At 70.8% G+C, this 56,284-nt stretch carries 52 protein-coding genes, 1 rRNA gene, 2 pseudogenes and 1 riboswitch (1 of these 56 cut by a window edge); of the genes and pseudogenes, 39 read left to right on the top strand and 16 right to left on the bottom strand.

Features of this window, described 5'->3' with window-relative positions:
* From rrf to ACWDX6_RS23515, 11 genes are all read left to right on the top strand, one after another.
* Positions 1-88, top strand: a 5S ribosomal RNA gene (gene rrf, locus ACWDX6_RS23465); the annotation flags it as partial.
* Between the two features lie 146 nt (positions 89-234).
* On the top strand, positions 235-843 hold the full coding sequence (locus ACWDX6_RS23470; protein WP_451486848.1) for a CDP-alcohol phosphatidyltransferase family protein: 609 nt from the start codon (positions 235-237) through the stop codon (positions 841-843).
* 116 nt (positions 844-959) lie between these two features.
* Entirely contained in the window at positions 960-3,455 is a 2,496-nt protein-coding gene (locus ACWDX6_RS23475) for a sugar phosphate nucleotidyltransferase (protein ID WP_451486849.1), read from the top strand.
* A 101-nt stretch (positions 3,456-3,556) separates the two neighbouring features.
* Complete coding sequence (locus ACWDX6_RS23480) at positions 3,557-4,486, top strand: DUF881 domain-containing protein (RefSeq protein ID WP_451486850.1); 930 nt, start codon at positions 3,557-3,559, stop codon at positions 4,484-4,486.
* Positions 4,483-4,815, top strand: coding sequence for a small basic family protein (locus tag ACWDX6_RS23485; RefSeq protein WP_015032176.1), 333 nt, complete (start codon positions 4,483-4,485; stop codon positions 4,813-4,815). Before ACWDX6_RS23480 ends, ACWDX6_RS23485 begins: the two co-directional genes overlap by 4 nt.
* A gap of 5 nt (positions 4,816-4,820) precedes the next feature.
* The gene (locus ACWDX6_RS23490; protein ID WP_451486851.1) at positions 4,821-5,672 is read left to right on the top strand and encodes a DUF881 domain-containing protein; all 852 of its coding nucleotides are present in this window, start codon (positions 4,821-4,823) and stop codon (positions 5,670-5,672) included.
* 81 nt (positions 5,673-5,753) lie between these two features.
* A complete protein-coding gene (locus ACWDX6_RS23495; RefSeq protein ID WP_451486903.1) occupies positions 5,754-6,695 on the top strand; it encodes an FHA domain-containing protein in 942 nt (313 codons plus the stop codon).
* Between the two features lie 29 nt (positions 6,696-6,724).
* Positions 6,725-7,468, top strand: coding sequence for a transcriptional regulator FtsR (gene ftsR / locus ACWDX6_RS23500; protein ID WP_451486852.1), 744 nt, complete (start codon positions 6,725-6,727; stop codon positions 7,466-7,468).
* 53 nt (positions 7,469-7,521) lie between these two features.
* Positions 7,522-7,995, top strand: coding sequence for a bifunctional nuclease family protein (locus ACWDX6_RS23505; RefSeq protein ID WP_158985224.1), 474 nt, complete (start codon positions 7,522-7,524; stop codon positions 7,993-7,995).
* A gap of 230 nt (positions 7,996-8,225) precedes the next feature.
* The gene (locus tag ACWDX6_RS23510; RefSeq protein WP_451486853.1) at positions 8,226-8,861 is read left to right on the top strand and encodes a MerR family transcriptional regulator; all 636 of its coding nucleotides are present in this window, start codon (positions 8,226-8,228) and stop codon (positions 8,859-8,861) included.
* Positions 8,862-8,971: 110 nt separating this feature from the next.
* Positions 8,972-10,333: a DNA polymerase IV gene (locus tag ACWDX6_RS23515; RefSeq protein ID WP_451486854.1), complete on the top strand. Its 1,362-nt coding sequence runs from the start codon at positions 8,972-8,974 to the stop codon at positions 10,331-10,333.
* Positions 10,334-10,521: 188 nt separating this feature from the next.
* On the opposite strand, the gene ACWDX6_RS23520 is transcribed toward ACWDX6_RS23515, so the two are convergent.
* Complete coding sequence (locus ACWDX6_RS23520) at positions 10,522-10,884, bottom strand: PRC-barrel domain-containing protein (RefSeq protein WP_403295521.1); 363 nt, start codon at positions 10,882-10,884, stop codon at positions 10,522-10,524.
* Positions 10,885-11,007: 123 nt separating this feature from the next.
* A riboswitch (glycine riboswitch) is annotated at positions 11,008-11,106 on the top strand.
* Between the two features lie 178 nt (positions 11,107-11,284).
* Between ACWDX6_RS23520 and gcvP the strand changes: the two genes are divergently transcribed.
* Positions 11,285-14,170: an aminomethyl-transferring glycine dehydrogenase gene (gene gcvP / locus ACWDX6_RS23525; protein ID WP_451486855.1), complete on the top strand. Its 2,886-nt coding sequence runs from the start codon at positions 11,285-11,287 to the stop codon at positions 14,168-14,170.
* Positions 14,171-14,266: 96 nt separating this feature from the next.
* Here the strand turns inward: gcvP and ACWDX6_RS23530 are convergent, their stop codons facing one another.
* Both ACWDX6_RS23530 and ACWDX6_RS23535 read right to left on the bottom strand, forming a co-directional pair.
* Positions 14,267-14,473 carry a DUF5999 family protein gene (locus tag ACWDX6_RS23530; RefSeq protein WP_356886323.1) on the bottom strand — a complete coding sequence of 69 codons (207 nt, stop codon included), beginning with the start codon at positions 14,471-14,473 and terminating at the stop codon, positions 14,267-14,269.
* Between the two features lie 331 nt (positions 14,474-14,804).
* Positions 14,805-15,404 carry a hypothetical protein gene (locus ACWDX6_RS23535; protein WP_451486856.1) on the bottom strand — a complete coding sequence of 200 codons (600 nt, stop codon included), beginning with the start codon at positions 15,402-15,404 and terminating at the stop codon, positions 14,805-14,807.
* 482 nt (positions 15,405-15,886) lie between these two features.
* Here ACWDX6_RS23535 and ACWDX6_RS23540 point away from each other — a divergent pair, with 482 nt between their 5' ends.
* Positions 15,887-17,386, top strand: a complete 1,500-nt coding sequence (locus ACWDX6_RS23540) for a glutamate-cysteine ligase family protein (RefSeq protein WP_451486857.1) — start codon at positions 15,887-15,889, stop codon at positions 17,384-17,386.
* A gap of 131 nt (positions 17,387-17,517) precedes the next feature.
* Complete coding sequence (locus tag ACWDX6_RS23545; RefSeq protein WP_451486904.1) at positions 17,518-18,297, top strand: CPBP family intramembrane glutamic endopeptidase; 780 nt, start codon at positions 17,518-17,520, stop codon at positions 18,295-18,297.
* Positions 18,298-18,337: 40 nt separating this feature from the next.
* Here the strand turns inward: ACWDX6_RS23545 and ACWDX6_RS23550 are convergent, their stop codons facing one another.
* On the bottom strand, positions 18,338-19,147 hold the full coding sequence (locus ACWDX6_RS23550) for a PhzF family phenazine biosynthesis protein (RefSeq protein ID WP_451486858.1): 810 nt from the start codon (positions 19,145-19,147) through the stop codon (positions 18,338-18,340).
* Between the two features lie 220 nt (positions 19,148-19,367).
* Here ACWDX6_RS23550 and ACWDX6_RS23555 point away from each other — a divergent pair, with 220 nt between their 5' ends.
* Positions 19,368-20,006 carry a PadR family transcriptional regulator gene (locus ACWDX6_RS23555; RefSeq protein ID WP_451486859.1) on the top strand — a complete coding sequence of 213 codons (639 nt, stop codon included), beginning with the start codon at positions 19,368-19,370 and terminating at the stop codon, positions 20,004-20,006.
* Positions 20,007-20,225: 219 nt separating this feature from the next.
* Here ACWDX6_RS23555 and ACWDX6_RS23560 read toward each other — a convergent pair whose 3' ends face one another.
* Complete coding sequence (locus tag ACWDX6_RS23560) at positions 20,226-20,429, bottom strand: hypothetical protein (protein ID WP_451486860.1); 204 nt, start codon at positions 20,427-20,429, stop codon at positions 20,226-20,228.
* Positions 20,430-20,624: 195 nt separating this feature from the next.
* Here ACWDX6_RS23560 and ACWDX6_RS23565 point away from each other — a divergent pair, with 195 nt between their 5' ends.
* From ACWDX6_RS23565 to ACWDX6_RS23575, 3 genes are all read left to right on the top strand, one after another.
* Complete coding sequence (locus ACWDX6_RS23565) at positions 20,625-21,257, top strand: Clp protease N-terminal domain-containing protein (RefSeq protein ID WP_451486861.1); 633 nt, start codon at positions 20,625-20,627, stop codon at positions 21,255-21,257.
* A 41-nt stretch (positions 21,258-21,298) separates the two neighbouring features.
* The gene (locus ACWDX6_RS23570; protein ID WP_451486862.1) at positions 21,299-22,285 is read left to right on the top strand and encodes an EamA family transporter; all 987 of its coding nucleotides are present in this window, start codon (positions 21,299-21,301) and stop codon (positions 22,283-22,285) included.
* 161 nt (positions 22,286-22,446) lie between these two features.
* Positions 22,447-23,469 carry a DMT family transporter gene (locus ACWDX6_RS23575; protein ID WP_451486863.1) on the top strand — a complete coding sequence of 341 codons (1,023 nt, stop codon included), beginning with the start codon at positions 22,447-22,449 and terminating at the stop codon, positions 23,467-23,469.
* Positions 23,470-23,539: 70 nt separating this feature from the next.
* Here the strand turns inward: ACWDX6_RS23575 and ACWDX6_RS23580 are convergent, their stop codons facing one another.
* Positions 23,540-24,196 carry an FMN-binding negative transcriptional regulator gene (locus ACWDX6_RS23580; RefSeq protein WP_451486864.1) on the bottom strand — a complete coding sequence of 219 codons (657 nt, stop codon included), beginning with the start codon at positions 24,194-24,196 and terminating at the stop codon, positions 23,540-23,542.
* A 10-nt stretch (positions 24,197-24,206) separates the two neighbouring features.
* Entirely contained in the window at positions 24,207-24,869 is a 663-nt protein-coding gene (locus ACWDX6_RS23585; RefSeq protein WP_451486865.1) for a pyridoxamine 5'-phosphate oxidase family protein, read from the bottom strand.
* Positions 24,870-24,904: 35 nt separating this feature from the next.
* Between ACWDX6_RS23585 and ACWDX6_RS23590 the strand changes: the two genes are divergently transcribed.
* Positions 24,905-26,236 (top strand): aminotransferase class I/II-fold pyridoxal phosphate-dependent enzyme, encoded by a 1,332-nt coding sequence (locus ACWDX6_RS23590; RefSeq protein WP_451486866.1) that lies wholly within the window; start codon positions 24,905-24,907, stop codon positions 26,234-26,236.
* 116 nt (positions 26,237-26,352) lie between these two features.
* On the opposite strand, the gene ACWDX6_RS23595 is transcribed toward ACWDX6_RS23590, so the two are convergent.
* The gene (locus ACWDX6_RS23595) at positions 26,353-27,501 is read right to left on the bottom strand and encodes an EamA family transporter (protein ID WP_451486867.1); all 1,149 of its coding nucleotides are present in this window, start codon (positions 27,499-27,501) and stop codon (positions 26,353-26,355) included.
* A 74-nt stretch (positions 27,502-27,575) separates the two neighbouring features.
* On the opposite strand from ACWDX6_RS23595, the gene ACWDX6_RS23600 reads away from it, so the two are divergent.
* Both ACWDX6_RS23600 and ACWDX6_RS23605 read left to right on the top strand, forming a co-directional pair.
* Positions 27,576-28,481, top strand: a complete 906-nt coding sequence (locus tag ACWDX6_RS23600) for a LysR substrate-binding domain-containing protein (protein ID WP_451486868.1) — start codon at positions 27,576-27,578, stop codon at positions 28,479-28,481.
* A 69-nt stretch (positions 28,482-28,550) separates the two neighbouring features.
* A pseudogene (locus ACWDX6_RS23605) lies at positions 28,551-28,745 on the top strand (cysteine hydrolase); the annotation flags it as partial.
* Here the strand turns inward: ACWDX6_RS23605 and ACWDX6_RS23610 are convergent.
* Complete coding sequence (locus ACWDX6_RS23610; protein WP_451486869.1) at positions 28,732-29,175, bottom strand: Rieske (2Fe-2S) protein; 444 nt, start codon at positions 29,173-29,175, stop codon at positions 28,732-28,734. The pseudogene ACWDX6_RS23605 and the gene ACWDX6_RS23610 overlap by 14 nt on opposite strands.
* Before the next feature lie 160 nt (positions 29,176-29,335).
* Between ACWDX6_RS23610 and argG the strand changes: the two genes are divergently transcribed.
* From argG to ACWDX6_RS23625, 3 genes are all read left to right on the top strand, one after another.
* Positions 29,336-30,784 carry an argininosuccinate synthase gene (gene argG, locus ACWDX6_RS23615; protein ID WP_451486870.1) on the top strand — a complete coding sequence of 483 codons (1,449 nt, stop codon included), beginning with the start codon at positions 29,336-29,338 and terminating at the stop codon, positions 30,782-30,784.
* 694 nt (positions 30,785-31,478) lie between these two features.
* Positions 31,479-31,919 carry a hypothetical protein gene (locus ACWDX6_RS23620; RefSeq protein WP_451486871.1) on the top strand — a complete coding sequence of 147 codons (441 nt, stop codon included), beginning with the start codon at positions 31,479-31,481 and terminating at the stop codon, positions 31,917-31,919.
* A 97-nt stretch (positions 31,920-32,016) separates the two neighbouring features.
* Entirely contained in the window at positions 32,017-32,619 is a 603-nt protein-coding gene (locus ACWDX6_RS23625) for an RNA polymerase sigma factor (protein WP_451486872.1), read from the top strand.
* A 665-nt stretch (positions 32,620-33,284) separates the two neighbouring features.
* On the opposite strand, the gene ACWDX6_RS23630 is transcribed toward ACWDX6_RS23625, so the two are convergent.
* A complete protein-coding gene (locus ACWDX6_RS23630) occupies positions 33,285-33,752 on the bottom strand; it encodes a cupin domain-containing protein (protein ID WP_451486873.1) in 468 nt (155 codons plus the stop codon).
* The gene (locus ACWDX6_RS23635; RefSeq protein ID WP_451486874.1) at positions 33,745-34,353 is read right to left on the bottom strand and encodes a tryptophan 2,3-dioxygenase family protein; all 609 of its coding nucleotides are present in this window, start codon (positions 34,351-34,353) and stop codon (positions 33,745-33,747) included. The genes ACWDX6_RS23630 and ACWDX6_RS23635 overlap by 8 nt, the downstream gene beginning before the upstream one ends.
* Before the next feature lie 481 nt (positions 34,354-34,834).
* Between ACWDX6_RS23635 and ACWDX6_RS23640 the strand changes: the two genes are divergently transcribed.
* Positions 34,835-36,367 carry a PqqD family protein gene (locus ACWDX6_RS23640; protein WP_451486875.1) on the top strand — a complete coding sequence of 511 codons (1,533 nt, stop codon included), beginning with the start codon at positions 34,835-34,837 and terminating at the stop codon, positions 36,365-36,367.
* A 5-nt stretch (positions 36,368-36,372) separates the two neighbouring features.
* Positions 36,373-37,710: an ATP-grasp domain-containing protein gene (locus ACWDX6_RS23645; protein ID WP_451486876.1), complete on the top strand. Its 1,338-nt coding sequence runs from the start codon at positions 36,373-36,375 to the stop codon at positions 37,708-37,710.
* Here the strand turns inward: ACWDX6_RS23645 and ACWDX6_RS23650 are convergent.
* On the bottom strand, positions 37,680-38,642 hold the full coding sequence (locus ACWDX6_RS23650; protein WP_451486877.1) for a carbon-nitrogen hydrolase family protein: 963 nt from the start codon (positions 38,640-38,642) through the stop codon (positions 37,680-37,682). The genes ACWDX6_RS23645 and ACWDX6_RS23650 overlap by 31 nt on opposite strands.
* Before the next feature lie 76 nt (positions 38,643-38,718).
* Between ACWDX6_RS23650 and ACWDX6_RS23655 the strand changes: the two genes are divergently transcribed.
* The 3 genes from ACWDX6_RS23655 (at position 38,719) to ACWDX6_RS23665 (ending at position 41,451) form a co-directional block, all read left to right on the top strand.
* A complete protein-coding gene (locus tag ACWDX6_RS23655) occupies positions 38,719-39,210 on the top strand; it encodes a YbaK/EbsC family protein (protein ID WP_451486878.1) in 492 nt (163 codons plus the stop codon).
* A 130-nt stretch (positions 39,211-39,340) separates the two neighbouring features.
* A complete protein-coding gene (locus tag ACWDX6_RS23660; RefSeq protein ID WP_451486879.1) occupies positions 39,341-40,270 on the top strand; it encodes an ABC transporter substrate-binding protein in 930 nt (309 codons plus the stop codon).
* Positions 40,267-41,451, top strand: coding sequence for an FAD-dependent oxidoreductase (locus tag ACWDX6_RS23665; RefSeq protein WP_451486880.1), 1,185 nt, complete (start codon positions 40,267-40,269; stop codon positions 41,449-41,451). The genes ACWDX6_RS23660 and ACWDX6_RS23665 overlap by 4 nt, the downstream gene beginning before the upstream one ends.
* A gap of 170 nt (positions 41,452-41,621) precedes the next feature.
* Here the strand turns inward: ACWDX6_RS23665 and ACWDX6_RS23670 are convergent, their stop codons facing one another.
* Both ACWDX6_RS23670 and ACWDX6_RS23675 read right to left on the bottom strand, forming a co-directional pair.
* Complete coding sequence (locus ACWDX6_RS23670) at positions 41,622-44,774, bottom strand: amidohydrolase family protein (protein ID WP_451486881.1); 3,153 nt, start codon at positions 44,772-44,774, stop codon at positions 41,622-41,624.
* Between the two features lie 224 nt (positions 44,775-44,998).
* Positions 44,999-45,799: a bestrophin-like domain gene (locus ACWDX6_RS23675; protein ID WP_451486882.1), complete on the bottom strand. Its 801-nt coding sequence runs from the start codon at positions 45,797-45,799 to the stop codon at positions 44,999-45,001.
* A gap of 761 nt (positions 45,800-46,560) precedes the next feature.
* Between ACWDX6_RS23675 and ACWDX6_RS23680 the strand changes: the two genes are divergently transcribed.
* Positions 46,561-48,030, top strand: coding sequence for an FAD/NAD(P)-binding protein (locus ACWDX6_RS23680; protein ID WP_451486883.1), 1,470 nt, complete (start codon positions 46,561-46,563; stop codon positions 48,028-48,030).
* 220 nt (positions 48,031-48,250) lie between these two features.
* On the opposite strand, the pseudogene ACWDX6_RS23685 reads toward ACWDX6_RS23680, so the two are convergent.
* Positions 48,251-48,328: pseudogene (locus tag ACWDX6_RS23685) on the bottom strand (mycothiol transferase); the annotation flags it as partial.
* 238 nt (positions 48,329-48,566) lie between these two features.
* On the opposite strand from ACWDX6_RS23685, the gene ACWDX6_RS23690 reads away from it, so the two are divergent.
* The 9 genes from ACWDX6_RS23690 to ACWDX6_RS23730 all read left to right on the top strand — a co-directional run bounded on the left by ACWDX6_RS23690 (position 48,567) and on the right by ACWDX6_RS23730 (position 55,898).
* Positions 48,567-49,391 (top strand): alpha/beta fold hydrolase, encoded by an 825-nt coding sequence (locus ACWDX6_RS23690; RefSeq protein ID WP_451486884.1) that lies wholly within the window; start codon positions 48,567-48,569, stop codon positions 49,389-49,391.
* A gap of 200 nt (positions 49,392-49,591) precedes the next feature.
* Positions 49,592-49,765: a hypothetical protein gene (locus ACWDX6_RS23695; RefSeq protein ID WP_451486885.1), complete on the top strand. Its 174-nt coding sequence runs from the start codon at positions 49,592-49,594 to the stop codon at positions 49,763-49,765.
* A 75-nt stretch (positions 49,766-49,840) separates the two neighbouring features.
* On the top strand, positions 49,841-50,686 hold the full coding sequence (locus tag ACWDX6_RS23700) for a HipA family kinase (protein WP_451486886.1): 846 nt from the start codon (positions 49,841-49,843) through the stop codon (positions 50,684-50,686).
* A complete protein-coding gene (locus ACWDX6_RS23705) occupies positions 50,683-51,066 on the top strand; it encodes a DUF3037 domain-containing protein (protein ID WP_451486887.1) in 384 nt (127 codons plus the stop codon). Before ACWDX6_RS23700 ends, ACWDX6_RS23705 begins: the two co-directional genes overlap by 4 nt.
* 169 nt (positions 51,067-51,235) lie before the next feature.
* Positions 51,236-51,997, top strand: coding sequence for a 3-oxoacyl-ACP reductase FabG (gene fabG / locus ACWDX6_RS23710; protein WP_451486888.1), 762 nt, complete (start codon positions 51,236-51,238; stop codon positions 51,995-51,997).
* A gap of 33 nt (positions 51,998-52,030) precedes the next feature.
* Entirely contained in the window at positions 52,031-52,798 is a 768-nt protein-coding gene (locus tag ACWDX6_RS23715) for an SDR family oxidoreductase (protein WP_451486889.1), read from the top strand.
* 148 nt (positions 52,799-52,946) lie between these two features.
* Positions 52,947-54,524, top strand: a complete 1,578-nt coding sequence (locus ACWDX6_RS23720) for an ABC transporter substrate-binding protein (RefSeq protein WP_451486890.1) — start codon at positions 52,947-52,949, stop codon at positions 54,522-54,524.
* A 111-nt stretch (positions 54,525-54,635) separates the two neighbouring features.
* Entirely contained in the window at positions 54,636-55,319 is a 684-nt protein-coding gene (gene ung / locus ACWDX6_RS23725) for a uracil-DNA glycosylase (protein ID WP_403295403.1), read from the top strand.
* Positions 55,320-55,424: 105 nt separating this feature from the next.
* Positions 55,425-55,898: a hypothetical protein gene (locus ACWDX6_RS23730; RefSeq protein WP_451486891.1), complete on the top strand. Its 474-nt coding sequence runs from the start codon at positions 55,425-55,427 to the stop codon at positions 55,896-55,898.
* A gap of 39 nt (positions 55,899-55,937) precedes the next feature.
* Here ACWDX6_RS23730 and ACWDX6_RS23735 read toward each other — a convergent pair whose 3' ends face one another.
* Positions 55,938-56,284: the 3' portion of a hypothetical protein gene (locus tag ACWDX6_RS23735; RefSeq protein WP_451486892.1), read on the bottom strand. Its footprint extends 103 nt past the window's final position; only the last 347 of its 450 coding nucleotides appear in the window; its start codon lies beyond the right edge, outside the window; the stop codon is at positions 55,938-55,940.

The following is a 56,284-nucleotide window of genomic DNA, read 5'->3' on the forward strand; positions in this document are numbered from 1 at the left end:
CGGTTACATTCCGAACCCGGAAGCTAAGCCTTTCAGCGCCGATGGTACTGCAGGGGGGACCCTGTGGGAGAGTAGGACGCCGCCGAACAATCATTAGCCTCAACCCCCGGACATGCTCCGGGGGTTGAGGCATTTTTGCGTTCCGGAGGGCGAGCGACCCCTGTGCACCCGTCCGTCGTGGCTGAAGGTAAGGTCAGGGGGCAACATCGGCACGTTCCCACAGGAGGCCCCCGGATGGAGGTCCAGGAGACTCGCGTTCAGACGGACCGGGTGCTCACCATCCCCAACATCCTCAGCATGGCTCGCCTCCTGGGCGTGCCGCTCTTCCTGTGGTTGATTCTCCGTCCCGAGTTCGGTGGCCCGAAGAGTGACGGCTGGGCGCTTCTCGTGCTGATGCTGAGCGGCGTCAGCGACTACCTCGACGGCAAGCTCGCCCGCCGCTGGAACCAGATCAGCAGACTCGGCCGGCTCCTGGACCCGGCCGCCGACCGGCTCTACATTCTCTCCACCCTCGTCGGGCTGACCTGGCGCGAGATTCTTCCGCTCTGGCTGGCCCTGGCCCTTTTGGCGCGCGAGCTGATGTTGCTCGTGATGGTGGGAATCCTCCGCCGGCACGGCTATCCGCCGCCTCAGGTGAACTTCCTCGGTAAAGCTGCCACTTTCAACCTGATGTACGCGTTCCCCCTGCTGCTGCTCAGTGACGGAACCGGATGGCTTGCATCACTCGCTGAAGTTTTCGGGTGGGCCTTCGCCGGATGGGGTACAACTCTGTATTGGTGGGCAGGGATCCTCTACGTGGTCCAGGTCCGCCGACTCGTGAAGGCGGATACCGCGGCCGATTGAGCCCGTCTGTCCTGTGCCGTGCAACGTGGCCGGCAACAGCGAAGACGTTGGAGGGCCACTGAGTGGCAGGGCGAAATCGGCTGGACCGTCGTCTCTTCAAGGAGGACGCTTCAGACATGAAGGCCGTCGTGATGGCCGGTGGCGAAGGAACCCGACTTCGCCCGATGACCTCGAGCATGCCCAAGCCGCTTCTGCCGGTGGCCAACCGGCCGATCATGGAGCATGTCCTGCGCCTGCTCAAAAGGCACGGTCTCAACGAGACCGTCGTCACCGTGCAGTTTCTCGCTTCCCTCGTCAAGAACTACTTCGGAGACGGCGAAGAGCTCGGTATGGAGCTCACGTACGCCAACGAAGAGAAACCGCTGGGCACGGCGGGGAGCGTGAAGAACGCCGAGGAGGCGTTGAAGGACGACGCCTTCCTCGTCATCTCCGGCGACGCGCTCACCGACTTCGACCTCACCGACCTGATCGCCTTCCACAAGGAGAAGGGCGCCATGGTCACCGTCTGCCTGACGCGCGTGCCCAATCCGCTGGAATTCGGCATCACCATCGTCGACGAGGAGGGCAAGGTCGAGCGGTTCCTGGAGAAGCCGACCTGGGGCCAGGTCTTCTCGGACACCGTGAACACGGGCATCTACGTCATGGAGCCCGAGGTCTTCAACTATGTCGAGGCGGACGTTCCGGTCGACTGGTCGGGTGATGTCTTCCCCCAGCTCATGAAGGAAGGCAAGCCCATTTACGGCTATGTCGCCGAGGGCTACTGGGAGGATGTCGGCACCCACGAGAGCTACGTCAAGGCACAGGCCGACGTGCTCGAGGGAAAGGTTCAGGTCGAGCTCGACGGATTCGAGATCTCGCCGGGTGTCTGGGTCGCGGAAGGGGCCGAGGTCCATCCCGACGCCGTTCTCCGCGGTCCGCTGTACATCGGTGACTACGCCAAGGTCGAGGCCGGCGCCGAGATCCGCGAACACTCGGTGATCGGCTCGAACGTCGTGGTCAAGAGCGGCGCCTTCCTTCACAAGGCCGTCATTCACGACAACGTCTACATCGGTCAGCAGAGCAATCTGCGCGGATGCGTGATCGGCAAGAACACCGACATCATGCGCGCCGCCCGGATCGAGGACGGGGCCGTCATCGGGGACGAGTGCCTGGTCGGTGAAGAATCGATCGTGCAGGGCAATGTACGGGTGTACCCCTTCAAGACGATCGAAGCCGGTGCGTTCGTCAACACCTCCGTCATCTGGGAGTCCCGCGGCCAGGCGCATCTCTTCGGCGCACGCGGAGTCTCCGGAATCCTCAACGTGGAGATCACGCCCGAGCTGGCCGTCCGGCTGGCCGGAGCGTACGCCACGACCCTGAAGAAGGGTTCGACGGTCACCACGGCGCGCGATCACTCCAGAGGTGCCCGTGCGCTGAAGCGCGCGGTGATCTCCGCGCTGCAGGCCAGCGCCATCGACGTACGCGACCTGGAGAACGTCCCCCTGCCCGTGGCCCGCCAGCAGACCGCGCGCGGCAGCGCGGGCGGCATCATGCTGCGGACGTCACCCGGCGTGCCGGACTCCGTGGACATCATGTTCTTCGACGAACGCGGAGCGGACCTCTCGCAGGCCGGCCAGCGCAAGCTGGACCGGGTGTTCGCGCGCCAGGAGTACCGGCGGGCGTTCCCGGGCGAGATCGGTGACCTCTCCTTCCCGGCGAGCGTCTTCGACTCGTACACCGGCTCACTGCTGAGAAACGTCGACACCTCCGGAATCGCGGAGGCCGGGCTCAAGGTGGTGGTGGACGCCTCCAACGGAAGCGCTGGCCTGGTTCTGCCGAGCCTGCTCGGCCGGCTCCAGGTGGACTCGCTCACGATCAACCCCGGTCTCGACGAGTCACGCCCCACCGAAACGGTCGAAACCCGGCGCGCCGGTCTCGTCCGGCTCGGGGAGATCGTGGCCTCGGCGCGGGCCGCGTTCGGGGTGCGGTTCGACCCGGTCGGTGAGCGGCTCTCGCTCGTCGACGAGCGAGGGCGGATCATCGAGGACGACCGATCGCTGCTGGTCATGCTCGACCTGGTGGCCGCCGAGCGGCGCTCGGGCCGGGTGGCGCTGCCGGTGACGACCACCAGGATCGCCGAGCAGGTCGCCGCGTACCACGGCACTCAGGTGGAGTGGACGACGACCTCGCCGGACGATCTGACCCGGGTCGGCCGCGAGGAGTCCACGATCTTCGGCGGCGACGGCCGCGGTGGGTTCATCATTCCCGAGTTCAGCAGCGTCTTCGACGGTGCGGCCGCTTTCGTACGGCTGATCGGTCTGGTCGCGCGGACGCAGCTCACGCTCAGCCAGATCGACGCGCGTATCCCGCGGGCGCATGTGCTCAAGCGTGACGTCGCGACCCCGTGGGCCGTGAAGGGCCTGGTCATGCGGCGCGTGGTCGAGGCGGCCGGTGACCGGTCCGTGGACACCACCGACGGCGTACGTGTCGTGGAGGCGGACGGGCGCTGGGTGATGGTCCTGCCCGACCCCGCCGAAGCCGTCACCCATCTGTGGGCGGAGGGTCCCGACGACACCTCGGCGCAGGCCCTCCTCGACGAATGGGCGGGCGTGGTGGAGAGCGCCGGTCACTGACCGACGGAGAGAGGGAGAGCCGGGAGGTGTCGCGAGACGCCTCCCGGCTCATCGGTGGGGCCATTCGGCGGTAGGCCGTACGACGTGCGACGATGTGCGGCATGTCGCAGCAGCACCCCGTTCGGAGCACCGGATCACCCGCCCCGCGCCCGGACGCGTCCATGTCGCTGCTGAACAACGTGATGGATCACGCGCTCGACGACGGCTACGCGGAGGCGTCGGCCCGGCGCGAGGCGGAGGGCGGCGGTCTGCCGCGTACCCTGCGGGCCAAGCTCGGCCTGGCCGCCGGACTGGTCCTCGCCGCGGCGGCGGTGACCGTCGGCGCCGCCGAGGCGCGGATCTCGGCGCCCGTCGTCGCCAAGGAGCGGCAGGAGCTGATCGGCAGGATCGACGCGGAGACCTCGGCGGCCGACAAGCTGGAGGGGGACGTCGAGAAGATCCGTGCCGAGGTGGGGGAGCGGCAGCGCAAAGCGCTCGAGCAGCACGGCGGAGACCAGGCCGAGCTCGTGGCGCTCCTCTCCGGTGCCACGCCGGTGCGAGGCCCTGGGGTGAGGCTCGTGGTCGACGACGCCAAGGGCACCGAGCAGGGCGGCGGAGGCCCCCGGGAGAGCAGCGGGTTCGCCGACACCGGGCGCGTACGCGACCGGGACATGCAGCGGATCGTCAACGGTCTGTGGGAGTCCGGCGCGGAAGCCGTCGCCATCAACGGGCAGCGGCTGACGTCCCTGTCCGCGATCCGGGCGGCCGGCGACGCCATACTGGTCGACAACAAGCCGCTGGTGCCGCCGTACACCGTGCTGGCGGTGGGGGACGGGCAGCGGCTGAGCACCGCGTTCCAGGACAGCGCCGACGGGCAGTACCTGCACGCGCTGCGGGAGAACTTCGGGATCCGGACGAGCATCTCGGCCCAGGCCGAGGTGCGCCTGCCGGCCGCGCCGAGCCTGATCGTACGTACAGCAGTGCCGAGGGGAGCCGGGGCGGCCGACGCCACCGGGCGGGCCACGGCCGACACAGGGAAGGGCACATCTTGATCGCCGTACTGGGCCTGATCGTGGGAGTCGTGGTCGGACTGTTGGTCCGGCCCGAGGTTCCGGCGGTGGTCGAGCCCTATCTTCCGATCGCCGTGGTCGCCGCCCTCGACGCGGTCTTCGGCGGCCTGCGGGCCATGCTCGACGGGATCTTCGTCGACAAGGTCTTCGTGGTCTCCTTCCTCTCCAACGTGGTCGTGGCCGCACTGATCGTCTTCCTGGGCGACAAGCTGGGCGTCGGCGCGCAGCTGTCGACCGGTGTGGTCGTCGTCCTCGGCATCCGGATCTTCTCCAACGCGGCCGCCATCCGGCGCCATGTGTTCCGGGCGTGAGGCCGATGAGCAACGACGAGACGCCTCAGAACGAAACCCCTCAGAACGAGACCCCGCCCACGAATCCGCAGAGCGCCGCTCCTCCGGAACCGGGGCCCCGGGACGAAGCTCATCAGGAGGCGGCTGCCGGGAACGGCATCACGGGCCGGCAGCGGCTGAAGGCCGGCCTGTGGCCGCCGCGCGTGAGCCGGGCTCAGCTCATCGTCGCCGTCCTGCTGTTCGTCCTGGGCCTCGGCCTCGCCATCCAGGTGCGCTCGACCAGTGACAACAGCGCGCTGCGCGGCGCCCGCCAGGAGGACCTGGTGCGCATCCTGGACGAGCTGGACGACCGTACGCAGCGACTCGAGGACGAGAAGGCGCGGCTGGAGAGCCAGCGCTCGGAGCTGGAGTCCAGTTCGGACCAGGCCGAGGAGGCGCGGAAGCAGACCCAGGAGAAGGAGCGGCAGCTCGGCATCCTGGCCGGCACGGTCGCGGCCGAGGGGCCGGGGATCACGCTGACCATCTCGGACGGCTCGGGCGCGGTCGAGTCGGACATGCTGCTCGACGCCATCCAGGAGCTGCGCGCCGCCGGCGCCGAGGCGATCCAGGTCAACGACGTACGGGTGGTGGTAGACAGCTATTTCTCCGGCGGTGACGGTTCGATAGAGATCGATGGAACGAAGGTGGCCGCTCCGTACGTCTTCAAGGTCATCGGCAAGCCCGAGGATCTCGAGCCCGCGCTCAACATCCCCGGTGGAGTCGTCCAGACCCTGGAGAAGGAGCAGGCCACAGCCACTGTGGCCCGGTCCGAGAAGATCGTCGTGGATGCCTTGCGACCTGCGAAGCGGCCTGACTACGCTCAGTCGTCCTCGCAGTGAGGCGGGGTGCATGACGGTCACGCGACAAGGGCAAGAGGTTGCGGGGGGTCGCCGCACCACAAGCGTGGTGCGTGGTGGAAACTGTCCGGAGGATACGGACGTTGTGAGAATGTCCGGGTCGGCAGGTGTGTTCATTCAGGGTTCGTCCTGCCCCACGGGCGGGTCTGTTTCGGTCAAGGGGAATCGCCCGTGAAGTTGTTTGCGAAGTTGTTCGGCAAGAGCGCACGCGAGGACGGCGGCAACGCCAAGCACCGCGCGCCGCGCCATGCCCAGAGTGAGGAACAGGGTGGCGAGCGCCCCCTCTTCCGTGACGAGGTCGATGGCCAGGGCGGTGACATTCCGGGCGGACAGGGCGCGTCGTCTGTTGACCCTGCCGGTGCCGGCCGCATAGGTTTCGGAGAACCATCGACCTCGGGTACGGGTGGAGGGTTCACCCCCGACCCGTATGCGACCCAGACCTCCGCGGGCCAGCCGCGGCAGGAGGATGCGTCCATGCCGGTGTGTACGAGGTGCGGTCACCGCAACACCGCGGACAGCCGTTTCTGCTCCCACTGCGGTGCGCCCCTGCGTGCCGGCGTGCCCGTGGAGCGCGCGTCCGAGACGACGTCCACGATCTCGATCTCGGGTCTGGAGGCGTACGACTCCGAGGTCACCGGCCAGACCGCCGTCCCGTCGCTGTCGCCCGAGGCGCTGGCGGCCGTCGAGGCGCTGCCGACCGGTTCGGCACTCCTCGTCGTGCGTCGTGGCCCGAACTCCGGCAGCCGCTTCCTGCTGGACGGCGAGCTGACCACGGCCGGCCGTCACCCGCAGAGCGACATCTTCCTGGACGACGTGACGGTGTCGCGGCGGCATGTGGAGTTCCGTCGGGCGCAGGACGGCAGCTTCACGGTCGCCGATGTCGGCAGCCTGAACGGTACGTACGTCAACCGCGAGCCGATCGACTCGGCCGTTCTGTCCAACGGCGACGAGGTCCAGATCGGCAAGTACCGGCTGGTCTTCTACTCGAGCCAGCGGGGCGCGTAACGCCTCGGAGAAGCCTTCAGGGAAGGTCCATGCTGCGAACACCGACGGGCGGTGCCGGACACGGTGCCGCCGCCGCGGGCGACCGGCTGGTCAGCATCGGCGCGGTGCTGAATCAGCTGCGCGACGAGTTTCCCGAAGTGACCATCTCCAAGATCCGGTTCCTGGAGGCCGAGGGGCTCGTCGAGCCCCGGCGGACGGCCTCCGGGTACCGGAAGTTCAGCCCGCAGGACGTGGAGCGGCTCGCTCTGATCCTGCGGATGCAGCGTGACCACTATCTTCCCCTGAAGGTCATCCGCGAGCATCTCGACGCCCTCGCCCGGGGTGAACAGATCACGCTGCCCGCCCCGAGCCCCCAGCGGGACCTGCTGGAGGGTGCCTGGGAGGCGGAGGGCGACCGTCCGACCGCCACACGGGTGGGCCGGGCCGAGCTGCTCGCCGCCGCCGAGGTGAGCGAGGAGGAGCTCGCGGAGTGGGAGTCGTACGGGCTCATCGCTCCGGCGGCCGAGGGCGGGTACGACGCCGAGGCGGTCACCGTCGCCAGACTTGTCGCGGACTTGGGGAGATTCGGTCTGGAACCGCGCCATCTTCGGGCGGTGAAAGCGGCCGCGGACCGGGAGGCCGGGCTGGTCGAACAGATGGTCGCGCCGCTGCGCCGGCACCGTAATCCGCAGACCAGAGCACATGCGGAGGCCACCGCCAAGGAGCTCGCCGGGCTCTCCGTGAGGCTGCACGCGGCACTGGTGCAGACGGCGCTGGGGATCCGGTTGCAGTGACCTTGGGGGGTCCCGACTACCCAAACCGGTCGAGCACGTCCTAGGGTTGCTGTGTGAACGAGCTCGACGTTGTGGGTGTCCGGGTGGAAATGCCCTCCAACCAACCGATCGTGCTCCTGCGTGAAGTGGGAGGCGATCGGTACCTCCCCATCTGGATCGGACCGGGTGAGGCGACCGCGATCGCCTTCGCCCAGCAGGGCATGGCTCCTGCCAGGCCGCTGACGCACGACCTCTTCAAGGACGTTCTTGAGGCGGTGGGCCAGGAGCTCACCGAGGTCCGCATCACCGACCTCCGTGAAGGGGTCTTCTACGCGGAGCTGGTCTTCGCCAGCGGTGTCGAGGTGAGCGCCAGGCCGTCCGACGCGATAGCGCTGGCCCTGCGCACCGGGACGCCGATCTTCGGCAGTGACGGTGTCCTGGACGACGCCGGTATCGCGATTCCGGACGAGCAGGAGGACGAGGTGGAGAAGTTCCGCGAATTCCTCGACCAGATCTCGCCGGAGGACTTCGGTTCCAGCAGCCAGTGAGGCGTTCCGGCGAGGTGCTGCCCCGGCGGATGAAGCGGCGAAGTGCCGTCCCGCCCGGGTGCTGATCCGAGGGCGCGTCAGCGCATTCGAGTAGCCTTTCCCCGGAGAGGGGTACGGGAAACCACTCTCAGGGTGATTATCACTCGGCGTGCCGAGTGTGGCGATCGTTGACGCACCCCGAGTGACTGCCTACCTTCGTGTGGGCAGGTCAAGGACGGAGGGTCGGCGTGATGAGCAGCGGCGACGGTACGGCAGGGGGCTCCCTCGGGCGTGCGCCCGGTGAGAACGGTCCGTATCCGCTTCACGGCGGTGTGAGCGACTTCGGTACGGACCCGAGTGCGGGCGTGGCCACGGGTGAGGACGCGGATACGGAGACCGTGGGATACCGCGGGCCCACCGCGTGCGCGGCGGCGGGGATCACCTACCGCCAATTGGACTACTGGGCGCGTACCGGCCTTGTCGAGCCGAGCGTACGGCCCGCCTACGGCTCGGGGACGCAGCGGCTGTACAGCTTCCGCGACGTCGTCGTCCTCAAGATCGTCAAGCGTTTCCTGGACACCGGGGTCGCGCTCCAGAACATCCGGGCGGCCGTGCAGCATCTGCGTGCCCACGGTTTCCGCGATCTGGAGCGGATGACGCTGATGAGCGACGGCGCGACCGTGTACGAGTGCTCCTCGCCCGACGAGGTCGTGGACCTGCTCCAAGGGGGACAGGGCGTTTTCGGGATCGCGGTGGGAGTGGTCTGGCGAGACGTGGAGGCCGCGCTCTCACAACTGCACGGGGAGCGCGTGGACACGGGCGAGACGCTGATCCGGCACAACCCCGGCGACGAGCTGGCGCGACGCCGGCGGGACCGGGCCGTCTGAGTCCGCTGGACGGCGCCCGGACGGGCGAGCGGCCGCTGGGAAGCGTGTGCCGGGCGCGCCCGCACGGGAGTGCGAGCCGATTGTCAGTGGCGTAGGGCAGCATCGGAGATGTGAGAGCCGCGCCGACGATTCTGCATCTGGACATGGATGCCTTCTTCGCCGCCGCCGAGCAGGCGGCGAAACCGAGCCTGCGCGGAAAACCGGTGGTCGTCGGTGGTCTCGGGCCGCGCGGAGTGGTCGCCACCGCCTCGTACGAGGCACGGCGCTTCGGCGTCCATTCGGCGATGCCGATGGCTCAGGCGCGCAGACGGGCGCCGAACGCCGCCTATCTCGTGCCCCGCTTCGCGTTCTACCGGTCCATCAGCGAGCAGGTCATGGAGTTGCTCGGACGACTGTCGCCCCTGGTGGAGCCGCTCAGCCTGGACGAGGCGTTCGTGGACCTGGAGGCCGGGGGCGTCGCCGACGACAGCGCGAGCGCCCGCAGGGCGGGGGAGCTGCTGCGCCGGGACATCCTCGGGACGACGGGACTGACGGGGTCGGTGGGGCTCGCGGGGTCCAAGATGCTGGCGAAGATCGCCTCGGAGGAGGCGAAACCGGACGGGCTGGTGCTCATAGAGCCGGGCACGGAGCGGGAGCTGCTCGGACCGAAGTCCGTGCGGATCCTGCCGGGCGTCGGCCCGGCCACCGGGGAGCATCTGCGCAGGGCGGGCATGACGACGGTGTCGGACCTCGCGGAAGCGGGTGAGGACGAGCTTGTACGGCTGCTGGGGCGGGCGCACGGGGCCTCCCTGTACCGCATGGCCCAGGGGCACGACGACCGGCCCGTGGTGGCCGAGAGGGACGCGAAGTCCGTGTCGGTGGAGGACACCTTCGACGTGGACCTGCACGACCGGGTGCGGATCCGGACGGAGGTGGAGCGGCTCGCGGAGCGGTGCGTGGGCAGGCTCCGGGGTTCCGGGCACTCGGGCCGGACGATCGTGCTCAAGGTACGGCGGTACGACTTCTCGACGTTGACGCGGTCGGAGACGCTGCGCGGGCCCACGGACGATCCGGTGGTGGTGCGGGAGGCGGCGGGCCGGTTGCTGGAGGGTGTGGACACGACGGGCGGGGTGCGGCTGCTGGGCGTGGGGGTCAGCGGGCTGGCGGACTACACGCAGGAGGACCTGTTCGCGCAGGCGGAGGCGGCGGAGCCGCCGTCCGAGGAGGATTCGGGGGAGACGCCCGCGGCGCCGGAGGCGGTCGAGCCGGCGCCGGCCGAGCGGCGATGGGCGCCCGGGCACGACGTACGGCACGCGGTGTACGGCGCCGGGTGGGTGCAGGGCAGCGGAGTCGGGCGGGTCACCGTGCGCTTCGAGGAGCCGGGGTCGGGGCCGGGGCGGGTGCGGACCTTCCCCGTCGACGACCCGGAACTGGAGCCGGCGGACCCGCTGCCGCTGGTGGGGGGCGGGGCGGGGACGGCGGCGGTCGCTTAGGAACCGTCCCGCGGCGATCGCCCAGGAACCGTCCCCCGGCGGTTCCCGGATCGCTCTGGGACGTACAACGTGGTGCCCACGGGGGAGAAGAGCCGTGCGCGCTCGCGCGGGGACAAGCGGTCGCCCCGGGAAGGCCGCGGCCTGCGGCCGCCCGGGGCGAACCGGGCTGGAGAGGCCCGAGCGGCCGGTCAGGCTTCCTCCTGGCCCGCCAGGTGGCCGAAGTCGTGGTCCGGCACCGGCGGCAGGGCGATGTTGTAGTGGCGGTAGAGCTGGAGCTCCTGTTCCGGGGAGAGATGGCGGCCCACACCGAAGTCGGGGGCGTCCTTGATCAGGGCGCGCTCGTACGGGACGTGGAGACCGTCCTCGACCAGTTCGCTGGGCTCCAGAGGGACGAACGCGTCCCGGCTGAACAGTCCCGTGCGGACCGCGGCCCACTCCGGTACCCCCGTCGCGTCGTCGAGGTACACCTCGTCCACGGTGCCGATCTTGTTGCCGTCGCGGTCGAACGCCTTGCGGCCGATCAGGCTGCGCGGATCGATGTCGGTCTGCACGGTCCCTCCAACTGTCGCGACTGGTCTTCGAAGACCTTCAAAGACTACGAAAGTGCACATCTGGGATGTCGGCCACTTGAGCGATGGGAGCGGGAACCGCGCTGGTAGGCTGGCTGTGGCTGTCGACCCCGTGCGGGAGAGTCCTCCGGAGAGAACTTCCGGAGGCGCCGAAGGAGCAAATCCTCCCCGGAATCTCTCAGGCCCCTGTACCGCACGGACGAGGTCACTCTGGAAAGCAGGGCGGGCGTCCGACGGCATCCGCTCTCACCGACGGTGAAAGCCGGCGTGCCCTTCGGCGTGCCGGTGAAACTCTCAGGTTGAGATGACAGAGGGGGAGGCCGTCCGGGCACCCGCGCCGTGGTGCCCCTCGCAGGTCGTGACGACCAGGAGGCCTCCGTACATGACCGCCCACCGCATTCCGCTCTCCGAGCTCGAGCAGGGCATCCCGTTCGAACAGCGGCACATCGGGCCCGACGCCGAAGCCCGGGCCAAGATGCTCGCGCAGGTCGGCTACGGCTCCCTCGACGAGCTCACGGCCGCCGCCGTGCCGGACGTGATCAAGAGCGCCGAGGCGCTCGGCCTTCCCGACGCCCGCACCGAGGCCGAGGTCCTCGCCGAGCTGCGCCGGCTCGCCGACCGCAACCAGGTCCTCGCCCCGATGATCGGCCTCGGCTACTACGGCACCTTCACCCCGCCGGTGATCCTCCGCAACGTCATGGAGAACCCCGCCTGGTACACCGCGTACACGCCCTACCAGCCGGAGATCTCGCAGGGCCGCCTGGAGGCGCTGCTCAACTTCCAGACCATGGTCGCCGACCTCACCGGTCTGCCCACCTCCGGTGCCTCGCTGCTCGACGAGGGCACCGCGGCCGCCGAGGCCATGGCCCTCTCCCGGCGCGTCGGCAAGGTCAAGAACGGCGTCTTCCTCGTCGACGCCGACGCCCTGCCCCAGACCATCGCCGTCATCGAGACCCGCGCCGAACCGACCGGCGTCGAGGTCGTCGTCGCCGACCTGAGCGAGGGAATCCCCGCCGAGATCGCCGAGCGCGGTGTCTTCGGTGTGCTGATCCAGTACCCGGGGGCCTCCGGCGCCGTCCGGGACATCAAGCCCGTCATCGACGCCGCCCACGAGATCGGCGCGATCGTCACCGTCGCCGCCGACCTGCTGGCGCTCACCCTGCTCACCTCGCCCGGCGAGCTGGGGGCGGACATCGCCGTCGGCACGACCCAGCGCTTCGGCGTCCCGATGGGCTTCGGCGGGCCCCACGCCGGTTACATGGCCGTCCAGGACAAGCACGCCCGCTCCCTTCCCGGCCGCCTGGTCGGCGTCTCGGTCGACGCCGACGGCAACCGCGCCTACCGCCTGGCCCTGCAGACCCGCGAACAGCACATCCGCCGTGAGAAGGCCACCAGCAACATCTGCACGGCGCAGGTGCTGCTCGCCGTCATGGCCGGCATGTACGCCGTCTACCACGGCCCCGACGGTCTGAAGCAGATCGCCCAGCGCGTCCACCGGTACGCCACGGTCCTCGCCGAGGGCCTCAAGGCCGGTGGCGTCGAGATCGTGCACGGCTCGTACTTCGACACCCTCACCGTCCGCGTGCCCGGCAAGGCCGCCGAGGCCGTCGCCGCCGCCCGTGAGGCCGGTGTCAACCTGTACCTCGTCGACGCCGACCACGTGTCGATCTCCTGCGACGAGACCACCGGCCGCGCCCAGCTCGCCGCCGTGTGGGGCGCCTTCGGCGTCGACGCCGACATCGAGGCCCTGGACGCCGCCGCCGAGGACACGCTGCCCGACGGGCTCCTGCGCACCGACGCGTACCTGACCCACCCGGTCTTCCACGCGCACCGCTCCGAGACGTCGATGCTGCGCTACCTGCGCAAGCTCGCCGACCGCGACTACGCCCTCGACCGCGGCATGATCCCGCTCGGCTCCTGCACCATGAAGCTGAACGCGACCACCGAGATGGAGCCGGTGACCTGGCCCGAGTTCGCTCAGATCCACCCCTTCGCCCCGGTCGAGCAGGCGCAGGGCTACCTCACGCTCATCACCGAGCTGGAGGAGCGTCTCGCCGAGGTCACCGGCTACGACAAGGTGTCGATCCAGCCCAACGCCGGATCGCAGGGCGAGCTGGCCGGTCTGCTGGCCGTCCGCGCCTACCACCGCGCCAACGGCGACCTGCGGCGCACGGTCTGCCTCATCCCGTCCTCCGCGCACGGCACCAACGCCGCCAGCGCGGTGATGGCCGGCATGAAGGTCGTCGTCGTCAAGACCGCCGACGACGGCGAGGTGGACGTCGAGGACCTGCGTGCCAAGATCGAGCAGTACCGCGACGAGCTGTCCGTGCTGATGATCACCTACCCCTCCACGCACGGTGTCTTCGAGGAGCACGTCGCCGACATCTGCGCCCAGGTGCACGAGGCGGGCGGCCAGGTGTACGTCGACGGCGCCAACCTGAACGCGCTGGTGGGACTCGCCAAGCCCGGCGAGTTCGGCGGCGACGTCTCGCACCTGAACCTGCACAAGACCTTCTGCATCCCGCACGGCGGCGGCGGTCCCGGTGTCGGGCCGGTCGGGGTGCGCGCGCACCTCGCTCCGTACCTGCCGAACCACCCGCTGCAGCCCGCCGCGGGCCCCGAGACGGGCGTCGGCCCGATCTCGGCCGCCCCGTGGGGCTCGGCCGGCATCCTGCCGATCTCGTGGTCGTACGTGCGACTGATGGGTGGCGAGGGCCTCAAGCGGGCCACGCAGGTCGCCGTCCTCGCCGCGAACTACATCGCCAAGCGTCTGGAGCCGCACTACCCAGTGCTCTACACCGGCCCGGCCGGTCTGGTCGCCCACGAGTGCATCGTCGATCTGCGCCCGCTGTCCAAGTCGACCGGTGTCAGCGTCGACGACATCGCCAAGCGCCTGATCGACTACGGCTTCCACGCGCCGACGATGTCCTTCCCGGTGGCCGGCACGCTGATGATCGAGCCGACCGAGTCCGAGGACCTGACGGAGCTCGACCGCTTCTGCGACACGATGATCGCGATCCGCGGCGAGATCGAGAAGGTCGCCTCGGGCGAGTGGCCCGCCGACGACAACCCGCTCCACAACGCGCCGCACACCGCGGCCGCGCTGGGCGGCGAGTGGAACCACCCGTACACCCGTGACGAGGCGGTCTTCCCGGCCGGTGTCTCGGCCGCGGACAAGTACTGGCCGCCGGTCCGCCGGATCGACGGGGCGTTCGGCGACCGCAACCTGGTCTGCTCCTGCCCGCCGCTGGACGAGTACGACAACTGAGCATGAGTCAGGGCCGGTTCGGAGGTCTCCTCCGGGCCGGCCCTTGTCGTGTTCTCGGTCCCTCGTACGGGTCCTGGTGCCTGAACCGCCCCGCCGTCAGGCGGCGGTCGTCACCTGCCCCACCCTCAGCGGGCGGTGCGGGGCGATGATCTGCCCGTCCGGCAGCAGTTCACCGGTGTCCTCGAAGAGCAGGACCCCGTTGCACAGCAGGCTCCAGCCCTGCTCCGGGTGGTGTGCCATGAGGCGGGCCGCCTCCCGGTCGGCGGAGTCGGCGGTGGGACAGGCTGGCTGGTGCTGGCACATGGGTGGGTTCTTTCGCTGCGTCGTGATGAGTGTCGTCCTGCGGCTCGATGCGGTGCTCATGGCCGCCCCCCGTTGTCGGTTCGGTTGGTCCAGTGTTCCCCCACGGACGTCGATCCGCAGGTATTTCGCGGCAGCTCTTCCTACTGCATGAAGACGTATCACCCTCGCGGGCGGTTCAGCTCAACTGGGAGGTCACTTCGGATGGTTCGGAGTAGCACCAAAGGGCTAGTCCGTACGAGGGGCGCCGTTCGACGCAGGTGTTCGACCTGGTCCGGACGGAACTCCGCCCCGCGACCGGGTCGGCCGCGGGGCGGGGAGGGGGTGGGCCGGATCAGGCCGGCGCCGGCGTGCCGAACAGCGGCGGCGGCGCCAGGCGCAGGGTGAGGACGGGCAGCAGGTCGGCGACCCGGTGCGGGCGGTGTGCGGCGATTCCCGGCGGCGCGGGAGCGAGCGGCACCAGCAGGTCGGTGGGTGCGGGCGCGCCCGAGGCGCCGTCGGCCTCGATGTCGCCGTGCAGCCAGAGCGTCAGCATGTACAGCTCCGGTATGGACAGCAGCCGGGGCTGGTACGGCGTGGCCAGGGCGTCGGCCTGGAGCAGGGCGCGTTCCGTGGCGGTGACGTACGGCCCTTCGAAGAAGTGCGAGAACGACCAGCCGTCGGGGGTGAGCATGGTGTCCGCGGCGGCGACGGCCCTGTCGGTGCCCCGGATGAGGAAGCGCCAGCCGGTGAGCCGGGTGCGCGGAGCCTGTCCCGGGGGGACGACCTGGTCCCGTACGTCGAGGACGTGTACGGGCAGGGGAAGTTCGGGGCTCAGCGGGCCCTGGGCGGTTCGGAGGGCGGGCGTGCGCGCCTCGCGGACGGCGGTGGGGGAACCGAGGGCCGCGAGGACACTGCGCAGGGCCGGCGCAGGGGCCGGTGAGGGTCGGAGCATGGTGGGTCGCCTCTCGCTCAGGAGACACGGTGACGCGTGGGCAGGTACGACGGCGCTGTCAGCTGCCGGGCCGGAAGGGGGCCATGAGGCCATGGCCGGGCGCCAACACTCTGCCTCGTTCGCGGAGTTTATACGAGAGGCGTTCACACAGTGTTTCCGCTAGCGCTCGCCGATATTACAAGCAAGGTCCCATCCGGTCCTTTTTGTGTGGTGATTCGTCAGCTTCCCGGTGGGCTCCGAGGCGCCGGCCTGCGACGTTGTTCGCGCTGTGGACGGCCGAATATCGATCCCATGGTTCCGGCAATTATGTCGATGGAATATGTCCGCGTTCAGTGCCTGGGTGATGTGCCGGACGGGAACTCTCTTCAGCCTATCGGTCCACGGGGTTGTCGCGCAGGCGTTATGGATCAGTAGGCTGGGGCATCATCGTCCGTGACACGCGCGGCCGTCGCCGCGGCCGCCCATGCTGGAGGGACGCTTCGATGGGGGAGAAGGTCGTGACAGACGGGTTCGGCCTGTCTGATCGGCAGCGATATCGCAGGAAGCTCCAGCAGTGCCTGGCGGGGCTCGCGAGGCTTCTGGAGGAGAAGAGGTTCGACCGGCCGCGCAATCTCATGGGTCTGGAGATCGAACTCAATCTCGCGGGTCACGACGGCATGCCCAGGATGGTCAATCAGCCGGTGCTGGAGCGGATCGCGAGCCCGGATTTCCAGACGGAACTGGGAATGTTCAATCTCGAAGTGAACATCGCCCCGCACCGTCTCGACGGACGGGTATTCGACCGCCTCGCCGAGGAGCTCACCACCAGTCTGGGATATGCCGACCGCAAAGCCCGTGAAGTCGACGCGAGCGTGGTCATGATCGGAATTCTGCCCACGCTCGCCCAGGGGGACCTCGTCTCGGAGAACCTCTCCTCGGTCGACCGCTACACCCTCCTCAACGACCAGATCGTCGCCGCCAGGGGCGAGGACTTCACCCTCGACATCCACGGCGTCGAGCGGCTGACGTGCACCGCGACGTCGATCGTGCCGGAGGCGGCCTGCACCTCCGTGCAGCTGCACCTCCAGGTCACCCCGCAGCGTTTCGCCGCCGTGTGGAACGCGGCGCAGGCCGTGGCCGCGGTCCAGATCGCGGTGGGAGCCAACTCGCCGTTCCTCTTCGGGCGCGAGCTGTGGCGTGAGTCCCGGCCGCCGCTCTTCCAGCAGGCCACGGACACGAGGCCGCCGGAGCTCCAGGCGCAGGGGGTGCGCCCCAGGACCTGGTTCGGGGAGCGGTGGGTGGATTCCGCGTACGACCTCTTCGAGGAGAACCTGCGCTACTTCCCGCCGCTGCTGCCGATCTGCGACGAGGAGGACCCGCTGCTCGTCCTCGACCGGGGCGGGGTGCCGCGGCTGCGCGAGCTCGTGCTGCACAACGGCACGGTCTACCGCTGGAACCGCCCGGTGTACGGCTGGGTGGACGGGGTCCCGCATCTGCGGGTGGAGAACCGGGTCCTGCCGGCCGGGCCGACCGTCACCGACGTCGTGGCCAACGCGGCCTTCTACTACGGCCTGGTGCGGGCGCTGGCCGAAGAGGCCCGGCCGGTGTGGAAGCGGCTGCCGTTCGAGGACGCGGCCGTGAACTTCGACACCGCGTGCCGCCACGGGATCGACGCGGAGCTGCGCTGGCCGCGGCCCGGCCGGTCGAGCGGTGTCGCGGCGGTCCCCGCCGTACGGCTGGTCCTGGACGAGCTGCTGCCGCTGGCCGCGGCCGGCCTCGATGCCTGGCGCGTCGAGCCGGCGGACCGCGACTTCTACCTGGGCGTGATCGAGGAGCGCTGCCGCGGGCGGATCAACGGTGCGTCATGGCAGGCCGACACCTTCCACCGGGCGCTCGACTCCGGTCTCGACCGGGAGGCGGCGCTCGCGGCCACGACCGTGCGGTACGCCGAGCTGATGCGAGCGGGGGAGCCGGTCCACACCTGGCCGGTGGGCATCCCGTAGGGGCCGGGCCCCGCGCGGCGGGGCGGCGGCAGGAGGGGGGAATGGCGTCCGGCCAGGAGCGTCACGCATGATCTCCGTACCCGGGAAGCGATGGGGAAGTGGAGACAGGTGTGGTGTCGGAGCAACGAGTGGTGGCCGGTTCCCTTCCCCCTGAGGAGCCCTCGCGAAGGATCCTGCGGTCCGAGACGGTGGTCGTCCTCGCGCTCTCGCTCGGAGCGAGCGGTGTCTCGGCTTTCATCAGCTTCATCGGGTCGCTGACCAAGCCGGGTGGGCTGAAGGACCAGGCGGCGACGCTCAACGGCTCGTACGCTCCGGGGCGCCCCTGGCTCGACCTCGCCTGGCAGCTCTTCGGCATCGCCTCGGCGCTCGTGCCGGTCGTCCTCGTCGCGCATCTGCTGCTGCGCGAGGGCTCCGGGCTGCGGGCGATCGGTTTCGACCGGTCGAGGCCGTGGCCCGATCTCGGGCGAGGCGCGCTGGTGGCGGCCGGGATCGGGAGCGCCGGGCTCGCCTTCTACCTGATCGCGCGAGCGTCGGGGTTCAACCTGACGGTGGTGCCCGAGTCACTGCCCGAGGTGTGGTGGAAGTACCCGGTACTGATCCTCTCGGCGGTGCAGAACTCCGTCCTGGAGGAGGTCATCGTCGTCGGCTATCTGCTGCGCCGGCTCGGCCAGTTGGGATGGTCGCCGACGGCCGCCCTGGTGGCGAGCTCGGTGCTGCGCGGCTCGTACCACCTCTACCAGGGCGTCGGCGGCTTCGTCGGGAACATGGTGATGGGCGTCGTCTTCGTCTGGCTCTACCGGCGGTGGGGGCGGGTCGGACCGCTCGTGGTGGCCCACGCGCTGCTCGACATCGTGGCCTTCGTGGGATACGGCCTGCTGGCCGGGAAGGTCGACTGGCTGCCCACCCCGTAGGGGCACGGAACCCAGGGGTGCGGGAAGGGGCGTACGGCGGTCAGGCGCGCAGCTCACCTTCGATGACCGTCACGGCGTGGCCGGTCAGGAGGGTGCGGTCGCCGCGCAGCCGGGTGCGCACGAGGCCGGTACGGGCGCCGCCCTGGAATCCGGTCAGCTCGTCACGGCCGAAGCGGGCGGACCAGTACGGGGCCAGCGCCGTGTGGGCGCTGCCGGTGACGGGGTCCTCGTCGATACCGACGCCCGGGAAGAAGCCGCGGGAGACGAAGTCGTAGCCGCGCTCGGGCCGCTGGGCGGCGGCGGTCACGATGACACCCCGGTCGGAGAGGTGGGCGAGGGCCGCGAAGTCGGGTTTCACGGAGCGCACGGTCTCCTCGTCGCGCAGTTCGACGACGAGGTCACCGATGTGGGCGGCGGTGTCGTGGACGGAGACCACCGCGACGCCCAGTGCCTTCTCCAGGCCGTCCGGGACCGGTACCGGGGTCACCGGCGAGGTCGGGAAGTCCATCGTGATCGTGCCGTCCTCCTCGGCCGTGGCGCTGAGGATGCCGCACCGGGCCGCGAACCGGACGGTGCCGGTCGCCGCGCCGGTGGTGTGCAGGACGTGCGCGGTGGCGAGCGTGGCGTGACCGCACATGTCGACCTCGGTGGTCGGGGTGAACCAGCGCAGCGCCCAGTCGGCCTCGCCGCCCGCCGGCAGGGGGTGGGCGAAGGCCGTCTCGGAGAGGTTCACCTCCGCGGCCACCTTCTGGAGCCAGTGGTCGTCCGGGAAGGAGTCGAGCAGCAGGACCCCCGCCGGATTGCCGGAGAAGGGTCGGTCGGTGAAGGCGTCGACGATTCGAATCCGCATGCCCCGGAACGTACCGCCGGTGGAAAGCGGCGGGCCAAGGCCAATCGCGGGTGAGTGGACCGGTTGACCTGTCACGGCGATGCCCGCTCGCCGGCGCCCCACCGGCACGCGCCGGTGGGGCGCCGGCTGTGGTGGGACCGCTTGGCAAACGAAAGGTTCCGATATATCGTTGACGCATCGCGACAGTGCAACGATGTAACCCGATGGAAGGAGCGTTGCGATGCGTACACATGGACACGAGCACGGGCATGGTCATGGGGGCCCCGGACCCGGCCACCGCGGCCGTGGGGAGTTCGGCCGCGGTGACTTCGAGCGCCGGCGCGCCGCCTTCGGACCCTTCGGGCCCGGCTTCGGTGGGGGACCGTTCGGGGGCCCCTTCGGGGGTGGCGGGCGCGGTCGCGGGGGCGGTGGACGGGGAAGGGCCCGGCGCGGAGACGTGCGGGCCTCGATCCTCGCGCTGCTCAAGGACCGCCCCATGCACGGCTACGAGATGATCCGGGAGATCGGTGAGCGCAGTGGCGGGGCGTGGAAGCCCAGCCCCGGCTCCGTCTATCCGACCCTTCAGCTGCTCGAGGACGAGGGGCTGATCGCCAGTGCGAGCGACGGCGGGAAGAAGCTGTTCACGCTCACGGACGCCGGTCGCGCCGAGGCCGAGTCGGGGCCGGAGGCCCCCTGGGAAGAGGCCGGGCGCGGGGTCGACTGGGATGCCCTGAACGAGATCCGGCAGGCCGGGTTCGGTCTGATGGAGGCGTTCGGGCAGGTCTGGAAGACCGGCAGCCCCGAGCAGCGGCAGAAGGCCGTCGAGGTCATCAACGACGCCCGCAAGAAGCTGTACCTGATCCTGGCCGACGAGCACTGAGCGGCCGGGGAGGAAAGGGGCCCCGCGGCGATCCGCCGCGGGGCCCCTTTCGCGTGTGCCGTGAGAGCGTCGGTGCGGCGTCAGGCCGCCAGGGCGGCCAGCTTGTCTCCGCGCTCACTTCGGCCATGTGGCGACCCCTTCACGCGTCCGGTTCGCGGTTGGGCTCCGGTGTCGCGGAACGTAGCCGTACGGCCGTGAACGTTCCATACTGATGAACAGTCAGTTCCGTGCCAGCTCCTCGATGTCGCCGATCCACCAGATCTGCGCCGAGTCGAACCAGTCGGAGGCCCGAGGACCGCCGCTCTCGTCGTGGCAGTGGAACGCGGCCCAGAACAGATCGGCCGGCAGCGCCTCCCGCGGTGCGTACACGCGGTAGACGTACTGCCGCCCGTCGAGCGCGAGAAGGGCGACCATCCAGAACATGTACGGGAGACGTTAGGGAAGGGGGCCGTGGTTGCGTCCGGGCGCAAGGCAAGGCGGCGCGCGCCCCGTACACCGAACCCCCGCGATCTCATCCCCGAGAACGAGGAACCGCTCGGGCGTGCCCGACTCCGGTGGGATGCGCACATGCTTCTCACCGGGGATGCTCCGGCCGTCGGCGGCTGATGAGGTGGGAGGGTGCAAGGACCCGTCCACCGCGTGCCCCCGCAGTCGCCGATCCGGCGCGCGGACATCGCCTCCGGCCTCACCGCCGAACTCGCGGCGGTCGTGGCGGGCGCGCGCCGAAGAGCGCTCCGGGACGGCGACCGGCAGATCGACACCGCCCATCTGCTGCACTCGCTCGTCGAGTCCGATCCCGAGGTGGGCGCCGCCTTCGAGAACCCTTCGCAGCGCGCCCGCCTCCTCGGCTATCTGGTTCAGCGCTCCATCGGTTACGGGCTGCGCTGGCAGGGCTCGGTCGAGGAGACCGGCGGCGGACATCTCGTACGGCGGGCAGCCCTGGGGAACGGCACCGACGGCACCGACGGCACCGACTCGTACGTGGCGGAGCCGGGGGGCGGCGTGATTCACGCGTCGTACCTGACACCGGCCGCCTCGGGGAGGGCGGCGTGGTCGCCCTCGGCCGCCGCGGCCATGGCGAGCGCCTTCGAGTGGGCCGCGTCGCGCGGCGAGCCGTGCGCCCGTGGCCTGGATCTGCTCGCCGCCATCGCCGCTGATCCGGGCAGCCGGGCCGTCGAGGTGCTCCGCAGGGCACGGGTGGATCCGCTCACTCTAGGAGACCGGATCGGGGAGCTGTCTCAACAGGTGTAACGGGGGTTACACACCTGACGCTGCCCTGTCATGATGGCCCGATGCACGCGTCTCAGGGGAGAAGCGCCGGCCCGGGACTCGCCCTGGCCTCGGCCTTCGCATTCGGTGGTTCAGGAGTGGCGGCCAAGCCGCTCATCGAGGCGGGACTCGACCCGCTGCATGTCGTGTGGCTCCGGGTGACCGGTGCCGCGCTCGTCATGCTGCCCGTGGCCTGGCGCCACCGCGACCTCCTGCGACGCAAGCCCGCGCTGCTCGCGGGCTTCGGCCTGCTCGCCGTCGCCGGCGTCCAAGCCTTCTACTTCGCCTCGCTGTCCCGGATTCCGGTCGGGGTCGCGCTGCTCATCGAGTACCTCGCACCCGCCCTCGTCCTCGGCTGGGTCCGCTTCGTCCAGCGCCGCCCGGTGACCCGTGCCGCCGCACTCGGGGTGGTGCTCGCCGTCGGGGGACTCGCCTGCGTGGTGCAGGTCTGGTCCGGGCTGAGCTTCGACCTGCTGGGGCTGCTCCTCGCCCTCGGCGCCGCCTGCTGCCAGGTCGGCTACTTCGTCCTCTCCGACCAGAGCGGCGACGAGTCCGACCCGGCCGATCCACTCGGCGTCATCGCGTACGGACTGCTCTTCGGCGCCCTCGTCCTGACCGTCGTCGCCCGCCCGTGGGGGATGGAGTGGCCGGTTCTCGGCGGCACCGCCGACATGAACGGCACCGACGTGCCGGCCTGGCTGCTCCTCGGCTGGATCGTGCTGATCGCCACCGTGCTCGCCTATGTCACCGGAGTCATCTCGGTGCGCCGGCTCTCACCGCAGGTGGCCGGCGTCGTCGCCTGCCTGGAGGCCGTGATCGCGACCGTCCTCGCCTGGGTGCTGCTCGGCGAACACCTCGCGGCCCCGCAGATCCTGGGCGGCGCGGTGGTCCTCGTCGGCGCGTTCATCGCCCAGTCCTCGACACCGAAGACCGCACCGCCCGGCCCGGTGGCCGGGACGGGCACGGCCGGCCGGGAAACTGAGTTGTCGGCCGACCGGGCCTCCCTCTAGGGTGACGATCATGATGAAGACCGTACTTTCGCCCCCCGCCGCCTAGGCGCGGGCGGCACTCTCCCTGACGAAGACCGGGCTCGGGCAGTCCCCGAGCGGGTCCTCGCTGCCCCCGTGCGCAGTCGAGCGACCACCTCACCCGTCTTCACACGGAGAAGTACGTGTCGAAATCCCCCTCCTCCGCTCTCTCCCGCGCGGACGTATCCGCGTCCGCGCCTGCGTCCGGGGCCCCGGCGGCGGCCACGCCCGCCGTCGGGCGGAGCCTCCTCTGTCTCGCCGTCGCCGGAATCGCCTGGGGCACGGCCGGTGCCGCCGCCTCGCTGATCTTCCGGGGCAGCGACCTGGGACCGCTCGCCCTGTCCTTCTGGCGCTCGGCCGGCGGCCTGGTGCTGCTCCTCGGGGCGCTGGCCCTACGGCCCCGGCGCGCCGGGGGCCGCCCGGCCGAGCCCCGGCGCCGACGGCTGATCCGCATCCTCGGTACGGGGATCTCCATGGGCGTCTTCCAGGGCGCCTACTTCGCCGCCGTCGAGGCGACCGGCCTCGCGGTCGGCACCCTGGTCACGCTGGGCGCGGGGCCGGTCCTCATCGCCGTCGGCGCCCGGCTGACCCTCGGCGAACGGCTCGGGCGCGGCGGCATCGCGGCCGTCGCCGGGGCCCTCGCCGGGCTCGCCGTCCTCGTCCTGGGCGACGACGGCGGTGGCGTCCGGCCGCTGGGCGTGGCCCTCGCAGTCCTTTCGGCGGCCGGGTACTCGGCGGTCACCCTGCTCACCCGGTGGCTGGGACGGGACGGCGGGCCGTCGGACGCCCTGTCGACGACCGCGTGGGCCTTCGCGATCGGAGCGGCCGGTCTGCTGCCGGCCGCGATCATCGAGGGGCTCGTTCCGCACACGGCCGAGCCGCTGCGGGTGCTGGGCCTGCTGGTGTACGTGGCGGCCGTCCCGACGGCGCTGGCGTACGCGCTCTACTTCACCGGAGCGGCCGCCGTCCGCGCCGCGACGGTCTCCGTGATCATGCTCCTGGAGCCGGTGAGCGCGTCGCTGCTGGCGGTCACCGCCCTCGGTGAGCGACTCACCGCCGCCACCGTGACCGGCACCCTTCTGCTCCTCGCGGCCGTCGTGGGCCTGGCGGCCTCGGAGACCCGCACGGCCGCCGCGTCCCGCGAGGAGGTACGGGGCCAGGTGTAGTGACTCGCGGCGGACCGCTACGGGGCGGGGGTGCGGGCGCCCTGGCCGTAGCGGTCCGCCGCCCACCCCGTCACGTCGTGGTGCCGGAGCCGGCGCGGCGGCGGAGTTGGTGGGTGCGGGCGGCGGCGTCGCCCGGGCCGGCGCGGCGCGCGAGACCCTCGGCGATCCGGTTCTGGACCGCCTCCGGCTTGTGGTTCGCGTACTTGAACTTGGCGCGGACGTCCGTCACATCGAGGCGCAGTACCCGCAGGCCCGACAGGAGCCGTCCGAAGGGCGCCTCGCCGACCGTGACGGGAGCCGTGCCGCCCTCCGGCTGGAAGTGGGCGACCTGGCGGTTGAGCAGCTCCGCCTTCTCGGCCGGGTCGTCTACCACCCGCGCGGTGCAGCGCAGCTGGACGGCGGCGTAGAACGAGGTGGGGGTGCCGTGCTCGGCCGGGGCCCCCTCTGGCGCCGCCCACGGGCCGGGAACGTACACATAGTCGTCCACCACGCTCAGCAGGACCGTCGGGTTCTCCTCCAGCGCCGCCCACACCGGGTTGGGACGGGCGAGATGGGCGATCACCTGCCCGTACCGGCCAGGCTCGGAGTCGTACCGGAAGTGCGTCGGCTGCACCCACGGCGGCTCGCCGGGCCGGCCGTTGACCGCGAGCTGGCCGAAGTCGTGGCCGGTCAGCCAGGAGCGCCACTCGTCGTCGTCCTGAACGGAGTCCCAGGGATGGATCAGCATGGCGCGGCCCTCAGCCGAGGGAGAGGTAGTCGGGCAGGGCGATCGCCGGATCGAGGTCCTCGGACGGAATCGGGGTGCCGTAGGCCGGGCGTACGGGGACGACACCGGCCCAGTGGGGGAGCGTGAGGTCCTCGGGCTCGTCGTTGGGGCCGCCGGTGCGGACCTTGGCGGAGACCTGGTCGAGGTCGAGACGGAGGACGGCCGTGGCGGCGAGCTCCTTGTCGTCGGCCGGGCGCGCGTCGTGGGACCGGCCGGGGACGACGTGGTCGACCAGGGCGTCCAGGGCGGTGCGCCGTTCCTCGGGGTCGGTCACCTGGTGGGCGGTGCCGTGGACCACGACGGAGCGGTAGTTGATCGAGTGGTGGAAGGCGGACCGGGCCAGGACCAGGCCGTCGACATGGGTGACGGTCAGACAGACGGGCAGCCCGGGAGCCTCGGCCCCCTTGCCCGCCATGCGCAACGGTCGGGAGCCGGTCGAACCGTGGACGTAGAGGCGTTCACCGATCCGGCCGTACAGGGTCGGCAGCACGACCGGGGCGCCGTCGCGGACGAAGCCGAGGTGGCAGACGTACGCCTCGTCGAGTATCGAGTGCACCAAGGCGCGGTCGTACGAGGCACGGTCGCGCCCCCGTGTGGGGAAGGTCCGCTCGGTCCGCTCGTAGGTGTCCGTCATTGCGCTCTCCATTGCTCTAGTGCATAATCCTGTTTGTGCTAGGAGAGTATCGGATCGAAGGTCGTCGCGCATCGGAGATTGCCGCGAGCGTGGAGCGGGGGGTGGCCACGGGTGCCCTGGAACCAGGGCAAGTGATCCCTGCCATGCGGGAGTTGGCCGGCGCCCTCGGGGTGAACCCCAATACGGTCGCGGCCGCGTACCGCACCCTGCGCGAGCGCGGGGTCATCGAGACGGACGGCCGGCGCGGCAGCCGGGTGCGGGCGAGGCCCGCGACCACGGCTCGCGGGTCGATCCGTGTGGAGGCACCGGCCGGTGTCCGGGACGCCGGCCGGGGCAACCCGGACCCCGCGCTGCTGCCGGCGCTGGGACCCGCGCTCGCGGAGGCGGCCCGGCAGGCGGCCGAGCGGCCCGGGATGTACGGCGAGGCGCCGGTCGACGAGGAGTTCGCCCGGCTCGCGCGGGCCGCGCTGGACGCGGACGGAGTGCCCGACGGGCCGATCGCCGTCACCTCGGGGTCGCTCGACGCCATCGAGCGGGTCCTCGCCGTCCACCTCAGGCCGGGGGACGGGGTCGCCGTCGAGGACCCCGGGTGGGGGAGTCTCCTCGACCTGGTCCCGGCGCTCGGGCTGCGGCCGGTGCCGGTCGCGGTCGACGACGAGGGGCCGCTGCCGGACGACATGGCGCGGGCGCTGCGGCAAGGGGCGCGGGCGGCGATCGTCACCGCCCGGGCGCAGAACCCGACCGGCGCTGCGGTGACCGCGCGCCGCGCCGAGGAGCTGCGGCGCGTCCTCGCCGCCCACCCGGACGTGCTGCTCATCGAGGACGACCACGGCCACGGCATCGTCGACCTTCCGCTGCACCCGCTGGCCGGTGTGACCGACCGCTGGGCGATGGTCCGCTCGGTCGCCAAGGCGTACGGACCGGATCTGCGGATCGCCACGCTGACCGGGGACGCGGAGACCGTCGACCGGGTGCTGGGGCGCCAACAGCTCGGCCCCGGCTGGGTCAGCAGACTGCTCCAGCGAGCCGTCGCGCATCTGTGGGCCACCGGCGCGGTGGACGCGGCGGCCGTCGCGGGCTCCTACGCCCGACGGCGCGACGGGCTCGTGCGCGCCCTCGGGCGACGCGGGGTCGAGGCGCACGGCCGCAGCGGAATGAACGTGTGGGTGCCGGTCGCCGACGAGACGGGGGCCGTGGCGCGACTCCTCGGCGCGGGCTGGGCGGTGGCTCCGGGAGCCCGCTTCCGGATGAACGCCGGGCCGGCCGTCCGGCTGACCGTCTCCGGCCTGGCCATGGACGACATCGAGCCCCTGGCCGACGCGGTCGCCGACGCGGCGGGTCCTGCGCCGGCGCGGAGTTACGGCTGAGGCGGGAGGCCGGCTGGGCTCTCCTCGGGGCGGGCGTGGGGCTCTGCCTGGCAGGACGTCTTGACGTGCGGAGGGTAGAGGCGCAGGTTCCCACGGCCTGATCGACAAGACGCGCCCTACGGGCGGCCTTTCGTGGTGCCCGAAGTGCATGCCACTGGGGTGGCGGGCGGGGCCGGTGAGGTCGACGAGGCCGAGGGGTGGTCGGCGGAAGCCGGCCCGGGCGGCTCCGTATCGACGGGTTCTGCCGGAACCGGACCTGCCGGGGCGGGGCCGTGCGGGCCGGTGGACCCGGCCGCGACTGCCGTACTCGTGGCGGCCGGGCCTGTCCCCGACCGGCGACGGGGGCCGCGGGTCTGGGTGAGGGCGGCGCCGGCGAGGACGATGACGGCGCCGATCGGGGTGTTCCACGTCAGCTGTTCGTCCAGGAGCGCGACGCCCGCTGTCGTGGCGATGACGGGGATGAAGTACGTGACCATCGACGCCGTCGTCGGGCCCACCTCGGCCACGACCCCGTACTGCAGCAGCATCGCGTACCCCGTGCCGAGCGCCCCCAGCGCGATGACGGCGAGCAGTGGAACGATCTCGACGGAGGTCGGAAGCGTGGTGAACAGCGGTGTGACAACGGCCAGTTGCAGCGTCGCAAGGCCCACCTGGGTACTCGCGAGGGAGAGATGGGAGGCACCGGCCCCCGACAGCGTGCGGCGGACGTAGATCCAGCCCACCGCGTAACTGAGCGAGGCGAGCAGCGCCATCGCCGTGCCCGAGACATCGAGGCCCGAAAAACCCTGCCAGGCGCCGAGCACCGTCAGGACCCCGATGAAACCGATGCCCAGACCCGCCGCGCGCACCCGCGTCGGGCGGTCCTCGGAGAGCGCGACCAGGGACAGCGCCATGCCCCACAGGGGCGTCGTCGCGTTGCAGATACCCGCGAGGGTCGAGGGGATCGTCAGCTCGGAGTAGGCGAAGAGCGAGAACGGCAGCGCGTTCAGGAGAAACGCGGCGACCGTGAGATGGACCCACGTACGGGCGCCGCGCGGCAGCCGCTCACGCCTGATCGCCATGACGATGGCGAGCACCGCCGTACCGAACAGCAGCCGCCCGAGGGTCACTTGGAAGGGGGCGAACCCTTCCGTACCGACCTTGATGAGCAGAAAGCTGAAGCCCCAGATCAGGGCGAGGACGCCGAAGCGGACGCGCCAGTCCAGCGTGCGGCGAGGGCGGCGGGCGGCGCGACGAAGGGCCCGGAACGGGGCGACGGAGCTCATGCCGTACAGATTGACGACTCCCATCTCGTAGAACAAGCGAGATTATTTGGATCCCTTCCCTTAGCATTGCTTACATGTTGAGTTTGGAGCGCCTGCGGACCCTGGACGCCGTCGCACGGCACGGCTCGGTCAGTGGTGCGGCGGACGGTCTGCATGTCACCACCTCGGCCGTCTCGCAGCAGCTGTCCAAGCTGGAGCGGGAGGTCGGCCAGCAATTGCTCGCGAAGAACGGACGGGGCGTGCGGCTCACCGACGCCGGACTGCTCCTCGCCGAGCACGCCGCGCGGATCCTCTCCCAGGTGGAGATCGCCCAGTCCGACATCGAGGCCCAGCGCGGCCAGGTCGTCGGCGAGGTGCGGATCGCCGCGTTTCCCACGGCCGCCCGCGGGCTGTTCCCTGGTACGCTCAGCGCGCTGCGCGCCGCCCACCCCGAACTACGGGTGCGCACCAGTGAGATGGAGCCGGAACAGGGCATTCGAGAGGTGCTTCGGGGCGATGCCGACCTCGCGATCGTCCTGGACTGGAGCAACAAGCGGGCACCGGTCCCCGGCGGACTGGAGCGGGTCCACCTCCTGGACGATGCCGCCGACGTCGCCCTGCCCGTCGATCATCCGCTGGCCGGACGCGCCGAGGTGGACCTGGAGGACTTCGGCGACGAGGACTGGGTGTCCTGGCCGGAGGGCGAGTTCTGCCACGACTGGCTGATCTTCACGCTGCGCTCGCAGGGCATCGAGCCGCGCATCACCCACTGCGCCGGTGAGCACCACACCCAGCTCGTGCTGATCGCCGCCGGGCTCGGCGTCTGCCTGACCCCCCGCCTCGGGCGCGGGCGCGCCCCGGACGGCGTGGCCTTCGTGCCCGTACGGCAGAAGGTGCGGCGGCACATCTACGCGACCTGGCGCACGGACGCCGCCCGGCGGCCGTCGATCCGGGCGGCGGTGGAGGCCCTGCGGGAGGCGGGCGCCTCGCTGAGCAGCTGAGTGCCTGAGCGGCAGGAGGAGAGGGGTGGGGGCTTAGGGTCGCGACGGCGAGAGGTGCTGTGCTGCAACGCGGTCGCCGACGCGGGCTTCGACGCCGCCGACCTCGGCCACACCGTGGTCGTGCCCGCTGACGCCATCGCGGGGGTGCCGGCCGACTGCACCCCCGCGATGATCCGCCACACGCTCGCGCTCGTCTCCATCATCGCCACCACCGATGAGGTGCTGAGCTGCTGGAAGAGGCCGAGGCGCGTCACGCCAGGGTGATCGCGTCCCCCTCGACCTTGATCGGCGTGGGAGGCAGGGGAGAGGTCGCGGGTCCGCCCTTCACGCTGCCGTCCGACACGTCGAAGAGGCTCTGGTGGCAGGGGCAGGTGATGACCCCGCCGCCGACGCCGCTGACGGCGCAGCCCTGGTGGGTGCACTTCGACGAGAACGCCTTGAACTCGCCGGCGGTCGGCTGGGTGATGACCACCCCCTGATCGGTGAGCACCTTGCCGCCGCCCACCGGGATGTCCCCGGTCCGCGCGAGCGGCGCCCCCGCGTCCTGGGGGGCGTCGGCCGTCGCCCCGTCCGGCTTGCCGTCCGTGTCCGCGCCCGCCCTGCCGTCCGAGCCGGCGCCGCACGCGGCGAGTGCCACCACCAGCCCCGCGCCGCCCGCGGCCGAGACCACCGTTCGCCGTGCCACTGTGCTCATGCGCTCCCCTTCGGGTTCCCGTCCGGTCGACACGTCGACCTGTCAGGGGGGAGTACGGGCGAGGGGCCCGGAATGTTCAACGACGGGTTCCACATGTTCGACGACCACGCGCTGAACTGCTGACGTTGCATGGTCATGCGGTTTCATGCATACTTTTGCCATGTCCAAGGTCCTCACCTCCCTTCCGGCCGGCGAGCGCGTCGGCATCGCCTTCTCCGGCGGGCTCGACACCTCCGTCGCCGTCGCCTGGATGCGTGACAAGGGCGCCGTCCCCTGCACGTACACCGCCGACATCGGTCAGTACGACGAGCCCGACATCGCGTCCGTGCCCGGCCGTGCCTCCGCGTACGGCGCCGAGATCACCCGGCTCGTCGACTGCCGTGCCGCACTGGTCGAGGAGGGCCTCGCGGCGCTCGCGTGCGGCGCGTTCCACATCAAGTCCGGCGGCCGCCCGTACTTCAACACCACGCCGCTGGGGCGCGCCGTGACCGGCACGCTGCTGGTGCGGGCCATGCTCGAGGACGGGGTGCAGATCTGGGGCGACGGCTCCACGTTCAAGGGCAACGACATCGAGCGGTTCTACCGGTACGGGCTGCTCGCCAACCCGCACCTGCGGATCTACAAGCCCTGGCTGGACGCCGACTTCGTGAGCGAGCTCGGCGGCCGCAAGGAGATGTCGGAGTGGCTGCTCGCGCACGAGCTGCCGTACCGGGACTCGACGGAGAAGGCGTACTCCACGGACGCCAACATCTGGGGCGCCACGCACGAGGCCAAGACCCTGGAGCACCTCGACACCGGCATCGAGACGGTCGAGCCGATCATGGGCGTGCGGTTCTGGGACCCGTCGGTGGAGATCGCCACGGAGGACGTGACGGTCGGCTTCGAACAGGGCCGCCCGGTCACCATCAACGGCAAGGAGTTCGGCTCCCCGGTCGACCTCGTCATGGAGGCCAACGCCATCGGCGGCCGGCACGGCCTGGGCATGTCGGACCAGATCGAGAACCGGGTGATCGAGGCCAAGAGCCGCGGCATCTACGAGGCGCCGGGCATGGCGCTGCTGCACATCGTCTACGAGCGCCTGGTCAACGCGATCCACAACGAGGACACCGTGGCCGCCTACCACAACGAGGGCCGGCGGCTCGGCCGGCTGCTCTACGAGGGCCGCTGGCTGGACCCGCAGGCGCTGATGGTGCGCGAGTCGCTGCAGCGCTGGGTCGGCGCGGCGATCACCGGCGAGGTGACCCTGCGGCTGCGGCGCGGCGAGGACTACTCGATCCTCGACACCCGCGGACCGGCGCTCAGCTACCACCCGGACAAGCTCTCCATGGAGCGGACCGAGGATTCGGCGTTCGGCCCGGTGGACCGCATCGGCCAGCTCACCATGCGGAACCTCGACATCGCGGACTCGCGGGCCCGGCTCGAGCAGTACGTGGGACTCGGCCTGGTCGGCACCGCGCACCCGACGCCGATCGGCGCCGCGCAGGCGGCCGCGACGGGGCTGATCGGAGCCATGGACCGGGGCGGCGCCCAGGCGATCGCCTCGCGCGGCGAGGCCACGGACGAGGAGACCATGCTGGACCGCGCCGCGATGGAGTCCGGCACGGACTGACGGCGGCCGGTGGTCGGTCGTACACCTGGGCGGTGGGCCCGGCATATCCGGGCGGTGGGCCCCGGCGGATTCGTTCCGCCGGGGCCCCCGGCCGTGTGCGGGGTCGGCCGACAGCTGGACGGAGCGCATCCGGTCGCAGTTGATGACAATCGACCTGTCGCAGATGCGAAAATCATGGCCGTTTGTGCTCGTTCTGTCACTGGTCCACGGCAACTCGGTCAGGAACATGCACGAATCGTCGTCGACCGCGTTGGGCTGGCCATGAACCAGCAACGCCGCGAACACGATGAGTACGTCTCCGGTGTGCGGGCCGAGTCCGCCGGAACCCGGGGTATGACCGGAGATTTCACGAAGGGACATCCGCTCGACGAGTGTCCCTGGTGCCGGGAGCTGGCGAAGTCGGAGACCGCGAACGCGCGGCGCCGCACGCCCGAGAAGCGGAAACGCACCGAGTAGGCGCAGTCGGCGGACCGTTCGCACCCTGCGACCGTGTCCGCGTCCAGCACACGGCCAGGGGCCCGCCGGTCGTCCCGTGGCCCAAAAGATCGGGCCGCCCTTGGGGGTGACGGCGCAGCCCCGCCCCGCCCGCCCCGAAAAAATCTTCGCCGGAGGCGGCAACCTGCCGGCCACTCGCACGTCGTGCGGGATGAAGGGGCGTGATCCCGCGCCCCGTACCCGAGTCGGGAGAACCACCGTGCCCCATCTGAAGCGCGCAGTCGTCATCGCCGCCACCACCGGCGCGATCGCCGCCGCCGCCGTCCCCGCGTGGGCGGCGGCCGGTCCGAGCGCCGCGCCGTCCGCCGCGCCGACCTCCGTCACCGGCAGTGCGCCGCGCGCCACACCGGTACCTTCCGCACCCGTCACCCGCGCTCCGGCGAACGCCGGACCGTCCACCGTACCGGCACCGCGCACCAGCGGCGCGCCGACCGCCGCGCCGGAGCCCGCCGGCACCGGTGACCCGTCCGCCACGCCGGCACCTGCCGCCCCCGGAGCCCCGCGGCCCTCCGCCACCCCCGAGCTCGCGCATACGGGCGGCTCCGATTCCACCAACGCCGCCCTGGGCGCCCTCGCCGTCGGGCTCGTCGGGCTCGGGGCCGGCACCCTGTTCGTCGTACGGCGGCGCGCTCTTCGCTGACGTGCTCGACCCGAGAAGCCCTGTGCCGCACCACGCCCTGCCGTTCCGCCCCGCCGCACCCGGATTCCTTTGGGTGCGGCCCGGCGGTGCGCGGGGCGTGCGTGCGGCGCTGCGCGACCTGCTGCTGCGCCGCGACCGGTCGGCCCCACCCGTCGACCGCCCACCCGCGAGCCACCGCCCGCCCACGCCCTCGTACGGCACCGCCGGCCACCGGCCTCCCACCGTCACCGACCTCTACCACGCGCACCGCCTCGGCATGGTCCGCCTCGCGGTGCTCCTCGTCGACGACCTTGCCACCGCCGAGGACGTCGTCCAGGACGCCTTCACCGCTCTCTACCGGCGCCATGGCGAGCACATCACGGAGGTGGACAACGCGCTGGGCTACCTGCGTACGGCGGTCGTCAACACCTCCCGTTCGGTGCTGCGACGCCGCCGGACCGTCCGCGCCTGGACGCCGCCGGCCCCCGCCGACATCCCCTCCGCCGAGGAGCACGTCGTACTGGACGAGGCGCACCGCGAGGTGCTCGCCGCGCTGGGCACGCTCACCCCGCGCCGGCGCCAGGTCCTGGTCCTGCGGTACTGGGCAGACCTCAGCGAGGCGGAGATCGCCGAGACGCTGGGGATCAGCCGAGGGGCCGTCAAATCGAACGCCAGCCGCGCTCTGGACGCGCTGGAGAAGATCCTGGAGGGACGCGTATGACGGACGGAGGGGGACGCGAACGTCTCGTGGAACACCGGCTCCGGCAGGCGCTCGAAGCCCGAGCGGAGTCGGTGACCGTACGGAAGCTGCGCCCGGCAGCCCCGCCCCGCCGGGCGCGCCCGCGTCCGTGGTGGAGGCGTGGTCCGGTGTCGCGGGCCGGCCGCACCGGTCTGGCCGGCCTCGCGACCGCGGCCGTGGCCGGCCTCGCCTATCTGACGCTGGCTCCGGCACCGGCCGACCCGCACCCCGTTCCGCCGGCCGTCCCGCCCGCGACCACCTCCCCCACTCCGGGCACACCCCCGGACGGGACCCCTACCGCGCCCCCCACCGTGACCCCGAGCCCCGCCCCGAGCACGACGCCGCAGGGGCGGAGCCCGGGAGGCCGCCCCTGACCGCCGCCGACGGCTCAGTGGCGGCGGTGCGTGAACGGACAGCCTGCCGAGACGCCGCTTGCGCGGACGTCGGCTCCGACAGCTACCGGGAGTCGCCGGGCCCCTGATGGCGAAGCACAGGCCGCGCGCGTAGCTGTAGCGGCCGGGCATGCCGCGCCGGCCGGGGATCGATCGCGCCGGCCCGGGAGCGGGCCGGGCGCACCGTCTGCTCGGTCGCCGCGCCGGCCGGTCTCGAACCCGTGGTGACCCGTGTCGTGGCGCGAGTACACCGGTTCACAGCATGTCGAAATCCTCGAAGTCGAAGCCCGGAGCGACGACACACGACACCAGGACCGGCTCGTCACCTTTCGGCTCCGCGGTCTGCCAGACACCGGCCGGCACCAGTAGCTGCGGCTGCTCCCCGTACTCGACACCCGGCCCCAGAACCGAAGCGGCCGCCGCCTCGGGCGCGTCCCCGCTCCCGCCGAACCGAATCAGCAACGGCCCGCCCCGGTGCCACAGCCACAGCTCGTCGGAACGCACCCGGTGCCAGCGTGAGACCTCACCAGGGTGAAGAAGGTAGTAGATGCCGGTTGCGAACGGACGCCTCCCCGCGTACCCGTCCGGTACCGCTTCCGGCCCGGTCCGCCAGGTACGGCGAAACCAGCCGCCCTCGACGTGCGGCTCAAGTCCAAGGCGTGCGACCAATGCGGAGATCCCCGACGCGTCACCGCCCACCGGTGCACCGAACCCGTCAGCCATGCGTCGTGTGGGGCGGCAGGTCGATCTGTGATCTGAGATACGCCAGGCCCGAGGTCCCACCTGAACCAGCCTGGTCACCGATCATCCGCTCGACGAGCAGCAGGTGCTTCGTCCGCCACCGGGTCACCGCGGCGCGGAGCGCCCGCCACTCGGCGGCCATGCTTCTCGTCCCGTTCGCCGGGGGCGTCGCACCGGGGTCCCTCGTCGAGGAGCAGAGACGGTCCGGTGCGGTGATCTGCTGGAACAGTTCGGTGAACTGATGTGACTGAGCTCCGCTCGCATTGTCGAGGAGCGGCCGGAACGAGGCGAAGCTTTCAGGGGTCAGGTGGTCCAGAAGGGCGAGGTGATCTTCGAGTACGCAGATCACCGCCGTGACACGGCGCAGCGCGGTCACAGCCCTGGGTTCCCGGCCGGCACGTGCTAGTTGTGACGCCTTTCTCAGGTCCACCAACGCTTGGCTCGCCAGCAACTCGGCGGACTGGTGCACGGCGATGAAGAGGTGCTCGTCCGCCCACTGCTCCGACTGGTCGTCAGGGGTGCGGGGCTGCTGGAGGTGCAGGAGGTCAGGGAGTTGCAGGTAGCAGGCGTAGGGCGTCTCCATGGGGTCTCCGCCTCGGTTCGTGATGTCGTCCGGTTGAGCAGGTCGCACGCACCCGCTGTCTTGCTGGCTGTGGCGGTGACGCCGACGTCCCGATGATGACCGCTGACGACGGTCACGCGTCACGTCTTGGCTCAAGAAGCCTGGGCACCACCCGATCGGCCCCCCACTTGAGCGACCAGCTCGCCCTCGCACGGGAAGCGCTCGGCCGGCCGTAGCCGGGGACGTGCGGTGCTCCTTGGGGCGGAACGACTTCCCTTTGCCGTACGGCACGCGGCTGAGCGCGAATGACACGGGTCCGGGCGACCGCATGTCACCCGAATGGAGTATCCGTGGGCCGCTTGCGGACGGCCTTGAGCGCTTGGTTGCAGCGTTCCGGGGTCTAAACCACTGCCCCGACATGCGGACGGAATGCGCTGGTAAGACCGTTGGAGCGTTACGTCTGGAGCCGTTCGCCTGAATGGCTGGGCATGGAGGAGAAGTCATGGAGCCTTCAACGACCGCACGACCCACTCCTTCCAGCGGCGATGTGGCCGCGTCGCGTAGCCAGGCGTTGAACAGCTTGCTCGGCTTTCTCTCTCCTCAGGACCACGAGGCCGCGCGGTCCACGGCGAAGCGTCTTGATGCTTGCCTTCGGGAGCAAGGCGCTCGGAATGGCGGCACTGTGCTGGTCGCCTACGGCGGTGGGAAGGACAGCAGTTACACGCTGGCCTTCGTGCGGACTGTGCAACTGCTGTTCACGGAGAAGTACGGACGGCCCTTCTTGCTGAGGTCTGCCACGAATCGGCATGCGGGCATGCCGAGGGCGGTGATGGAGAACATCGATCGGGCTTACCGTGCGCTGGGTATGCACCAGGACCCGGCCTGTGAACTCCTGATCATCGACGGCAACACAGTGCGGCCTTTCCAGGTCGACGTGCCGCAGTCGAAGGCAGTGGCGGCGCGCAACCGGGCAGACATCCTGATGACCGGACACCGCACCGCCGCCGAGGCTCGGCCGACCTTCTGTAACGCCTGCAACCTGAGCATGGCCAATGCCTTCGGCCTCGCCGCTGCCTACGGCGAAGGAGCCGACCTGATCGTCACCGGCGACTCGGCCGATGAGCAGCGTGCCTACACGGCGTGGATCCATCGCCTGGCGCGGCAGGTGCCCCGCAGCGACGACGGGCGGGACAGGCGCGGCTTCCCGGCGGTGCTGGGCGCGCTCGACGACGTGGCCAGAGCCTATTTCCGTGACATTCACGGCGATGGCGCGAGGGCGAGTGAGCCGGAACACGGTGTCGCCTTCGACGTGCCCGCAGAACTGCGATTCTTCTCCATCTACGGGGACACGTCCTACGACGCCGGCAGCCACTGGAAGCTCCTCACCGAACACCTGGGATTCGTCTTCGACGATCTGGCGTTCAGCTTCACCGAGTCCGACTGCGCCAATCCCGCGCTGATGGCACATCTCAGAGGCCTCAAGGCAGAGCACATGTTCGGGCGGGAATACCGAGAGGGGCTGCGGGAGTACGCCGACTTCGCCCTGCGACTGATGCGGCGAAAGGAATTCCCGCAGCATCTGATCGATGTCATGGCCGAGCGGTACGCCAGTCCCGACGCCCACGAACTGCTGCGCGACAAGGTCAACTCTTTTGCCCGGGACGCATACGGAATCGGGGAACGGCAGCTCGTCTGCATGGTCCACTCACCCTTCACAGCCCGAGGGTCCGGACTGGGCCGCTATCTGGAAGGACAGGCCCCGTATCTCGTGAGGCAGCAGTCGGCCATCCACGAGCTGCTGCGAGGCCCGGAGCCGGGCGGAAACGCAGGCACGCCGAACGGGCGCCAGGGGCTACAGCAAGAGCTGGAGAGCCTGAGCGGTCTCACCCTGGCTCAGCTGCGATGGCTGTACGCCGGCGACATGTTGCCGTCACTGGTGCTGAGTATCCTCAAGGGCGATCCCCACAAGGCGCCGATCCGCACCCGGCACTCGTCGGACGGTCCTGAGATCACCGAAACCATCTCGGGGCGGTGACCACGATGAGCGAGGTCAGCAACGCCTTCATCCAGCTCGGCGCCGCGCGCGACGGACTCGACCCCTACCTGGAGTGCGCACGCCGCCGGGGTATGCCCGCGGTGCTCGTGGACACCCCCGCGTTCCTGAAGTGGCGTCGGCACCTCGGCCGGCAGCCCTTCGACATCGAGATCCCGGTGGCCACCCCCGAGGCCGCCGACCAGGTGGCGGTCGCATTGCGCGCTGCTCGAGTCGTGCCGGCGTTCACCCTGGCCGGCTTCGAGCGCTACGCGCAGAGCGCGTTCCTTCTGGCTGCGCAGGAACGCATCGCCCCATGGCCGCACTGCGGCAAGGACTTCACCCCGCCGGACAAGGCGTCTCAGCGGGCGGCACTGGCCCTGCGGGCATCTGAGGTGCTCCAGCCCGGCTACGTACACGTGTGCCGCGACGACCTCGACGGCTTCCACGGTGAAGACCCCGCAACGACCGCGACGACCGTCACGGCCGCATACCAGCGTGCTCCAGCTCCCTCTCTCGACCCCCTGGCCTTCCCGCAGGTGGTCAAACCGGTGGATGGCGCCGGAGGGCTGGGCGTCTACCTGGTGCGTGACGAGTCGGAGCGCGACCGTGCGCTGCGTGAAGCCGCCGCCACCTTCAACTACGGAGGCGCCGCCTTCACCGGGCTTCTGGTGGAGGAGTGCGTGCAGGGCATCGAGTACTCGCTGCAGTGCCTGGCTCTGGACGGAAAAGCACGGATACTGTCCGTGTGCGAGAAGGTCGTGCTGCCGGAACGCGAAGGGGTGCTCCCGGGCTTCCGGGAAGCCGGTCACATCGCGGCGCCCGGGGCCGACGCGCCGTGTGACGTGAAGGCGCTCGCGCAGTCGTGCCTGGAAGCGACCGGTTACCAGGAAGGCCCCTTCCACATCGACCTCATCCGGGACGGGCGGGGTCCGTACTTCCTGGAGATGGGGTTCAGGCTCTCCGGTTTCGGTCTGGTCACCCTTGTCGAGCGGGCCACCGGGGTTTCCTGGGCGGAGGCCACCTTCACCGCACACCTCGACCGCCAGGAGCCCGTAGGGTTCGGTTCGGGTGGCGTTCGGAAGGCCACTGGTCAGCTCGTCGCTACGGACCCCCGCCAGCTGGCACGGGCCCACGAGCTCGCCGCCGGCCACCCTGGCGTCCACGTACACGCATCGCCTGCCCTTCCGGAGCAGGGAGATTTCTCCGCGCGTGAGTGGGAGACGCTCGCCTCGGACCGCCAGCGCCATGCCGCGATCCTGGGCCGGGTGACGCTGGAGGCCGACAGCGAGGAAGAGGTGCGGGACCTGCTGCGTCACTGCGCGACGGGCGGACAGGGGGGCTGATCACCGTGGTCGCACAGGACAACGCCCTCCTTCGCCCGCTCGTCGACATGCAGGGAAAAGATGTCGGGCCTGCCGTAGTGGCCGGTCACGTCGAGGTCGAAACGTGCCCGGGCGAGCTCGCCGAGATCCAGTTCGGCGGTGAGAATGCCCTCCCCGTCGTGCAGAGGACCGGCGAGCACCTCGCCGAGCGGCGAGATGACGACGCTACCCCCGCCGATGAGCACCGTGCCCGGATCCTCACCCTGCACCGGATGGACCTCCGCGGGCAGGTCACTGCGCAGCAGGTACTGACAGGCGCTCAGAACGAAGCATCGCCCCTCCAGCGCCACGTGACGCATCGTCGCCTGCCAGGTCTCCCGATCGTCCACCGTCGGTGCACACCACACGTCCACCCCCTTCGCGTACATGGCCGTACGGAACAGCGGCATGTAGTTCTCCCAGCAGATCGCGGAACCCAACCGCGTACGACCGGTGTCGACGACCGAAAGCGAAGCTCCGTCTCCGAACCCCCAGATGAAGCGCTCGGCGCCTGTCGGCATCAACTTGCGGTGCTTGGCCAGCAGGCCCCCCGGGCCGAAGAACAAGGCGGCACAGTGCAACGTACGGCCGCTGCGTTCGACGGCTCCCACCACCGCGTGGCAGCCCAGCTCACGGGTCAGCGCCGCAACGGCGTCCGTCTCAGGTCCGGGTACATCGACGGCTGAGTCCCAGTAGCGACGGAACTCTTCCCGCCCGGGAGCGGACCGCCGGCCCACGGTGACCCCGAAGTCCAGACCCTTTGGATAGCCCCCGAGAAACGCTTCAGGCAGCACGATCAGTTCCCCGCCCTGCCGTGCGGCGGCACGGATCAGATCCAGGGTCTTCCGCAACGTTCCGGAGGTGTCGAAGAGCCGGGAGCCCGCTTGCACGACAGCCACTGCCAGACGATCCATACCAGAACGGTACGGACTGACCACCTATGCCGCCACAGGGCATGCGCATCGGCTTCTCGTCGAAGGGAACACGACCATGACCACGACCAAGGACAGCTACGCCCAGCTGATCGAGTTCCTGGAAAGGAGCGGCGTCAGGTACCGCCTCATCGACCACCCGCCGGAAGGGCGTACCGACCGTGCCAGCGCGGCACGCGGACATCGGCTCGAGCAGGCCGCCAAGTGCCTGGTGATCCGGGTGGGGTATGCACGTCGCCGGCGCCGCTACCTGCTCACCGTCGTTCCCGGTCACTGCCGAATCGGCCTTCACCAGGTCAAGCACCTGTACGAGGGCAGCGATGCCGCGCTTGCCGCACCAGACGTCGCCGAACGTCTGACAGGCTGCGTCCGCGGCTCGATCACTCCCTTCAGTTTCCACCCGGACCTCGAACTGCTGGCCGACCCGCAGCTGCTGGCCCACCCCGAGATCTACTTCAACGCGGCGTGCCTCGACCGCTCGCTGGTCATGTCGACCCAGGACTACGTGCACCTGGCCCGGCCACGACTGGTGTCCCTGGCGGCACTCTGACACCGCCGACGCGCTCCTGCTTCCTGCCGGCGAGGCCGTGGGAGAAGGTGAGGTTTCCGTGATACGGACCGAGAGAGAACGTGCCGCGCGCGGGCGCGTACAAGCGGTGGCCCGGCGGCCGGGGACAGGGGTGGGGACGGCGCCCATCCGGCTGAGAATCGGTCTGGTCGCGGAGGTCGTCGTCTGCCTGCCGCTGTGGATCGCGGAAAGCGAGGGCCTGCTGGCCGCGCAGGGCCTGACCGTCGAGCATCGCGTGATCGGCTCCACGCACGGGGTCACCGACGCGCTGCGCGCGGGCGAGGTGGACTTCGCCCTCACCACACCGGAGGGTGTCCTGATGGACACGGCGGCCGGAGGAACGCTGCGGATTCTGGCAGGCGTGACCAACCATCCACCGCTGTCCCTGGTCGCCCAGCCCGGTTGCCGGACGGTGTCCGACCTGCGGGGACGGGTCCTGGGCACCTCGTCACTGACCGAGGGCACCCGTCACCTCATCGAGGCGGTGCTGGCGACGCACGGTCTGCAGCACGCGCGTGACTACCGCTTCATGGTGGTCGGCGACCACACCGAGCGCTGGCGACTGCTGCGCGACGGCACCCTCACCGCGGCACCGCAGCCCCTCCCGTTCGACACGATGGCGACCGACGCGGGACTGACCTGCCTGGCCAGGGTGGACCGCTATGTACCGCATGCCGCGTTCCTCTCCATCTGCGCGGACAGCGCCTCCGCCGCCTGCCGCTCCGGTGCGGTGGGTTTCCTGCGCGCCCTGGGCGAGGCGGCCCACCGATTCCACCGGTCACCCGACCGCTACGAGGTGCTGACAGCCCGGCACATGGGCATCGCGCACCGCTACGCCCAGACGGCCATCACCGGCCTGGTACGGCGCGACCTGATCGAACGCGACCTGTGCGTAACCCCCGCGGCGCTCCTGGGCACGGCCCAACTGCTCGCCCGGGCGGGACAGCTCGATGCCGCCCGCTGCACGCCGCGCGCGCTCGCCGCGGCGGTCGACGACCGCTGGCTGTCGGCGGCACGCGGCGACCGGCCGGCACCGCGATGACCGGCGCGACGGTGGACGTGGCCGCCATGGTCGTGGGCGCCGGCCCGGTGGGCCTGCTGACCGCCGTCGACCTCGCACAGGCCGGAGTGGACGTGGTGGTGGTGGAGCGGCGACGGAGCCGTACCGCCTGGTCACGGGCGCTCAACCTCTACCCTCGCACCCTGGAGATCCTCGACCAACGCGGGCTCGCCGACCGCTTGCTCTCCCAAGGGCGGCGTGTCACGCACGCGCACTTCGCCGCGCTGCCGGAACTGCTCGACCTCACCGTGCTGGACACCCCGTTCCCGTTCATGCTCGCCCTGCCCCAGAACAGGGTGGAACAGGTGTTGGAAGACCATGCACGCGGTCTGGGAGCGGTGGTACGGCGCGGCTGGGGGGCCACCGCCGTGCGCCAGGATCCGGGCGGAGTCGACGTCGACCTGGACACCCCGGCCGGTCCTGAACGGGTGCGGGCCGGCTACCTGGTCGGTTGCGACGGCAGCCACAGCCTGATCCGCGCGCAGACCGGGATCGCCTTTCCGGGCAGCCCGGCTCATGCCACCTCCCTCCTCGCCGACCTGGTCCTGGACCGCCCACCCGGCCCGGACACCACGACCCGCAACGATCCACGGGGGGTCCTGTTGCTCCGCCCGGTCGATGACCACTTCACCCGGGTCATCGTGATCGACCGGCACACCACCACCCTCGCCGCCCACGAGCCGGCCACCCTTTCCGAGGTTCGCGCGGCCCTGCTGCGCGTGTGCGGGGACGACTTCGGTGCCCGGGACCCTCTCCGGGTCACCCGCGTGAGCGGCATCTCCCACCACGCCGAGCGCTACCTCGCCGGCCGCGTCCTCCTGGCCGGTGACGCCGCCCACTCCCTCTTCCCGGCCGGCGGCCAGGGACTCAACGTCGGCTTGCAGGACGCAGCCGCCCTGGGCGGGAAACTCGCCGCCCAGTGCACCACCCGCCCACCGGGCGACCTGCTCACCACCTACGCCGCCCAACGCCGCGAAGCCGTCCGCCAGATGCTGGCCGGCACCGACGCCCAGCGTGCGGTCATGACGGACTTCACCGCCGCCGGCGACACGCTCAAAGCCCGTCTCAACGATCTGCTCACCATCCCCCGGGTCAATACCGCCCTCGCCGAACTCGTCGCCGGCCTGCCCTTTCGCGAAGGCCACGGCCTGCCCAGACCCTGACCGGTGCCGGCCTCCGCCCGATGCGGCAAGGGTGACCGGGCTGTGCCGCTGTGCCCGGCACCGAACGACCGACCACTCCCCGCAGGGGAGACCCCGGCGGCACGTCCCCATGCCCGCCTGCCGGTTGGACCTGGTGGTGGCCCGCGTGCGGGTTGATGTGCTGCGGGCGGTCACGGGCCGGGATGGCAGCAGGCACCGCGCTGGAAACCTCGGGCCACACCGAGCCAGGTGGTGTGGGAAGGAGCGGCCGGGGGCTCCTGGGGGTGGACGCCGGTGAGGTCGGCCGCGTGGTGGGGGATGCCGCCGCGCAGTGCCAGGGAGGTGTTGACGAGGGTGGTGAAGTCGGTGAAGGGGTCGCCGTCGATGACGGTGAGGTCGGCGATCTTGCCCGGCTCGACGGTACCGAGGTCGGTGTGGAGTCCGAAGAGCCGGGCGGGGACGGTGGTGGCGGTCTCCAGGGCCTGGACGGGGGTGAAGCCGTGGGTGTGCAGGGCGCGCAGAGCGAGGTGCAGGGAGAGGCCGACCGGGACCAGCGGGGCGTCGGTGCCCAGGGCGAGCAGGGCGCCGCCTGCGGCCAGCAGACGGTAGTTGCCGATCTCGGTGGCCAGCGCCTGGAGCTGCTGGGCGGTGGGCGGGGTGCCGGCGCGTTCACGGACGGCGGCGACGTCCCAGGGCGGCATGAGGGCGTGCACCCGGGGGTCGCCTGCCAGGGCGGGGTCACGGGCGAGGAGGGCCTGTGCGGTGAACGGGGTGATGATCAGGGCGAAGGTGCCGTCGGCGTACTGCTGGACGAGGTCCTGGTGGATATGGCCGAGGGGTGTGGTGGCATGCCCGTGGGGCAGGCGCTGGGTGGCCTGCAGGTGGGTGGTCAGGTCCTGGCCGGCGGCACGGCCGGGGGCGCACAGGTGGCTGCCGCACGGTACGCCGAGGCGGTGTGCGGCGACGGCGGCCCGCGCCATGAAGTCGCCGGGGGCCCGTACGTAGGTCTTGACGAAGTCGACGTCCAGGGCGGTGGCCCGTTGCAGGGTGCGCTCCAGGCCCGCCCGGGTGCGGTGGGCGCGGCCCTTGCTGTAGGCGGTGCGGGAGCCGTCGATCAGCTCCGCGCAGGCCAGCAGTCGCGGGCCTGTGCTGTGGCCCGAGGCGAGCGATTCACGCAGCCCGATGGCCTCGTACAGGGGTGCGCCGAGGCAGGCGGTCGTGGTGATGCCGTAGGCGAGGGCGGTGAGGTTGTTACGGGCGCCGTAGGTGGCGCTGTAGGGGTGGGTGTGGCTGTCGATCAGACCGGGGATGACGGTCTGCTCGGAGGCGTCGATGGTGCGGTGGCCGGGGCGGCGTGCCTGGTGCGGTTCGACGGCGGTGATGCGGCCGTCGCCGATCAGGATGTCGACGTCGTGGCGGGGCGGCGCACCGGTGGCGTCCCAGAGTTGGCCGGCGTGGATGCGCAGCGGTTCCCGTCCGGGTGGTCGGCGTCGCATGGTCAGCGCGACGGGCAGGGTGCGGGTGCGTCCCGGTACCGGGCCGCTGTCGAGGTCCAGCAGGCGCAGGCGTCCGTTGGAGAGGTAGAGCAGGCGGTTGGACTCCCGGGCCCAGCTGGGGTGGTCGGCGGGCTCGTCGGTGACTTGGCGGGCGGGTCCGGCCGGGGTGCCGTCGGGGGTGACGGGGAGCAGCCACAGGGCCGATTCGGCGACCAGCGCCAGGTGTCGGCCGTCGGGGGACCAGACGGGTCCGGCGGCGGCTCGGTCGGACAGTGACTGGTGCGCGGCGGGCAGGTGGCGCCGGTCGGTGCCGGTGCGGGTGTCGATGACCCGGATGAGGTGGTAGCCCTCGCGGAAGCGGTGGTTGAGCCGGTTGCGGTCGCAGAAGGCGATGTACCGGCCGTCGGGTGACCAGGTGGGTGCCCCCGGAGGCCCGTCCGTGGCCAGGGGGCGGGCGAGCACCCGCTCGGCGCCGGTGGCGAGGTCGTGCAGCAGCAGGTTGCCGGCGATGTCCTGGCAGGCCAGCAGGGAGCCGTCCGGGGACGGCGCCGGATGCAGCCGTCCGCCGCCGGTGAGGGCTTCGTCGCGTCCGCTGTCCAGGTGCAGCCGGCGTACGGCCGTCAGTCCGTCCCGGTCGGTGCAGTACAGCAGGCTGCGTCCGTCGCCGGTCCACGCGGGCATCTGCACCTGGTGCACGGGCGAGGCTTGGACGAGCTTGCGGGGCGTGCCGCCGACGGGCATCAGCCACACCGCGTTCAGCGCCACGAACGCCACCTCGCGTCCGTCCGGGGAGAGGACGGGCAGGTGGATGCCGCGCACCGGGACGGGCTCGGCCGGGGTGAGGTCACGTGGCTTGGGCCTCCAGCGGGGTGTCGGTACGGGCATCCGCGCGTCGAAGGCGATGTCCTGGACGGACGGCTTTCCGGTCAGCGTGCGGATGCGGATGCGTCCATCGGCCACGTACAGCAGCCGGTCCTCACCCAGCCAGCACGGCGGCGCCGCCGCCAGGTCCTCCCCGGCTGCCACGACGTGGCCGTCGACCATCAGGGCCGCGTGTGCGGCCGGAAGGGAGGGGGAGTCGCCGGTGCCGGTCAGGTGCAGGTAGGCGACCCGGCCCGTGGGGGACACCGATGGGCACAGCAGTCGGCCGGACGGCACCGTGCGCAGCACACGCACTTCGTCGCCGGTGATCGGCACACGGACCAGGGTCAGGCCGCCGTCGGTGCCGCCGGCCGGTGTGTGGGCTGCGCGGACACACACCAGCGAGCGTCCGTTCGGCCACCAGGCGGGGTCGTAGTCCTCGAAGGCACCGAGGGTCAGCCGCCTCGGCCGGGGATCGTCCACGTCGAGGAGGCACAAGCCGAAGGAACTGCCCGACACCGGGTCGCCACCGCGTTCGGAGGAGAATGCCAGCCGGGTGCCGTCGGGCGACCAGGCGACACCGCGGTCGTCCCACGGGCCGCCGGTGAGCTGCCGCAGGCCGGTGCCGTCGGCCCGCATCGTCCACAGGTGGAAGGCGCCGCCACGGTAGCCACACAACGCCACCGTCTCACCGGTGGGGGACAGGGCCGGGCGGGTCGCCTCCAGGTCCCAGGCCGTCAACGGTGTGGCGGCCCCGTGCTCACGGGGCACACGCCACAAGACCCCCTGTGCTTCGGCGACCAGCAGACGGCCGTCGGCGGAAGCGGTGACCGACCCGCCGGTGATCTCACGGTAGTGCAGAACCCGCTTCTCGCCGGGGGTGCCGGCGGCGCCGGCCGCAGCCGTGACCGGGATCGTCGAAGCTGTCAGTCCGGCAGCGGAGGCCCGCAGGAAACCACGTCGGTCGACGTGGCCGAACTCGAACACGGCACCCTCCACGAAGGTCGGTCTCACGCGACGGCCCGGTCTCGGACGCCGGGCGATCTCGTCGGCTGGATCGGTCGTTGCTCGCGGCGCTGCCACGCACGTAGCCGATCATCCGGCGACCGCGGTGGGAACAGTGCCGGCGCACCGAGGGCGATGGGGAGTCGGTCCGCGAACAGCAGCGGCGGAGCACCTTGCCGTGGCCGTGCCCGGGTGGCGGCGAGCTCTCACGCAGTGGTCTTGGCGCCGTCGTCGGTGCAGGGCAGCCGGGCGGGGCCGTAGGCGGTGCGGTAGTCGTCGGTGATGTCGCTCTCGACGCCGCTGATCGCGGTGGCCGGGATCTGGATGACGCCGCTGAAGGGACGTTCGACGTCCCGGATGACCAGGAGAACGCTGGTGAGCAGGGCGGTGAGGAGGATCAGCCCGCCGGTGACCAGGGCGGTGTTCGTGCGGGGCAGGCACAGAGCGAGCGTGAGGACGAGGAAGGCGAGGGCGGCGAGCATGAGCCAGTACACGGCGCTGGGGATGGCCGGGGTGGACTCCGCGATCCGGGTCTGGCGGGCCTGCGAGCGTTCCTTGTCGGCAGCCATCAGCATGCCGAAGGCCGGCGCATCGGTACCCATCTGCTTGAGGGACGCGCGGAAGTCCGTGGTCCAGACGCTGGGCTGCGGTGCACCGTGTCCCTCCGCCATGGCCGGCCATTCGAAGGCTCGCACGGCACGGGCGTAGCAGACGACGTCGGCCTGCAGCCGTTGGCGCTGCGGGTCGGGCGCGAAGTCGGCGACTTCGAACATGTGGTCCACCACGCCGGCTTCCTTGCGTGCGGCGTCGTCCGCCTTGCCGTTTGACGCGGAGGCGGTCACCAGGACGAACGCGAGGACGAAGATGGTCAGCGACTGCAACGGCAGGACGAAGTCACGAACCGTCAGGAAAGGGGTTTCCTGCGCCTCGAGCCGACTGCGCAGCACCCAGTGCGTGACCACTCCGGCGATCAGCGCCAGCGCTGCTACGACAATGGTGATGAGCATGTTGCACCCCGTTCGTCACGGCAAGCGGACCGGCCGATCATCACTTCCCGGGAGACAACGGGAAGGACCACGCCGTCTTCTGTCCGTGGAAGATCACCCGACCGGCGCAAACTCGGCACCGGCCGACTCCCCGCACCGACGCGTCCAGCAGCTGTACGAACAGTGGGAGCGGCCCGCCGCCCTCCCGCCCCGTCCCGCCCTGGCCAAGATGCCGCGCCTCACCCTTCACGTCGAGGGCGGCTGGTACACCGAGACCTGGAGGACGAGTCGCGCGGTGGATTACCGGCCCGAGGGGCACAGCGGCCCGCGAGCCGCGGCCAGCGGACGGCGAGAAGTCCCGCTGGCACGGTGTCCGTTCGGACAAGGCCCGGCTGTGGCACGTATGCCCGGTCTTCACCCGGACGGGGCGTGACGCGGGCGGCCCGCCGGGAGTTGGCATTGCCGCGGGCAGGCAGGCGCCCGTTCGGCAGCCGGCTGGGGCGGAGGCGGATGAGCGTGGATCTTGTGGCGGTCCAGGCCGTGCTCGACGCCACCGGCAATCCGGTTCACCACCCTTCCGTTGCGCGCCGACACCATCTGGGCGGGGCGGAACGCGCACACCCCGTCGCCGTTCGGAGAGCCGACCGCAGCGGTCCGCTCCTCATCCGCACCAGGAGAGCCTGCCGGTGACTGATCTCGCCGGGCCCGATGGCGCCGGGCCCTACCGGCACGCCACCGCATCCGGGGCCGGTCCCGGCCGCCGAGGGGGCCACGACGTAGTGGTGATCGGTTCTGGAACCGTGGGTACCAGTGTCTTCCTGCACCTCATCGACCCGGCCGCGTACCCCGGCGGGACACCGCACGCGGGGCTTTTCGCCGACCGGCTTCGGTCGGTGAGCCTGGTGGACCCCAACACGGTCGGCTGGGGACTGGCCTTCGGCGACGGCGACCCGCTGCTGATGTGCAACAGCGCGGTCAACCTCAACTCCGTCCTGGCCCATCACCCCGCGGACTTCCTCGACCATCTCCGTCAGCACGGCTGGCAGGGCCGGCCCTACGACTGCGTGCCGCGGTCATGGATGGCCGCCTACTGCCACCAGCGCTACATCCGCGCCCGTCAGAGCGCCACCACCCTGGGCATCGCGGTCCAGCACCTGCGCGCCACAGCCCGCACCATCGCCGCACAGGACGACGGCTACCGCATCCGCCTGGACAGCGGCCAGGAGATCCCGGCCACCCACGTCGTCATCTGCCCCGGCGTCCACCAGCCCCGCACCCCCGACGGATTCGCCCCGTACCGACACCATCCCGCCTACCTGGACAGCCCCTACCCCACGAGCCGTCTGCGCCGGCGGCTGTCCCGGCCGGCGCGCGTCCTGGTACTGGGCACCCACCAGAGCGCCATCGACGCCGCCCTGCTGCTGTGCCGCGACGGCCACCACACCACCCTCACCTCCCCCTCCGGCCAGCTGCCCGCCGTCCGTACCGCCCTGAAAGCCCCCACCCGCCCGCACCCGCCACTGCGGCGCATCGCCCGTCTCGACCCCGCCGATCCACACCTGGAGGACAAGCTCACCCGTCACGTCGTCGAGGCGATCCGCCTCATCGACCCACGCCCGCTGCGCCACCAGACCTCCGCCGCCACCGACCCCGTCCAGCGGCTGCGGGAGGAGATCGCTCTTGCCGAGACGGGAGCCTGCTTGTGGGCCGAGATCTGCACGCCTCTCATCGAAGCCGTCATCGCGCTGGCCCCCGCCTTGCCACCCGCACGCCACCGTGCCCTGATGGCACGCTTCGCCTGGTTCAACAGCCGCTATGCCACGGCCACCACCCTCACCAACGCGCGCCGGCTGCTCACCCACTTCACCTCAGGTGCGCTGCACCTGGCCGACTCCTACCCCGCCGCCATCGCCTTCACGGACGCCGGCTGGCGCGTCCGACACCCCGGCGCCGCGCCGGAGCACTTCGACCATGTCGTCAACGCCACCGGCTTCCACCCGCCCCACCTGGCCTGGGACCGGGACGACAACACCTGGTACCTGGACCCCTCGCCCGCCCCGCCCGGCGCCGCACCCGTGGACAGCTTGGAAGCCGACCTTCGGCTGCGTTCCCAGCCTGGGGCGCCGCCCGAGCGGATCTGGGTGGCCGGGGTCGCCACCCACATGCGCATCCCCTTCGCCAACCACCTGCGCAACGCCGTCCATCAGGCATCGCACGTCGCCGACCAGATCCGCGCTTCACCACCCGCCTGATCACGGCAGCCGGAGCCTGCCCACGCTGGCTGAACAGTCCGGCCACGCCTGCCCAGTGCCCATGCAGCGCCAGCTGCGTTACGCCTGCCGGGACGCCGATGCCGTCCGCGACGACATCAGGGCTTACGCCGTCGACAAGGAGTCAGCCGGTCGGCTTGTGAGTCTCTTCGGGGGCCTGTGGCCGGGTGGCGGGGGTGCCGGTCCAGCCTGCGGAGGAAGCTCAGTCATCCGTTACCCCGTCGGTTCGCTCTCGCAGAAAGTCGGCGTGACCGTTGTGGCGTGCGTACTCCTGGATCATCAAACGCAGACACAGCGCAGAAAGTCCTGGTGAGATCGGTGTGCTGAGTGTTGGGGTCGTGACTCCCGACCCCGGAGATCGTTGACCTCACGTGATCAACTCCGGCACGCCGCTCAAGACGCCTTCCCCCGCCGAGACCGCCCCGTCACCGGGCGAGGCACTTGTGCGGACACATCGCTGGCAGGGTTTCTCCTGCGAGTCACGTGTGGTCCGCGCCCCTGCCCCGTGCTTCCCGCCCGTGCTGCTCATCGGTGGGGCGTTCCAGCGCAAGGAATCGTGGGGACGCTGCGAGGACGTGTTCCTCAAGAGCATGGACGTGTTCACCGTCGACCCGCCCGGATGGGGAGCCGCCGACCCGCTGCCCGAAACCTACGGCGTCGACTTCCTTGCCGACGCTGTCTGCCACATGCTCGATGAGTGCGGTGCCCGGCAGGTCAACGTGCTGGCCGGCTCCTACGGAAGCGCCATCGCCTACGAGATCGCCCGGCGTTACCCCGACCGGGTCGGACGCGTGGTCCTGGTCGGCACGATGACGGCCATCCCCGACCACGCGCAGGCCGCGATGCGCCGCACTCTGGAGTACCTGGCCGCCGGACACATGGAGACGTACGCGCACGCGACGGTCGACCTCCTCATGACGCCAGAGCGCCTCGCGGACATCCCCAACGGCACCCGCGTCCGCACCCTGCTGGTGCGCCGCATCCTCAACCTCTCCGAGGCGGAGGCGCACCAGATGTACACCAACACCCTGCGCCTGCTCACCCACCAGGCCCTCGACACCAGCCAGCCGCCTCGGGCACCAGTTCTGACCGTGACCGGCGAACACGACTCGTTCACCACTCCGGAGCTGTGCCGCCAGATGGCAGCGGCGTGCGCCGACAGTTGGTACGCCGAGATCCGCGACGCCGACCACATGCTCATCCTGGAGCGGACCGCGGAGACCGCCGACCTGATCACCCGCTTTCTCGCCGGCAAGCCGCTGGACGGCCTGCCCTACTGCCGCAGCGTCGAGCGAGTGTCGCCGGCCATCACCCCGGCCACCGAGCCCGTCTGCGGGATCTGACTCACGCCACGCCATGGGCTCCACCCGGGCTGTCGTGGAGCGCCTGGGCGTCTCCCCGCACACCTGTACTTCGCCCTTCCGAAGGGGAGAAGATCCGCGCGGTGGATCTGCCCCCCTCGGTAGCCGAGGAACCGAAGCGTCACATCGCCCTGTGCTTCGGCACACCTACGCCTCGATCATGGGGGAGCGGAGAGTCCGTCGTGACCTTGAAGCGGCAGCTCGGGCACTCCTCGCCTGCGATCACCCTCGGTTACTATGCTTTCTTCATGCCGGAGGTCGGCAGCAAGGGGCGCGGCACCATCGACGGACTGCTGGGGGAGCGGGGGACCGGCACGCCGGTCGGAACTCCCCTGATTCTCTCCAGCGAACGTTGACCGGCGATTCCCGCCTCCGCGCCCCGAAGAAGCCGTCCGTGGTCGCAAGGCTGAAGAGATGGGTGGCCTGGAAAAGTGTTGCAAGAGGTCGTAGCGACCCGCTATGTCACGCCCCTGCGTGAGGGCGGCTCGCTCCCCGGGATCGTCGAGGCCGACGATCTCGGCACGTACGTCATGAAGTTCACCGGCGCCGGGCAGGGGCGCAAGACGCTCGTGGCCGAGGTCATCTGCGGGCAGCTCGCCCGCCGGCTCGGGCTGCGGGTGCCCGAGCTCGTCACCATTCAGCTCGACCCCGTCATCGGCCTCTCCGAGCCCGACCAGGAGGTCCAGGAGCTGCTCAAGGCGAGCGGCGGCCTCAATCTCGGGATGGACTACCTCCCCGGCTCCCTCGGCTTCGACCCGCTGGCGTACGAGGTGGACCCGAAGGAGGCGGGGAAGGTCGTCTGGTTCGACGCCGTGATCAACAACGTCGACCGGTCCTGGCGGAACCCCAACATGCTCGTCTGGCACGGCGACGTATGGCTGATCGACCACGGCGCGACCATGATCTGGCACCACAACTGGCCCGGCGCCGAGGCGTCCGCCGCCAAGCCGTACGACGCGTCCGACCACGTGCTCGCGCCGTACGGGCCCGATGTCGCCTCCGCCGCCGCCGAACTCGCGCCGCTGGTCACCCGGGAGCTCCTCGACGAGGTCGCCTCCGACGTGCCCGACGAGTGGCTGGTCGACGAGCCCGGCTTCGACACGACGGACGCGCTGCGCCGCGCCTACGTGGAGGTGCTGCTTGCGCGCGCCGCGACGATCCACGAGCGGATCACCCTCGGGCCGCCCACCCGGCGCAAGCCCTCGCAGGCGCCCGGCTGGCTGGCCGACCGCCTCCCCCCTCGGCCGCACTCCACCCAGAAGGACCGCACCACGTGACCGACCGCGATGTCTTCGAGTACGCCGTGCTGCGCGTGGTGCCCCGCGTCGAGCGTGGCGAGTTCTTCAACGCGGGCGTGGTGGTCTACTGCCGTGCCAAGTCGTTCGTCGCCGCACGTACGCATCTCGACGAGAAGAAGCTGACCGCGCTCGACCCGGACGCCGACGTCGTCGGTGTGCGGGCGGCGCTGCACGGTGTCGAAGGGGTGTGCCTGGGCGGCGACGACGCGGGTCAGGCGGCGGGCGACGACGCCGGGCGCCGCTTCCGCTGGCTCATCGCGCCGCGCTCGACGGTGGTCCAGCCCGGCCCCGTGCACACCGGCCTGACCACCGATCCCGAAGCCGAGGTCGAAAGGCTGCTCGATCTCCTCGTGCGCTGAGCGGCGGCGTGGAACCGTGGAGTGAGCGGGTGCACCCGGTGGGCCGTTGACACCGGGTGCCAGTGCTTCTAGCGTCTCGTCTGCGGAAGGTACTAAGCGGTCGCTCATGTGGCGGGCCGCGGCGTGTGGGCCGCACACCAGGGATGATCCAAGGGCGAGGAGAACCAGCATGTCCACCACCGAGCAGCGCGTAGCCGTCGTCACCGGCGCGGCGCGGGGCATTGGCGCCGCGACCGCGGTACGGCTGGCCGCCGAAGGCCGGGCCGTCGCCGTACTCGACCTCGACGAGGCTGCCTGCAAGGACACCGTAGAGAAGATCACCGCCGCGGGCGGCACCGCCCTCGCCGTCGGCTGCGACGTCTCCGACAGCGCCCAGGTGGAGGCGGCCGTCGCGCGCGTCGCCACCGAGCTCGGCGCGCCGACGATCCTCGTCAACAACGCCGGCGTGCTCCGCGACAACCTGCTCTTCAAGATGTCCGAGTCCGACTGGGACACCGTGATGAACGTGCACCTCAAGGGAGCGTTCCTGATGGCCAAGGCCTGCCAGAAGCACATGGTGGACGCGGGCTTCGGCCGGATCGTCTCGCTCTCCTCCTCCTCGGCGCTCGGCAACCGCGGCCAGGCCAACTACTCCGCCGTCAAGGCCGGCCTGCAGGGCTTCACCAAGACCCTCGCCAAGGAGCTCGGCAAGTTCGGCATCACCGCCAACGCCGTCGCTCCCGGCTTCATCGTCACCGAGATGACCGCGCAGACCGCCGAGCGCGTCGGCATGGGCTTCGAGGAGTTCCAGGCCGCCGCCGCCTCCGCGATCCCGGTCCAGCGCGTCGGCAAGCCGGACGACATCGCCAACGCGATCGCCTTCTTCACGGGTGACGACGCCGGCTTCGTCTCCGGCCAGGTCCTGTACGTGGCCGGCGGCCCGCTCAACTGACGAACCGACGCGCGAGCGGAGAAGGAGACGTACATGAGCACCAAGGAACTTCCCGAACTCTCCGGCAACGTCGCCCTGGTGACCGGAGCCAGCCGGGGCATCGGCTACGGCGTGGCCGAGGCGCTGGTCGCCCGCGGCGACCGGGTCGTGATCACCGGCCGCGGCGAGGAGGCCCTCAAGGAGGCCGTGGAGCGCCTCGGCGCCGACCGGGTGGTCGGCGTGCCGGGCAAGGCCCATGACGAGGCCCACCAGGCCGCCGCGGTCGAGGCGGCGATGGACGCCTTCGGCCGGGTCGACTTCCTGGTCAACAACGCCGGCACGAATCCGGTCTTCGGACCGATCGCCGAACTCGATCTGAATGTGGCCCGCAAGGTCTACGAGACCAATGTGATCTCCGCGCTCGGATTCGCCCAGCAGACCTGGCGCGCCTGGCAGAAGGAGCACGGCGGGGCGATCGTGAACATCGCCTCCGTCGCGGCGATCTCCGCCTCGCCCTTCATCGGCGCGTACGGAATGAGCAAAGCGGCCATGGTCAATCTGACCCTTCAGCTGGCGCACGAATTCGCGCCGGCCGTGCGGGTCAACGCGATCGCCCCGGCCGTCGTGAAGACCAAGTTCGCCCAGGCCCTCTACGAGGGCAGGGAGGCGGAGGCGGCGGCGGCGTACCCGCTCGGCCGGCTCGGCGTCCCCGAGGACATCGGCGGGGCGGCCGCCTTCCTCACCTCCGGTCAGTCGGACTGGATCACCGGCCAGACTCTTGTGGTCGACGGTGGCATTTTCCTGAACGCCGGAGTCGGGTGACCGATATCCGGACACTTTCCGGAATAACTGCCCGGATTGGCCCCGGTTGCACGTCGAATGCCTCAAGTGCCCCGCCCGGGTCGAACGTTGACCTGGCGGGGTGCTGCGGTATGGTCGGCCGACCCATGGCTGAACGAGGAGCGTGCACGTGTTCAACCGGACCAGTCTGCAGGCCGCTGCAGCCCTTGCGTCCATATCCCTGGTATCCGGATGCAGCCTGTTTTCGGACGGTGAATCCGCCGGGGAGCAGAGAATCGTCGTCGGCACGACGAGTTCTCCCACCACGCTTGATCCGGCCGCGGCCTGGGACAATTCCTGGGAATTGTTCCGTAATGTCTTCCAGACGCTGGTGAGCTTCCCGACCGGCAGCACGACTCCGCAGTCCGACGCCGCCGACTGCGAATTCAAGGACACGGCCAGCCGTATCTTCGAGTGCAAGCTCGTCGAGGGCCTCGCCTTCTCCAACGGGCACAAACTGGACGCCAAGGCCGTCCAGCACTCCATCGAACGCATCCGGAAGATCGACGTCGACGGTGGCCCCAGCGGCATGCTCGGCTCCCTCGACAAGATCGAGGTCGCGGACGACCGCACGGTGGTCTTCCGGCTGAACAAGCCCGACGCGACCTTCCCCTTCGTCCTCGCCACCCCCGCCATGTCGCTCGTGGACCCGGCCGAGTACCCCGCCGACAAGCTCCGCGAGGACGGCAAGCTGGTGGGCTCCGGCCCCTACGTCCTCGACGAGTACGAGGAGGGGCAGAAGGCGGAGCTGACCAAGAACCCGACCTACAAGGGCTTCGCCGACTCCAAGAACGGCGGCGTGACCATCCGGTACTTCAAGGAGTCCGAGCCGATGGTCGCCGCGCTGAAGGCGAAGGAGATCGACGCCACCTACCGCGGTCTGACCGCCGAGGAGGTCGTCGACCTGCAGTCCAACAAGGACGAGAACAAGGGCCTCCAGCTGATCGAGTCGACCGGCGCCGACATCCGCTACCTCGTCTTCAACGCCCAGGACCCGTCGGTCGCCAAGGCGCCGGTGCGCAGGGCGATCGCCCAGCTCGTCGACCGCGACGAACTCGTCGCGAAGGTGTACCAGGGGACGGCCGAGCCGCTGTACTCCATGGTCCCCAAGGGCATCGCGGGACACACCACCGAGTTCTTCGACCGCTTCGGCGAGCCCAGCGTGAGCAAGGCCCGCGCCATCCTGAAGAGCGCCGGGATCACCGAGCCCGTGGCCCTCGACTTCTGGTTCACCACCGACCGGTACGGCTCCTCCACGGCGCCGGAGTTCGCCGAGCTCAAGCGGCAGCTGGAGGCCTCCGGCCTCTTCAGGGTCACGCTCCACAGCAAGCCCTGGAAGGAGTTCCAGACGGGCTACCAGAAGGGCCAGTACCCGATCTTCGGTCGCGGCTGGTTCCCCGACTTCCCGGACCCGGACAACTTCGTCGCCCCGTTCGTGGGCAAGCAGAACGTGCTCGGAACGCCGTACGTACGTCCTGAGATCACCGACCAGCTGCTGCCGAAGTCCCGGCGCGAGAGCGACCGCGGGGCGGCCACGGACGCGTTCAAGAAGGCCCAGAAGCTCATGGCGGAGGACGTGCGGCTGCTGCCCCTGTGGCAGGGCAAGCTCTACATCGCGGCCAGCGAGGACATCGGCGGCGCGGAGCGCGCGCTCGACCCGCAGACCGTCATGCAGATGTGGGAGCTGAGCCGCAGGGCCAGCTGGTAGGAGGCCGGCCTGCCGGGAAACCGGCGGGAGGCCCGCGCGCGCGGGCGTTGTCAGTGGCCCCCGGTAGGTTCTGTGATCATAGAGATACTGGCCTACCGGAGGTTGTTGAACGTGACCGACACCGACATGCTGCCCGAGTCCTGGCGCGACGTCCTCGGTGAGGAGCTGCAGAAGCCGTACTTCAAGCAGCTCACCGAGTTCGTCGAGGACGAGCGGGCCAAGGGGCCGGTCTACCCGCCGCGCGAGGAGGTCTTCGCCGCCCTGGCGGCGACGCCGTACGACAAGGTCAAGGTCCTGATCCTCGGACAGGACCCGTACCACGGCGAAGGACAGGGGCACGGCCTCTGCTTCTCCGTACGGCCGGGCGTGAAGACCCCGCCCTCCCTGCGCAACATCTACAAGGAGATGAAGGAGGAGCTGGGTCACCCCGTGCCCGACAACGGCTATCTGATGCCGTGGGCCGAGCAGGGTGTCCTGCTGCTCAACGCGGTGCTCACCGTCCGGGCCGGCGAGGCCAACTCGCACAAGGGCCAGGGCTGGGAGAAGTTCACGGACGCGGTGATCAGCGCGGTGGCCTCGCGGAAAGACCCGGCGGTCTTCGTCCTGTGGGGGAACTACGCGCAGAAGAAGCTTCCGCTGATCGACGAGGAGCGCCACGTGGTGGTGAAGGGCGCGCACCCCTCCCCGCTGTCGGCGAAGAAGTTCTTCGGTTCCCGCCCCTTCACCCAGATCGACGCGGCGATCGCGGCCCAGGGCCACGAGCCGATCGACTGGCGGATCCCGGACCTCGGCTGAGCCCGCCCGGCTGACAGGCTCGGAGCCCCGCCCGAGCCTGTGCCCGATCCGTGGCGGCTGCGGCTAGCGTCGGTTTCTCGGGACCCAGAGCGCGCGGAGGCCGCAGTGACGGAGCAGCAGCAGGTGTCGGACGACGGCGTCCTGACCAGGATCGGGCAGACGATGATGCTCCTCCACGCCGGGGACCGCGAGGAGGCGCGCAACCGCTTCGGACAGCTGTGGGAGCAGATCGGCCTGGACGGCGACCCGGTGCACCGCTGCACCCTCGCGCACTGCATGGCCGACGCGCAGGACGACCCCGACGCCGAGCTGGCCTGGGATCTGCGCGCCCTGCTCGTGGCCGAGGGACTGGGGGAGGAACGGCCGGCGCGGCATGACGCGGCGGCCGCGCTGCGGGCCCTGTACCCCTCGCTGCACCTCAATCTCGCCGCCGACTATGTGAAGCTGCGGCGGCCCGACGCGGCGCGGGTCCATCTGGACCGGGCCCGCGCGGCATCGGCCGTCCTCGACGACGACGGTTACGGCAACGGGGTGCGCGCGGCGATCGCACGCCTGGAGACACGGCTCGCCTCCGGATGAGGGCGGCGTCCTCCTCGGCGGCGTAGCGCATCGCGGGGGTCAGTGACCGTGCGTACCCCGGCAGATCTTCGCCTCCCGGCTGCCGGGTCGCCAACCGCCGTACCGCTCGCCCAGGTCGCAGAGGTCACCGCGCGAGTGGGGCGGCTCCGGCCACGCGGGCGGCTCGGGCGGCTTCGCGGCCGGCTTGTCCCTCTTCTGCTTCGGTACGGACGCGGGCGGTTCGCCGCCCTTGAGCGCGCCGGACCCCGCGCTCTGCTTCCGCTCCCCGGAACCGGCGCGCGGCGCCGGCGGTCCAGGGTCGGGGAGCGCGGCTTCGAGCGCCTCACGGGCCGGCCCCTGGACGATCTGCGGCGCCACGTCCTGGGTGGGGCGGCTGATCTCCCGCG

Source organism: Streptomyces sp. NPDC003027 (assembly GCF_053591435.1).

Excerpts from the sequence above, each read along its gene's own strand:
- ACWDX6_RS23470 (WP_451486848.1), top strand. The coding sequence starts at position 235 with ATGGAGGTCCAGGAGACTCGCGTTCAGACGGACCGGGTGCTCACCATC.
- ACWDX6_RS23475 (WP_451486849.1), top strand. The coding sequence starts at position 960 with ATGAAGGCCGTCGTGATGGCCGGTGGCGAAGGAACCCGACTTCGCCCG.
- ACWDX6_RS23480 (WP_451486850.1), top strand. The coding sequence starts at position 3,557 with ATGTCGCAGCAGCACCCCGTTCGGAGCACCGGATCACCCGCCCCGCGC.
- ACWDX6_RS23490 (WP_451486851.1), top strand. The coding sequence starts at position 4,821 with ATGAGCAACGACGAGACGCCTCAGAACGAAACCCCTCAGAACGAGACC.
- ftsR (WP_451486852.1), top strand. The coding sequence starts at position 6,725 with ATGCTGCGAACACCGACGGGCGGTGCCGGACACGGTGCCGCCGCCGCG.
- ACWDX6_RS23510 (WP_451486853.1), top strand. The coding sequence starts at position 8,226 with ATGAGCAGCGGCGACGGTACGGCAGGGGGCTCCCTCGGGCGTGCGCCC.
- gcvP (WP_451486855.1), top strand. The coding sequence starts at position 11,285 with ATGACCGCCCACCGCATTCCGCTCTCCGAGCTCGAGCAGGGCATCCCG.
- ACWDX6_RS23530 (WP_356886323.1), bottom strand. The coding sequence starts at position 14,473 with ATGTGCCAGCACCAGCCAGCCTGTCCCACCGCCGACTCCGCCGACCGG.
- ACWDX6_RS23535 (WP_451486856.1), bottom strand. The coding sequence starts at position 15,404 with ATGCTCCGACCCTCACCGGCCCCTGCGCCGGCCCTGCGCAGTGTCCTC.
- ACWDX6_RS23540 (WP_451486857.1), top strand. The coding sequence starts at position 15,887 with ATGGGGGAGAAGGTCGTGACAGACGGGTTCGGCCTGTCTGATCGGCAG.
- ACWDX6_RS23550 (WP_451486858.1), bottom strand. The coding sequence starts at position 19,147 with ATGCGGATTCGAATCGTCGACGCCTTCACCGACCGACCCTTCTCCGGC.
- ACWDX6_RS23555 (WP_451486859.1), top strand. The coding sequence starts at position 19,368 with ATGCGTACACATGGACACGAGCACGGGCATGGTCATGGGGGCCCCGGA.
- ACWDX6_RS23560 (WP_451486860.1), bottom strand. The coding sequence starts at position 20,429 with ATGTTCTGGATGGTCGCCCTTCTCGCGCTCGACGGGCGGCAGTACGTC.
- ACWDX6_RS23570 (WP_451486862.1), top strand. The coding sequence starts at position 21,299 with ATGCACGCGTCTCAGGGGAGAAGCGCCGGCCCGGGACTCGCCCTGGCC.
- ACWDX6_RS23580 (WP_451486864.1), bottom strand. The coding sequence starts at position 24,196 with ATGCTGATCCATCCCTGGGACTCCGTTCAGGACGACGACGAGTGGCGC.
- ACWDX6_RS23585 (WP_451486865.1), bottom strand. The coding sequence starts at position 24,869 with ATGACGGACACCTACGAGCGGACCGAGCGGACCTTCCCCACACGGGGG.
- ACWDX6_RS23595 (WP_451486867.1), bottom strand. The coding sequence starts at position 27,501 with ATGAGCTCCGTCGCCCCGTTCCGGGCCCTTCGTCGCGCCGCCCGCCGC.
- ACWDX6_RS23600 (WP_451486868.1), top strand. The coding sequence starts at position 27,576 with ATGTTGAGTTTGGAGCGCCTGCGGACCCTGGACGCCGTCGCACGGCAC.
- ACWDX6_RS23610 (WP_451486869.1), bottom strand. The coding sequence starts at position 29,175 with ATGAGCACAGTGGCACGGCGAACGGTGGTCTCGGCCGCGGGCGGCGCG.
- argG (WP_451486870.1), top strand. The coding sequence starts at position 29,336 with ATGTCCAAGGTCCTCACCTCCCTTCCGGCCGGCGAGCGCGTCGGCATC.
- ACWDX6_RS23630 (WP_451486873.1), bottom strand. The coding sequence starts at position 33,752 with ATGGCTGACGGGTTCGGTGCACCGGTGGGCGGTGACGCGTCGGGGATC.
- ACWDX6_RS23635 (WP_451486874.1), bottom strand. The coding sequence starts at position 34,353 with ATGGAGACGCCCTACGCCTGCTACCTGCAACTCCCTGACCTCCTGCAC.
- ACWDX6_RS23640 (WP_451486875.1), top strand. The coding sequence starts at position 34,835 with ATGGAGCCTTCAACGACCGCACGACCCACTCCTTCCAGCGGCGATGTG.
- ACWDX6_RS23645 (WP_451486876.1), top strand. The coding sequence starts at position 36,373 with ATGAGCGAGGTCAGCAACGCCTTCATCCAGCTCGGCGCCGCGCGCGAC.
- ACWDX6_RS23650 (WP_451486877.1), bottom strand. The coding sequence starts at position 38,642 with ATGGATCGTCTGGCAGTGGCTGTCGTGCAAGCGGGCTCCCGGCTCTTC.
- ACWDX6_RS23655 (WP_451486878.1), top strand. The coding sequence starts at position 38,719 with ATGACCACGACCAAGGACAGCTACGCCCAGCTGATCGAGTTCCTGGAA.
- ACWDX6_RS23665 (WP_451486880.1), top strand. The coding sequence starts at position 40,267 with ATGACCGGCGCGACGGTGGACGTGGCCGCCATGGTCGTGGGCGCCGGC.
- ACWDX6_RS23675 (WP_451486882.1), bottom strand. The coding sequence starts at position 45,799 with ATGCTCATCACCATTGTCGTAGCAGCGCTGGCGCTGATCGCCGGAGTG.
- fabG (WP_451486888.1), top strand. The coding sequence starts at position 51,236 with ATGTCCACCACCGAGCAGCGCGTAGCCGTCGTCACCGGCGCGGCGCGG.
- ACWDX6_RS23715 (WP_451486889.1), top strand. The coding sequence starts at position 52,031 with ATGAGCACCAAGGAACTTCCCGAACTCTCCGGCAACGTCGCCCTGGTG.